We start from the raw sequence: 57,671 nt of genomic DNA on the forward strand, positions 1-57,671 counted from the left end.
GTTTTGTAGAGTTCATTGCGTGAGAACGGTTGTTCCCAGCTTTTGTTTTTCTGCCTGTAATAACGCATTTACGTGCCATTTGTTTCCCTCCTAACTGCGAAAACATCATCATATTCTTCATATACGTACTTAGAGATGCCTCAAGATACTTTAATAATTTACCACAGCTTCAAGGGGTTTGCAAGGATTGTTTACTCCTCTTTCAAGAAAAATACCTTGACATCTTGATAAAAAATCAAGGCTATAGTATAAGTAGGATTGGGTCGGATTGAATGATTTCTTTTAAAAAGAAGGGTCTTATAGTAAAATAGTGATAACTCAGGGCAATTTCTCAAAAAGGGGGAACCAATGTGTCCATTGAACTTAGAACGAAATACGGACAAATTGATATATCAAATGAAGTCATTGCAATGGTGGCAGGAGGCGCTGCGATCGATTGCTATGGTATTGTTGGCATGGCGTCCAAAAATCAAATAAAGGATGGCTTGACGGATATTCTCCGCAAAGAGAACTTCAGCCGGGGTGTTCTTGTGCGTCAAAAAGAAGATCGCATTCATATTGATATGTACATCATCGTCAGCTACGGTACAAAAATATCAGAAGTCGCACATAATGTTCAAACGAAAGTCAAATATACGATTCATCACACGATTGGACTTTCAGTTGACTCAGTCAACATTTATGTACAAGGAGTAAAAGTTACGAACCCGTAGTAAGGAGGAAATATATTGTCTATTAGAAATCTGGGTGGCCGCTCATTTGCAAAAATGATTCTTGCAGGTGCTCACCATCTTTCTCAAAACGCACAAATTGTTGATGCGTTAAATGTTTTTCCAGTGCCAGACGGAGACACGGGGACAAATATGAATTTGTCAATGACTTCAGGGGCAAAAGCAGTTGAAGAAACAAATACCGATCACATTGGTAAGGTCGGGGTGGCTCTGTCAAAAGGGCTGTTAATGGGGGCAAGAGGAAACTCAGGTGTGATCCTGTCTCAGCTCTTCAGAGGTTTTAGCAAAAATATAGAACAAAAAGAAACAATTGATGCAAAAGAATTTGCGCTTGCCTTGCAGGCCGGTGTTGATACAGCATATAAAGCCGTCATGAAACCGATTGAAGGAACCATCTTAACGGTTGCAAAAGACGCAGCAAAGAAAGCGGTTGCTGTTTCAGCAACAGAAGACCAAATCGATCGTGTGCTTGAATTAACGATTGAGGAAGCAAGAGCATCACTTGACCGCACACCAGATCTCCTTCCTGTTTTAAAAGAAGTCGGCGTTGTAGATAGCGGCGGTAAAGGACTTCTTTGTGTATATGAAGGATTCCTTGCTTCATTAAGAGGAGAAGAGCTTCCTCCTAAAACGGCCTCTTTGCCAACATTAAAAGAATTAGTGAGTGCAGAGCATCATAAAAGTGCACAAAGCCATATGAACACAGAAGATATTGAATTTGGCTACTGTACAGAATTTATGGTGAAATTCGAAGAAGACAAACAGTCCTTTGACGAAAATGCCTTCAGAGAAGAATTAAGCGAATTCGGAGATTCACTTCTTGTGGTATCTGATGATACGCTTGCAAAAGTTCATATTCATGCAGAGCAGCCAGGGGATGTCTTATCATATGCACAGCGCTACGGCAGCTTAATTAATATGAAAATTGAAAACATGAGAGAGCAGCATAGCTCGATCGTCAATGAAGAAAAAGATCACTCGCCTGCTGCACCAAAAGCAACAGCTGCTGAAAAACAGCGTTTTGGAGTAGTGAGTGTCGCAATGGGAGAAGGGATTGCTGACTTGTTTAAAAGTATCGGAGCATCCGTCGTCATTGAAGGCGGACAGACAATGAATCCGAGCACAGAAGACATTGTCAAAGCAATTGATAGCATTCATGCCGAAACCGTCTTTATCTTACCTAATAATTCTAATATTGTCATGGCAGCTAAACAGGCGGCAACTGTCTCAAGTCGTGAGGTCGTTGTTATTCCGACAAAGACCGTTCCTCAAGGAATGTCGGCACTTCTTTCTCTAAATGAAGCAGCTTCAAATGAAGACAATGAAGCAGCGATGTTAGAAGCGATTGATCATGTGAAAAGCGGCCAAATTACCTTTGCAGTGAGAGATACCCAAATTGATGGGATCGACATTGCCAAAGGCGATTATATGGGCCTATACAATGGAAAAATCACCTTAACAGCTAAAAATCAATTAGATGCAGCAAAAGAGCTTTTGACCCAAATGGTGACAGAAGATGATGAGATTGTCACAATCATCAAAGGGGAAGATGCATCATCTGATGAGATGGAAGCTTTAGAAGCATATATTGAAGAAACATTTGAAGATGTAGAAGTTGAAGTCCACGATGGAAAACAGCCGCTTTATTCATATATTTTGGCTGTTGAATAAAGAAAGAAGGGCACATGAAGCCCTTCTTCTTCTTTTGCATTTTTTTACTATGTGTTCATTCGTCAAATGAGTTGCGGGAATCGAATGAATCCATTAGTCTAAAGGGAGTAACAAACCAATCTGTGATTGGTGATGAGAGGGGAAGACCTATGAAATTTAGAAGTGTGTTTGATATTATTGGACCCGTCATGATTGGTCCATCAAGTTCGCACACGGCGGGTGCGGCTCGTATTGGAAGAGTGGCTCGCAGCTTGTTCGGAAGAGAACCGAAACGAATTACTGTATCGTTTTATGGCTCTTTTAAAGATACGTATAAAGGACACGGGACAGATGTAGCCATTATCGGCGGTGTTCTTGACTTTGATACATTTGATGAACGAATTAAAACAGCGATCGATATTGCAAAAAGCAAAGAAATCGACATTGAGTTTAAAGAAGAAGATGCGGTGCCAGCGCATCCAAATACAGCAAAAGTAGAAATTTCAGATGCGAATGGAAGCCTTGAATTAATCGGGATTTCCATTGGCGGAGGTAAAATTGAAATCACAGAATTAAATGGCTTTGAACTGAGACTCTCAGGGAATCACCCAGCCATTCTTGTGGTTCATAACGACCGTTACGGGACGATTGCAGCAGTTGCCAATGTGTTAGCGAAATTCGCCATCAACATTGGTCATATGGAAGTGGCACGTAAAGAGGTCGGGCAAGAAGCACTCATGACGATTGAAGTGGATCAGAATATTGATCCAGCGGTTTTAACAGAGCTTGAGACGCTGCCAAACATTATTCAAGTCACACAAATTGCAGAGTAACAACAAGGAGGTTATGTATGATGTTTAAAAACGTCAAAGAACTCGTGCAGCTAACAGAAGAACGGAATACCTCCATTTCAGAAATTATGATTACTCAAGAAATGGAAGTGACAGGGAAGTCACGTGAAGACATTTTCTCGCAGATGTACCGCAACCTAGAAGTGATGGAACAGGCCGTTGAAAACGGACTGAAAGGTGTGAAATCATTATCTGGTTTAACAGGCGGGGATGCGGTGAAACTTCAAGCATATATCGCATCAGGCAAAACATTGTCTGGTCATACCATTTTAGATGCTGTCAGTAAGGCAGTGGCAACAAATGAAGTGAACGCAGCAATGGGAACGATCTGTGCAACGCCTACAGCTGGCTCAGCAGGTGTTGTGCCAGGAACGCTCTTTGCGGTGAAAGAAACATTAAAGCCAACAAAGGAACAAATGGTCAGATTCCTATTTACATCTGGTGCATTTGGTTTTGTTGTCGCCAATAACGCAAGTATCTCTGGTGCAGCAGGCGGCTGTCAGGCAGAAGTAGGATCTGCATCAGGTATGGCAGCAGCAGCCATTGTAGAAATGGCAGGCGGTACGCCACAGCAATCCGCTGAAGCCATGGCCATCACCCTAAAAAATATGCTAGGTCTTGTTTGCGATCCAGTCGCAGGACTTGTGGAAGTGCCATGTGTGAAACGAAACGCAATGGGCGCTTCTAATGCGATGATTGCAGCAGATATGGCACTTGCCGGCATTACAAGCCGCATCCCTTGTGATGAAGTCATTGATGCGATGTACAAAATTGGTCAAACGATGCCAACCGCTCTTCGTGAGACTGCACAAGGCGGACTTGCTGCAACACCGACAGCAAGAGAGCTTGAAAAGAAGATTTTCGGAGGTGTGACCTCATCTCGTGATACAGAAATTGCAAGATAAGATCTCTGCCTTGAAAGGGATTGGAGAAGAAACAGAAAAAACCCTAAATGAACTTGGAATCTACACAGTAGCCGATTTACTCGGCTACTTTCCTTATCGATATGACGACTATGAGCTTCGCAACTTAGAAGAAGTCAGGCATGACGAACGTGTCACAGTTGAAGGAAAAGTGCACAGTGAGCCCGTTCTCACCTATTATGGAAAAAAACGAAGCAGGCTGACATTCAGGCTGCTTGTCGGTCGTTTTTTGATTACAGCCATATGCTTCAATCGCCCTTATTTAAAACGAAGTCTTGTTTTAGGCGATACGGTATCCGTCACAGGGAAATGGGATAAAAACCGGCAATCCATTATGGTTCAGGAATTTAAAAAAGGAACACACGAACAAGATGGCAGTATAGAACCTGTTTATTCGGTCAAAGAAAATGTAACCGTGAAAATGATGAGGCGTTTTGTGAAACAAGCGTTGTCACTCTATGTAGATCATGCAGAAGATCCACTGCCAAAGCAGCTTGTAGCTGCTTATAAACTCATGTCTTATCAAGAAGCACTAAAAACCATTCATCTCCCTGAAACGAGAGACTCGCTCAAGCAAGCAAGACGACGCTTCGTGTACGAGGAATTTCTCATCTTTCAGCTGAAGATGCAGGCGATCAGAAAAAAAGAAAGAGAAAAAACATCAGGCATCCAGCATCCGTTCTCAAAAGAGGCGGTCTTTGAGTTTGTTCATAGCCTGCCGTTCCCGCTGACAAAAGCACAATCAAGAGTGCTGGATGAAATTATGTCAGATATGGCATCCCCGTACCGAATGAACCGGCTTCTTCAAGGGGATGTTGGATCGGGGAAAACAGCTGTAGCGGCAATTGCCCTTTATGCCGCTCATTTATCCGGCTTTCAAGGTGCGCTGATGGTGCCAACTGAAATTTTGGCTGAACAGCATGCCGATTCACTGTATCAGCTATTTGAAAAATGGGGGCTAAATATTGCTCTTTTGACGAGTTCAGTGAAAGGAAAGCGCCGCAGAGAACTGCTTGAACGTCTGAAAGAGGGAGATATTGATATTTTAGTCGGCACGCATGCCCTTATCCAGGACGAAGTGGAATTTCAGCAGCTTGGTCTTGTTATTACAGATGAACAGCACAGGTTCGGCGTGGAACAGCGGAAAAAACTGCGAAGCAAAGGACAGGACCCAGATGTTTTGTTTATGACCGCAACGCCGATTCCAAGAACGCTTGCCATCACAGTATTTGGAGAAATGGACGTCTCTGTCATTGATGAGCTGCCAGCTGGCCGAAAGCAGATTGAAACGTATTGGGTGAAGCATGACATGCTTGAGCGGATTCTTGCTTTTGTTGATAAAGAGCTGAGAAAAGGCAGACAAGCGTATATTATTTGTCCACTTATAGAAGAATCAGACAAACTGGATGTCCAAAATGCGATTGATGTTCACAGCATGCTGACAGAGGCGTATCGCGGAAAATGGTCGATCGGCTTAATGCACGGGAAACTTGCAAGTGATGAAAAAGATCAAGTGATGAGAGATTTCACTTCCAATGAAGTGCAAATCCTTGTATCAACGACAGTTGTTGAAGTTGGAGTCAACGTGCCAAATGCGACCATCATGGTCATTTATGATGCGGACCGTTTTGGGCTGTCACAGCTTCATCAGTTAAGAGGCCGGGTCGGACGCGGAGAGCATCAATCTTTTTGTATTTTAATGGCGGACCCTAAATCAGAGACCGGTAAAGAGCGCATGCGGATCATGTCTGAAACAACGGATGGCTTTGAACTGTCTGAAAAGGACTTAGAACTAAGAGGCCCTGGCGACTTCTTTGGCAAAAAACAAAGCGGAATGCCTGAATTTAAAGTGGCAGATATGGTTCATGACTATAGAGCGCTTGAAACCGCTAGAAAAGATGCGGCAGAGCTCGTGCAGTCTGAAGCCTTTTGGACAGACCCTGAATACAAAGAACTTAGGCAAACACTCGTAGACAGCGGTGTGCTTGGCGGAGATAAATTGAGCTGATCAAGTGCTGGAGGAATTTTCTTGTCTTTTTGAAACAAGGATTGATTTATCATCTATGAGATTATATACTACTATTAGTACCTAGTCATAAATGTACGGATGGTGTCTGCATATGAAACTAAATAAAAAAGAACGACAAAGGCTTCTCCAGCAAACGATCAGCTCGACTCCGTTCATTACTGATGAAGAATTGGCAAGTAAGTTCGGTGTAAGCATTCAAACAGTTCGTCTGGACCGTTTGGAGCTGTCGATCCCTGAATTACGCGAACGAATTAAACACGTGGCCGAAAAGACATTAGAGGATGAAGTGAAGTCTCTTCCGCTGGATGAAGTCATTGGAGAAATGATTGATGTAGAGCTTGATGATCAAGCGATTTCCATTTTTGAAGTAAGAAAAGAGCATGTATTCAGCCGTAACCAAATTGCCAGGGGACATCATCTTTTTGCCCAGGCAAATTCGCTGGCAGTAGCCGTCATCGACGATGAACTGGCTTTGACAGCAAAAGCAAATATTAAGTTTACAAGGCAGGTCAAACAAGGCGAAAGAGTTGTCTCAAAAGCCAAAGTTGCCTCACATGATAAAGAAAAAGGCAGAACCGTAGTTGAAGTAAACAGCTATGTAGGTGAGGAAGTTGTCTTCTCAGGCGATTTCGTCATGTATCGCTCAAAACAAAAGTAAAAGGTGGCACATAACATGAGAATTGCAGTCGATGCAATGGGGGGAGATCATGCCCCTAAAGCCATTATTGACGGTGTGCAAAAAAGCTTAGAAGCATTTTCAGATATCGAGATTACACTAGTCGGCGATGAAAGCAAGATCAAATCATACATAACAAATCATGAACGCATCACGATCTTAGATGCAAAAGAAGTCATTGAACCAACGGATGAACCAGTGCGTGCAGTGAGACGTAAAAAGGATTCTTCTATGGTGAAAATGGCGCAGGAAGTTTCAGAAGGAAGAGCAGATGCCTGTATTTCAGCTGGAAATACTGGGGCTCTCATGACAGCAGGCCTGTTTATCGTAGGCAGAATTGATGGCATTGACAGACCAGCACTTGCTCCGACGTTGCCAACACTTGATGGCAGCGGGTTCTTATTATTGGATGTCGGCGCAAACGTTGATGCAAAGCCAGAGCATCTTGTGCAATATGCCATGATGGGATCTATTTACGCAGAGCATGTCTTCCCGAAGAGCAATCCACGCGTTGGACTTTTAAATGTCGGGACAGAAGATAAAAAAGGCAACGATTTAACGAAAAAAACCTTTGAATTATTAAAAGCATCAGATTTGAATTTCGTAGGAAATGTAGAATCGCGTGATTTATTAGAGGGTGTAGCTGATGTCGTTGTCACAGATGGTTTCACGGGGAATATCGCCCTTAAAACGATCGAAGGCACAGCCCTTTCTGTTTTTAAAATGCTGAAAGAAACCTTAACATCCAGTTTCACAGCTAAAATAGCAGCAGGTATGATGAAGCCAAAATTAATGCAGATGAAATCTAAAATGGATTACTCCGAATATGGTGGTGCCGCATTATTTGGTTTAAAAGCGCCCGTTATTAAAGCGCATGGTTCCTCTGATGAAAATGCGATTTTTCATGCCATTCGTCAGGCGCGTGACATCGTTAAAAAAGACGTTTCAGCTATCATTCATCAAGAAGTTCAAAAAGAAGACACGAATGAGTCGTAATGGAGGTAGAGCAGCATGAGTAAAATTGCTTTTTTATTCCCAGGCCAAGGCTCTCAAAAAATTGGCATGGGAAAAGATTTATTTGACCAAGAAGCAGCATCTAAAGCTGTGTTTGAAGAAGCAGATCAGACCCTTGGTTTTGATTTATCTTCAATGATTTTTGAAGGAGATGCAGAAGAACTGACGCTGACATATAATGCACAGCCAGCTCTTTTAACGACAAGCATCGCGATCTTAAAGAAGTTTGAAGAGAGCGGAATCAAAGCAGATTATGCAGCAGGGCACAGCCTGGGTGAATATACAGCCCTTGTTGCAGCGGGAGCTCTTTCGTTTAAAGATGCCGTTTACGCAGTGAGAAAGCGCGGCGAATTAATGAATGAAGCCGTTCCAGCAGGAGAAGGCGCAATGGCGGCGATTCTTGGCTTAGACCAAGCAGCACTTGTAGAAGTGACAAAAGAAGTGACAGAAAGCGGTCATCTTGTAGAACTTGCGAACTTAAACTGTCCGGGCCAAATCGTCATCTCTGGTACAGCAAAAGGTGTGGAACTTGCATCAGAGAAAGCGAAAGAAAAGGGCGCAAAACGTGCAATTCCACTTGAAGTGAGTGGACCTTTCCATTCTGCATTAATGAAACCAGCAGCTGAAAAATTCACAGATGTATTATCTGAATTAGACATTTCTGATGCCGCGACGCCAGTGATTTCAAACGTAACAGCAGACATCGTGACATCACGTAATGAAATTGAAACGAAGCTGATTGAACAATTGTATTCTCCTGTTCGATTTGAAGAAAGTGTAGAACGCCTGATTGACTTAGGTGTGACAACATTTATTGAAATTGGTCCTGGTAAAGTGCTCTCAGGTCTTGTGAAAAAAGTCAATCGCCGCCTGACGACCATTTCCGTATCAGATCAAGAAACAATTGAAGCAGCCATTCAAACACTCAAGGGGGATTCTTGATGCTTACAAATAAAACAGCCGTTGTCACAGGTGCATCTCGCGGTATTGGCCGTTCGATTGCGATCGATTTGGCGAAAAAAGGTGCCAATGTTGTGGTGAACTATTCAGGCAACGAAGCAAAAGCAAATGAAGTCGTCGATGAGATCAAAGCACTTGGCCAGCAGGCTTTTGCTGTCAAAGCGGATGTGTCAAATGCAGAAGAAGTACAGGCATTAATGAAACAAGCCGTTGATACATTTGGTTCAATCGACATTCTTGTGAATAATGCTGGAATTACAAAGGACAACCTGCTCATGAGAATGAAAGAAAATGAATGGGATGATGTCATTAACATAAACTTAAAAGGTGTCTTCAACTGTACAAAAGCTGTGACACGTCAAATGATGAAACAGCGCAGCGGAAGAATCATCAATGTAGCATCTGTTGTCGGCGTTTGCGGAAACCCTGGACAAGCAAACTACGTTGCAGCAAAAGCTGGTGTGATCGGTTTAACGAAAACAACAGCGAAAGAGCTGGCAAGCCGTCATATTACAGTCAATGCCGTAGCACCAGGCTTTATTTCTACTGATATGACTGACAAGCTTGATGAGAATGTTCAAACAGAAATGCTGAAGCAAATTCCGCTCGCACGCTTTGGTGCGCCTGAAGATATAAGCAACGTTGTTGTCTTTTTAGCTTCAGAAGGAGCAGGTTATATTACAGGCCAAACCATCCAAGTGGATGGCGGAATGGTTATGTCCTAAGAAATATCAAAATTTCGTTACGTTTTCTCTAGTTTTTTAAAAACGAATCAACTATAATACTTTGAGGGGAGGTGAAAGGCAATGGCAGACGTATTAGAGCGTGTATCAAAAATTATTGTAGACCGCCTTGGCGTTGATGAGGCTGACGTGAAAATGGAAGCTTCATTTAAAGAAGATTTAGGCGCTGATTCCCTTGATGTAGTTGAGCTAGTTATGGAACTTGAAGATGAGTTCGATATGGAAATTTCTGACGAAGATGCTGAAAAAATTGCAACAGTCGGTGACGCTGTGAACTACATAAATAGCCAGCAATAAGCGTAACAAAGTCCCGTCTATTTTCATGGCGGGACTTTGAAAATTTATGTTAGTTTCAACATATTCAGCTGATCAATTGTCAGCCTTTTTCAGATGCTAAGGAGCACGGTTTCCTTGCATGTAGAAAGAGAGACTCCATATAATCAGTATCCTTAAAGGCGATGACGCCTACCTGGAGGTTGCTATGCCAAAACACTATAAAGACAAACAGAAACAGAGCAAAAAACTAGAGCAATTCAGAGAATTTCAGCAGCGCATTTCTGTACACTTTAAAAATGAAAAACTACTCTATCAAGCCTTTACACATTCCTCTTATGTGAATGAGCATCGGAAAAAACCTTATGAGGATAATGAAAGACTTGAATTTTTAGGGGACGCTGTTTTAGAATTGACGATCTCACAGTTCTTATTTGCAAAGTATCCAGCCATGAGCGAGGGAGATTTAACAAAATTGAGAGCGGCGATCGTATGTGAGCCATCACTTGTGTCATTAGCACATGAGCTGTCCTTCGGAGACCTTGTTCTTTTAGGAAAAGGGGAAGAAATGACAGGCGGCAGAAAGCGTCCGGCACTCTTAGCAGATGTATTTGAGGCGTTTATCGGAGCGCTTTATTTAGATCAAGGACTTGAGCCTGTTGAACGATTCCTAGAAGCCTATGTGTACCCGAAAATTAATGACGGGGCATTCTCACATGTTATGGACTTTAAAAGCCAGCTTCAAGAATTTGTTCAGCGAGATGGAAAAGGTGTACTTGAATACCGAATCCTGCATGAAAAAGGCCCAGCACATAACCGGGAATTTGAAGCCAATGTATCCCTTAGAGGAGAAGTGCTTGGAATTGGAAATGGCCGTTCAAAAAAAGAAGCGGAACAGCATGCTGCACAGGAAGCACTTGCTAAATTACAGAAACATCATATGAACCAATAAAATCCCCCTCGTGATTCAGGGGGATTTCACTCTGTTTTCCATCATCTTTTTTCAGTTCATATGGTAAGATAATAGTACTTTAAATACATAAGGAGGATCACTCTCATGTTCCTCAAACGTTTAGACGTGATAGGATTCAAATCTTTCGCACAGCGGGTGACTGTAGACTTTGTCAAAGGGGTTACAGCTGTTGTTGGACCAAACGGAAGCGGCAAAAGTAATATTACTGATGCGATCCGCTGGGTACTTGGAGAGCAATCAGCAAAAAGCCTCCGCGGAGGAAAAATGGAAGACATCATTTTTGCAGGAAGTGACTCAAGAAAACGAGTCAACTTAGCAGAAGTGACATTAACGCTCGATAACGAAGATCACTTTTTGCCGATCGATTTTCACGAAGTCAGTGTGACAAGAAGAGTCTATCGTTCTGGAGAAAGTGAATTTCTCATTAACAATCAATCTGTCCGCTTAAAGGATATTATTGATCTTTTCATGGATTCAGGTCTTGGAAAAGAAGCTTTTTCGATCATCAGCCAAGGTAAGGTAGAAGAGATTCTATCGAGTAAAGCTGAAGAAAGACGTAGCATCTTTGAAGAAGCAGCTGGTGTCCTGAAATATAAAACAAGAAAGAAAAAAGCCGAGAACAAACTGTTTGAAACGCAGGACAACTTAAACCGGGTAGAAGATATTCTGCATGAACTAGAAGATCAAGTAGAACCACTAAGAATGCAGGCATCTATTGCAAAAGACTATCTGCAAAAGAAAGAAGAACTTGAAAATGTAGAAATTGCTCTCACCGTCCATGATATTGAAGCACTGCACAAAAAATGGACAACACTTGGTGAAGCTGTCGAGCGGTTCAAACAAGATGAAATGAAGCAGTCCACAGACATTCAAGCGAAGGAAGCCAAAATCGAAGAATCGAGAGACCGTATTCAGGCGCTTGACGATTCGATTCATGACCTCCAAGAAGTCCTCCTTTTCACAAGTGAAGAACTAGAAAAGCTTGAAGGGAAAAAAGAAGTTCTAAAAGAACGGAAAAAAAATGCGGCCGCTAACCAAGGGCAGCTAGAAGACACGCTCGTGCGTTTAACCGAAAAACAGGCGTTGTTAACGGAAAAGATTGAACAGCAGAAAGTCACACGTGACAGCCTGCAAACAGAAGTGCAGCAGCTAAAAGATGAAGTGAAAACAAAACAGCATCAGCTGTCTCTTCATAGTGAAGATGTGGAAGGGCAAATTGAACAGTTGAAAAGCGATTATTTTGACTTACTAAACGAGCAAGCTTCTATCCGAAACGAACGTACATTACTAGAAGAACAGCAGCGCCAAGCAGCCTTGCAGCTAGAGCGGTTAACGCAAAATAATCAGAAACATATCGAAGAACGGGTATCTGTGAAGGAAAAGAAAACAGAAGCCGAGAAGCAACTTTCAGAACGAGAAGAAGACATTTTGGCTCAGGTGAAACGCTTTAGAGAAGCGGAACAAAAGCTAGAGCAGATGAAACGTCAATACGAGAAAAAAGAAACGGCTCTTTACCAAGCCTATCAATATGTACAGCAGGCAAAATCTAAAAAAGAAATGCTTGAATCCATGCAGGAAGACTTCTCAGGATTTTTCCAAGGAGTGAAAGAGGTTTTAAAGGCAAAGGACCGGTTAGGCGGTATTCACGGGGCGATTGCAGAGCTGATTCAAACAGAGCAGCAACATGAAACAGCGATTGAAATTGCACTTGGCGCAGCCACGCAGCATGTCGTTACTGAAAATGAAGCGGCTGCCAGACAGGCCATTGGATACTTAAAGCAGCATTCCTTTGGGCGTGCGACCTTCCTGCCGATGAACGTCATCAAAGAACGAACCATTCAGTTAAGAGATATTCAAACAGCTGAGCAGCATGACGCATTTATCGGCGTAGCGAGTCAGCTCGTTTCCTTTGATGAAAAGTATGAAAAAGTCATTCGGAATTTGCTTGGAACAGTCCTAATCGTGAAAGACTTAAAAGGTGCCAACGAGCTAGCGAAAATGCTTGGACATCGTTATCGTATCGTGACCCTTGATGGGGACGTCGTGAACCCAGGCGGTTCAATGACTGGGGGAGGCGTAAAGAAAAAGAACAATTCCCTCCTGTCCAGAAACCGAGAGATTGAAACATTAACAAAGCAGCTCGTTGAAATGGAAGAAAAAACAACGATCCTTGAAAAAGAAACAAAAGAAACGAAGCAATCGATTGCCGAAAGCGAAGTCCAATTAAATGAATTGCGTCAGCGCGGCGAAATGCTTCGAGAAAAGCAGCAAGAGTTAAAAGGGACATTATATGAACTGCAAGTAGCTGAAAAAAATATTAACGCTCATCTAGAGCTCTATGATCAAGAAAAAGCAGAGTTGCAGCAGCGCTCTAGCGAACTTGCGAGCAAGGATAAAGAGCAGGCAGCCCTTGAAACATCTATAGGTGAGAAACTGACCTCTCTTGACGAAGAGATCAACACGTTAACAAAACGGAAGCAGACCCAAAGCTCAACGAAAGAAACCATTTCTTCCGAATTAACAGAGCTGAAAATCTCGCTTGCCAAAAAAGAGCAGTCTTTAGCAAATGAACAAGAAAAACTGTCGAGCTTAACGGCTGAATTAGAAGAGGCTGAAAAGACGCTGACGGAAACAAAAGAAGATTTGTCCCTCTTAACAAGTGAAATGTCATCCAGCTCAAGCGGCGCCGAACAACTGGAAGAAGCGGCAAAAGAGAAACTGGAGCATAAAAACAAAACGACAGCGCTTATCTCAGAGCGACGCAAACAGCGCCTGGTTCTTTCTGAAACATTAGAATTCGCTGAACGTGAACTGAAAGAGCAAAAACGCCTGTATAAACAGCTCACGACAAGCTTAAAAGATGAAGAAATCAAGCTTGGCCGCATGGAAGTTGAACTTGATAACCTCATCGCCTATTTAAACGAAGAGTATGCCCTTTCGTTTGAAGGAGCAAAAGAAATGTATCATCTGACGCTATCGCCGGATGAAGCAAGAAAACGCGTGAAATTGATCAAACTAGCCATTGAAGAGCTTGGAACAGTGAACTTAGGCAGCATTGACGAGTATGAACGTGTGAATGAACGTTTTCTCTTCTTAACTGAACAGCGCAATGATCTGACAGAAGCGAAAAATACGTTATTCCAAGTCATTGAAGAAATGGATCAGGAGATGACGAAACGTTTCTCTGAGACATTCTCTCAAATCCGCGGGCATTTTGAATCTGTTTTCCAAGCATTATTTGGCGGAGGAAGAGCAGACCTTAAGTTGACAGATCCAAACGATTTACTAAACTCAGGTGTCGATATTGTGGCGCAGCCGCCGGGGAAAAAGCTGCAAAATCTAAGCCTACTTTCAGGCGGAGAAAGAGCATTAACAGCCATCGCTTTATTATTCTCGATCTTAAAAGTGAGACCAGTTCCATTCTGTGTGCTAGATGAGGTAGAAGCGGCACTTGATGAAGCGAATGTGTTCCGCTTTGCCCAGTATTTAAAGAAATACAGCCAAGAAACACAGTTCATTGTGATTACACACCGAAAAGGAACCATGGAAGAAGCAGATGTTCTGTACGGTGTCACGATGCAGGAGTCAGGTGTCTCAAAACTGGTATCTGTCAAACTAGAGGAAACGAAAGAGCTTGTCCAGTAATTAAAGGAGGTTTTTGAACCCATGAGCTTTTTTAAGAAATTAAAAGAAAAATTTACGCAGCAAACCGATTCAGTATCAGAAAAGTTTAAAGATGGACTTGAAAAAACGAGAAATTCGTTTCAGGGAAAAGTAAATGAACTCATTTCTCGCTATCGTAAAGTGGATGAAGACTTTTTTGAAGAACTAGAAGAAGTGTTAATCGGTGCGGATGTTGGTTTCACGACTGTGATGGAACTGATTGATGAGCTGAAAAAAGAAGTGAAATTAAGAAACATTCAAGACCCAAGTGAAGTACAAGCAGTCATCTCTGAAAAACTCGTGGAGATTTACAATAGCGGCGAGGAACAAATTTCTGAACTGAACATTGAAGACGGCCGTTTAAATATTATTTTATTTGTAGGCGTGAACGGTGTCGGCAAAACCACAACCATTGGTAAGCTGGCAAACAAGCTAAAAAATGAAGGGAAATCCGTCATTTTAGCAGCAGGTGATACGTTCCGTGCGGGGGCGATTGAGCAGCTTGAAGTATGGGGCGAGCGCTCTGGTGTTCCTGTCGTTAAACAAACAGCAGGCTCTGACCCGGCAGCGGTCATCTATGATGCCGTTCAATCAGCTAAAGCCAAAAAAGCAGATGTCTTGATCTGTGATACAGCAGGCAGACTGCAAAACAAAGTCAACTTGATGAAAGAGCTAGAGAAGGTCAAGAGAGTCATTGAACGCGAAGTGCCCGATGCACCGCACGAAGTACTGCTTGCCCTTGATGCGACAACGGGTCAAAATGCGATGGCGCAAGCGAAGGAATTTTCTAAAGCGACAAACGTGACAGGTATCGCTTTAACAAAGCTTGACGGTACTGCAAAAGGCGGGATTGTTCTTGCCATTCGCAATGAGCTCAACATCCCTGTAAAACTTGTCGGATTAGGTGAAAAAGTAGACGATCTGCAAGAGTTCGATGCTGAATCGTATGTGTACGGATTATTCTCAGACATGATTGATCAAGAAGACTAATCAAAATGCCGGCAAAACTGCCGGCTTTTTTATTTAAATATCGCCGCAGGAAGTGACAAGATAAAAACTTGACACATAGATTAGAACCGTGTAAACTTAGTTGTTGTAAAGGGAATGAACTTAACAAAGGGGAGAGAGCCCATGACGCTTGAAAAGACAACGAGAATGAACTACTTGTTTGATTTCTATCAATCGTTGTTGACCGCAAAACAAAAGAGCTACATGTCGCTTTACTACCTAGACGATTTTTCCCTCGGTGAAATTGCGGATGAATATGAAGTATCAAGACAGGCTGTTTATGATAATATTAAACGGACTGAAGCGATGCTTGAACAATATGAAGAAAAGCTGCTCTTGTTTAAGAAATTTAAAGAGCGTAAAGAACTTCTCACAAAAATGAGAGAGCTTGTAGCAGATTCCGCGCAAAAGGAAGAAGCAGAAGCTTTAATTGAATCGCTTGAGAAATTAGATTAGGAGGCGGCACAGTATGGCATTTGAAGGATTAGCCGACCGACTGCAGCAGACGATTTCAAAAATCCGCGGCAAAGGAAAAGTGTCAGAGCAAGATGTAAAAGAAATGATGCGCGAGGTACGCCTTGCCCTTCTTGAAGCTGACGTCAATTTTAAAGTAGTCAAAGACTTTGTGAAAAAAGTAAGCGAGCGGGCAGTTGGACAAGAGGTCATGCAAAGTCTTACCCCAGGACAACAGGTCATTAAAGTTGTAAAAGAAGAACTCACTGAATTAATGGGCGGGGAAGAGAGTAAAATCGCTGTAGCGAAAAAATCTCCAACTGTCATTATGATGGTTGGTCTTCAAGGGGCAGGTAAAACGACCACAACTGGAAAGCTTGCCAACTTACTTCGCAAAAAACATAATCGCAAGCCGATGATGGTGGCCGCTGATATTTACAGACCAGCAGCGATCCAGCAGCTTCAAACGCTTGGGAAACAGCTTGATATGCCCGTATTCTCATTAGGTGATCAAGTTAGTCCTGTCGAAATTGCCAAACAGGCAATTGAAAAAGCGAAAGAAGAACATCATGATTATGTCATTTTAGATACAGCAGGACGTCTTCATATTGATGAAGACTTAATGGATGAACTTCAGAAAGTAAAAGAAGTCGCAAATCCAGAAGAGATTTTCCTCGTTGTTGACTCGATGACTGGTCAAGATGCTGTCAATGTCGCAAAAAGCTTTAATGAACAGCTTGGTTTAACAGGTGTCGTTCTGACAAAACTAGACGGTGATACGCGAGGCGGGGCAGCACTATCAATTCGTGCAGTCACAAATACGCCAATTAAATTCGCCGCACTAGGTGAAAAGCTTGATGCAATTGAACCATTCCATCCAGAGCGGATGGCATCGAGAATTCTTGGCATGGGAGATGTGCTCACGCTTATTGAAAAAGCACAAGCAAACGTTGACCAAGATAAAGCGAAAGAGCTTGAACAAAAAATGCGGACAATGAGCTTCACGCTCGATGATTTCCTCGAGCAGCTTGGGCAGGTTCGCAACATGGGTCCACTTGATGAACTGATCCAAATGATGCCGGGAGCCGGTAAAATGAAAGGGCTCAAAAACGTCCAAGTAGACGAAAAGCAGCTCAATCACATCGAAGCGATCATTAAATCAATGACGACCGAAGAAAAAGAACAGCCAGAGGTCATCAATGCAAGCCGAAGAAAACGGATTGCAAAAGGAAGCGGAACATCTGTACAGGAAGTCAATCGCCTTTTAAAACAATTTGACGAAATGAAAAAGATGATGAAGCAAATGACCAATATGTCCAAAGGAAAGAAAAAAGGCGGCTTTAAATTACCATTTATGTAATTGGTTATACATGATAAAACCGTTGTTAAGAAAAAACACTTTACAAACCCTTTTATCATTGTTAATATACTATCTTGTTGAAATATTTTCGGAGGTGCTAGTAAAATGGCAGTAAAAATTCGTTTAAAACGTATGGGATCAAAAAGATCTCCTTTCTATCGTATTGTTGTAGCAGATTCTCGTTCACCACGTGACGGTCGTTTCATCGAAACAGTTGGAACATACAATCCAGTGTTATCACCAGCTGAGGTGAAAATCAACGAAGAATTAGCGCTTAAATGGCTTCAAAATGGTGCGAAACCATCTGATACAGTTCGTAACCTTTTCTCAAGCCAAGGAATTCTTGAAAAATTTCATAATGCGAAAAACAGCAAATAATGAATGAGCTGTCCTTGGAAGAATTGATTGTGTCCATCGTCGAGCCACTTGTTGATTTCCCTGAAGATATTCACGTATCTTCATTAGAAAAAGATGAGCAGGTCATTTACACACTGTCTGTCAATGCTGAAGATACCGGAAAAGTGATCGGAAAGCAGGGACGTACAGCTAAAGCGATACGAACAGTCATGTTTGCAGCAAGTGCAGAGTCTTCTAAGAAAGTTCAACTTGAGATTGCTGACTAAAAAGGGAGAGGGCTTAGGACCTCCCCTTTTTTTACACGTTTAAATCTATTTTTCGTTATACTGTAGAGGACAAATGCCTTCGGATAGGGGGACAAAAAGGAAGATGCAGATCATTCAACATGTCACCGTCATGCAAGTATTAACTGAAAGCAGTAAGGACAAACTGTTAACGACTTTTTTGGAGAAAAAAGAAAGACTAGAACGTGAGTGCAATCAACTATATTTTCAACTCAAAAAGCATGAAAAAGAACCACATCAGCAAGAAGCCATCCCTCAATTTCAAAAAGCCATTGAAAAAAGACAAGAGAAAATGAGGCAAATTGATTTTCAAGTCGAGCAGCTGCATATCTTGCCTCTTGGCAGTGAAATGAAAGAAACAGAAGTGGATGCGCTGATTGAAGTAAAAATAGGTGATAAATGGGATGACAAAATGCAAGACAATGTCATCGTCGTGAAAGACGGCACCATTGTGGAAATACGTCAGGGGTGATTATAGAACATGGAACTAGAATGGTTGAATGTCGGAAAGATCGTCAATACACATGGAGTGCGCGGAGAAGTACGTGTTGTGTCAAAGACTGATTTCCCAGAAGAACGCTACAAAAAAGGCAGCGTCCTTTATATTTTCAAACAAAATCAAAAAGAACCGCTAAAAGTGACTGTCGCATCACATAGACAGCACAAACAATTTGATTTACTGACATTTGAAGAAGTCGGTTCATTAAATGAAGCTGAGCAATTAAAAGAGTCGATTTTAAAAGTAGAAAAAGAACATCTTGGTTCATTAGATGAAGGGGAATTCTATTTCCACGAAATCATCGGCTGTGAAGTATATGATGAAGAGGACAAACTGATTGGTCAAATCAAAGAAGTTTTAACGCCAGGGGCAAATGATGTATGGGTGGTTGGAAGAAAAGGCAAAAAAGATGCCCTCATCCCTTATATTCCATCTGTCGTCAAAACAGTTGATATTTCATCCAAGAAAGTACACATTGAAGTGATGGAAGGACTCATTGACGAATGAAAATTGACTTTTTAACACTGTTTCCTGAAATGTTTGAAGGAGTGCTTCACTCATCGATCTTAAAAAAAGCTCAGGAAAAAGATGCGGTCTCATTTGATGTCGTGAATTTTAGGGAGTATTCCGATCATAAACATAAAACAGTGGATGACTATCCGTATGGCGGCGGTGCTGGCATGGTTCTGAAAGCACAGCCTGTATTTGATGCGGTAGAAGATTTAACGAAAAAAGCAAACAAGAAACCCCGCATTATTCTTGTCTGTCCTCAAGGAGAAAGATATACACAAAAGAAAGCAGAAGAGCTTGCAAAAGAAGAGCATCTTATGTTCATTTGCGGCCACTATGAAGGCTACGATGAGCGCATCAGGGAGCATCTTGTCACAGATGAAATCTCAATCGGGGATTTCGTTCTCACAGGCGGAGAGCTGCCGGCGATGATGATTGCAGACAGTGTGGTCAGGCTTTTGCCTCATGTGCTTGGAAAAGAAGCGTCTCATATCGAAGATTCATTTAGTACAGGTCTGCTTGAGCATCCGCACTATACAAGACCAGCTGATTATAAAGGATTGAAAGTACCAGATGTGCTTCTCTCTGGAAATCATGCCAAAATTGAAGAGTGGCGGCGTAAAGAATCGTTGAAGCGAACCTATACAAGACGGCCAGATTTGATCGATTCTTGCAAAACATTAACGGATGAAGAAAAAAGATGGCTTTGGCAGCTTCATAATGACTAGATTGTATTGCACAAGGTATACAGGTGTGGTATGATACTACTTGTGACTTGGACGGCTTGCCGATTCAAGTTTGAAAACGATGTTCCGCTGCAATGAAGAAAGAGGACATGAGCATCTGTTGGAAGGAGTTGAAAACGATGCAACAATTGATTGAAGAAATCACAAAAGAACAATTACGCACTGATCTTCCTGCGTTCCGTCCTGGTGACACTTTACGTGTACACGTGAAAGTTGTCGAGGGTACTCGTGAGCGTATCCAGATCTTTGAAGGTGTTGTAATTAAGCGTCGTGGTGGTGGAATCAGCGAAACTTTCACAGTTCGTAAGATCTCTTACGGTGTAGGCGTTGAGCGTACATTCCCTGTACACACACCAAAAATCGCTAAGATCGAAGTTGTACGTCACGGTAAGGTACGTCGTGCGAAACTTTACTACCTACGTGAACTTCGCGGTAAAGCGGCTCGTATCAAAGAAATCAGACGATAATGATATCAAAAGAAAGAGCTTGTTACCTGTAACAGGCTCTTTTTTTGTACAATGTATAGAGACAACCGTTAGAAGAGAGAAGGTGCACATATGACAATTCAATGGTTTCCAGGCCATATGGCAAAAGCAAGACGGGAAGTCACAGAAAAACTAAAGCTCATCGACATCGTATTTGAATTAACCGATGCAAGAATTCCGATGTCCTCTAGAAACCCAATGATTGAAGAAATCCTCCAAAACAAACCGAAAATTATGCTTTTGAACAAAGCAGATAAAGCAGATCCTCGTATGACAAAAGAGTGGCAGGCACACTTTGAAGCGCAAGGTGTACGGTCACTTGCCATTAATTCTGTCGATGGACAAGGGTTAAATCAAATCATTACGACATCAAAAGAAATCTTAAAAGAAAAGTTCGATCGAATGAAAGCAAAAGGTGTTAAGCCGCGTGCCATTCGAGCTTTGATTATTGGAATTCCCAATGTCGGCAAATCAACGCTGATCAATCGGTTGGCAAAGAAAAATATTGCGAAAACAGGAGATCGACCTGGTATTACGACGTCACAGCAATGGGTGAAGGTAGGAAAAGAACTTGAACTGCTCGATACCCCCGGAATTCTCTGGCCGAAATTTGAAGATGAACAAGTAGGTCTTAGGCTGGCCGTCACTGGAGCGATTAAAGACTCTATCATCAACTTGCAGGATGTCGCAGTGTATGCGCTCCGCTTTTTAGAAGAGCACTATCCAGAGCGGTTAAAAAAACGCTATGATTTAGCAGAAATACCTGAAGATACAGTTGAGCTGTTTGATGCCATTGGCACAAAACGCGGCTGTCTGATGAGTGGAGGATTCATTAATTACGACAAAACGACCGAAATCATTATTCGGGATATTCGAACGGAAAAATTTGGTCCCCTCACTTTTGAGAAGCCTGAAAGCTAAAAGACACGCAGCTCATGCGGGTCTTTATTTTTTGCGAAAAACTGCCGATATAAAGAAGGAGGCTGCGGAAAAGCCAATGTACACGGTCAAACAAATAAAAGAATTAATAGAACAACATGCTGACGACGAGTCATACATTCGTGAACTATTGAAAGACGATACAAGAAAAAGTGTCCATAAGCTGATGGACAAATGGAACAAAGAGAGAGAAAAGCAGCAAGAACTACGTGCAGCATGGAAGCAAATGCTGCAATTTGAAACCAAAGCAAGAGCGCAAGGATACAATTGTATTGCAGGCATAGATGAAGCAGGAAGAGGACCACTTGCTGGCCCAGTTGTTGCGGCAGCTGTGATATTAAAAGAGGATACCGTCCTACTCGGTTTAAATGATTCAAAACAGCTATCTGAGAAAAAAAGAATGACCTATTATGAGCTCATTCAAAAGGAAGCACTCGACATCGGCATCGGCATTGTTGATGCGGCAACGATTGACGAAATAAATATATACGAAGCATCAAGACTGGCGATGGTGAAGGCTGTAAAGCAGCTCACTCACACACCTGATTATCTACTCATAGATGCGATGACGCTCCCGCTTCCTACTCAACAGGAGAATATCATCAAAGGAGATGCTAAAAGCGCATCCATCGCAGCTGGTGCATGTATTGCCAAAGTGACAAGGGACAAAATGATGGAAGAGTATGGACGCCAGTACCCTGAGTATCAATTTGAAAAACATAAAGGGTATGGAACGAAAGAGCACCTGGCTGCCATTCAAACACATGGCGCCACACCTATCCACCGGTTATCATTTGCACCAGTGAAATCTGTTATTTCATAAATATTTTGACACAAGGAGGCTGCCTGTGATGACAAGAGTTGAAGATATACATACTGCACTGAATAGTCGGCTGAATACAGCAGAATCTGTTCCGCTTAACACGGAAGGAAAGGAAAATATTCACCGGCTCATTCTCGGCAAAGTACTGAAAATGCTTGGGGATGATACAGCACTTGTTCAAATAGGTTCGACCAAAATCAAAGCGCAGCTAGCGGCTCAGCTAAAAGCCGATTCTTTCTACTGGTTCCAATTAGAACAAGAAGGTGGAGGCAGTCTGAGTAAATTAAGACCTGTTCAGCAATTTGACCAAGATCCTAAAACATTAAAGGATGCCGCAGCTAAACTACTAGAAGGTCTGTCGCTTAAAAATGGACTTGAACAAATGTTAACAGCTACAGCCTTTTTAAAAGAAAAACCGGTCATCAACGAAGCAGAGTTAAAAACGGCAGTAAAATGGATTGAACAACTTCAAGGCGCGGATATCAAAAAAGGCCTGCAAGCACTTCTTTTTGCTTTAAAGAAAGATTTGCCGATTCAACAAGGAGTACTCCAATCAATATTAGCGATGAAATCCCCCTCTACACTTCATCAGGATGTGACAGCACTGCTAGATCGATTAACACAGCTTCCGAAGCAATCAGAAGCCACACAGGCTCTTACACAGGCCGTTCGTACGGTTGTAAATGCTGAGACAACTGTTCATGCAGAAAAGCTCTTATCGGTGCTTCTAGGAGCAAAAGAAGGTCAAACGAAGCAAGGAGAAAGCTTGCAGCAGGTGCAGCCTCATGTCAATCCGGCTCAGCAAACAAAGCAGAGCCAGCCCGCCGCTATACAAGGGCGACAGGTGGATACAGTGAATCAGAACAGCGTGCAGCAATTATTAAGTCCAAAACAGCTCCCGCTTCAGCAAATAGAACGCATTCTGACAAGCATCACAAAGCAAGGCACAGACGGACAGCAGCAGCTTGATGTAAAACAACTCACATCACTGGTTCAAGCAGTCCAGCAGGCAGGGCCACAGGCTGACGCAAAGGCAGCCGTGCTTCAAAAGGAATTTCCGTTTCTTTCAAAAACAGAGGCGAACGCATTGGCAAAGGTCATTCAGCAGACTGAACCAGCATTAAGCAATAAAACCGATGTACTCGATTTACTGATGACGATGAAAAAAGCGATAGGTGTACGAGATGAAATTGGGATGCTGAAATTACTGGAAAAGGGCAGCCAAGATGTCAAAAGCCAAGAGCTTCACCAATTAAAGATGGTTTTAAATGATGCAAGGCAAGCTGATGTTCCGGAACCCGTAAAAAAAGAAATGGATCAATTATTCCATAGATTAAATGGGCAGTTACTAGTGCATCAGGAAAACCAAACAGTTAGTCAAATGATGGTTTCTTACCCTCTTTTCTCAAAACATAGTGTTCAAGATTTAACCTTTATTCTAAAAGGGCATAAGAAAAAAGATGGCTCTATTGATATTTCTCAGTGCCGTTTAATGTTTTATTTAAACATGGAGAACTTAGAAGAAACGTTAATAGACTGTACGATTCAGCAAAAAGTGATGTCAATTACAGTCGAGACGGCTCACGAACTTCAAGGGACCATTAATCCAATGATTCCAGCTGTTCGAGAGAATTTAAATGCCCTAGGGTATAGTTTAACGGGGATTACAGCGAAAAAGAGAGAAGAGCCAATTGATCCGTCTGACTTTCTAGATGAACACTTTCATAAAATCAGCGAGAAAGGGCTGGACTTACGAGTATGAAAGATTCAAAACCGCTTAGAAGAGCGGTCGCTCTACACTATGATGAAGAAAAACAAAAAGCGCCAAAAGTCGTTGCAACAGGCAGCGGCTATGTGGCTGATCATATTATTGAAGAAGCCCAAAAAGCTGGCGTCCCTATCCAAGAAGACCGTAATTTAGTAGAACTGATGCGCCACTTAACGCTCGATGAGGAAATCCCAGAAGCGTTATACGATACTGTAGCAGAAATATTTTCATTTATCTATCGGTTGGATCAAAAAATGAAAAAATAAGGTAAAATAAGTGTTTTGACTGAAAAATTTATATTTTTAATAAAATAAAAGTTTGAATGTTTAGAAGGATTTTACGATTTTACATAGAACCCTAGACATTCTCTTTTTTATTCTTTAAAATGAAAGCGCAGTCTATTTTATAATTTTTGTTTCTACATATGTTGGGAGGATGGGAAATGAATATCCATGAGTACCAAGGAAAAGAAATCCTAAGAAAATATGGGGTTTCAGTTCCAAATGGTAAAGTAGCATTTACACCTGATGAAGCAGTGAAAGCATCAGAAGAGCTAGGAAGCTCTGTATATGTCGTAAAAGCACAGATTCATGCAGGCGGCCGTGGTAAAGCAGGTGGGGTAAAAATTGCAAAAACAAAAGATGAAGTGAAAGGGTTTGCAGAGGAATTGCTCGGCAAGACACTTGTCACACATCAAACTGGGCCTGAAGGGCGTGAAATAAAACGCTTACTTATTGAAGAAGGCTGCGATATTCAAAAAGAGTACTATGTAGGACTCGTTTTGGATAGAGCGACATCAAGAATTGTATTGATGGCTTCTGAAGAAGGCGGTACTGAAATTGAAGAAGTAGCAGAAAAAACGCCAGAAAAAATCGTGAAAGTGGTCATCGACCCAGCGATTGGTCTCCAAGCCTATCAGGCGAGAGAAGTTGCGTTTAAAATTAATATTCCAACAAAATTAGTTGGTCAAGCTGTTAAGTTTATGACAAGCCTTTACAATGCGTTTATTGAAAAGGATTGTTCAATTGCCGAGATAAATCCTCTTGTTGTAACAGGTGATGGAAAAGTCATGGCACTTGACGCAAAATTAAACTTTGATAGCAATGCCTTATATAGACAAAAAGATATATTAGAATACCGTGACCTTGATGAAGAAGATCCAAAAGAGATTGAAGCATCTAAATATGACCTAAGCTACATTTCTCTAGATGGGAATATTGGCTGTATGGTGAATGGAGCAGGCCTTGCGATGTCTACAATGGATATCATCAAGCATTACGGCGGGGACCCTGCAAACTTCCTTGATGTTGGCGGCGGTGCAACTGCTGAAAAAGTAACGGAAGCATTTAAAATCATCTTATCTGATCAAAATGTCAAAGGGATTTTCGTGAACATTTTTGGCGGCATCATGAAATGTGATGTCATCGCAGAAGGTGTTGTTGAAGCGACGAAACAAGTCGGCTTAACATTACCACTCGTTGTACGTCTTGAAGGAACAAACGTTGAATTAGGGAAGAAAATCCTGAGTGATTCAGGCTTAAATATCACTTCTGCTGAGTCTATGGCTGACGGGGCAGAAAAGATTGTATCTTTAGTCAAGTAGAGCAGAAAGGCAGGGAACCTAAATGAGTGTATTTATTAATAAAAATACGAGAGTAATTGTTCAGGGGATTACCGGTTCAACCGCTTTATTCCATACAAAACAAATGATTGAGTATGGAACAAATATCGTTGGCGGTGTCACACCTGGAAAAGGTGGAACTGAAGTAGAGGGAGTTCCTGTATTTAATACTGTATCTGAAGCAGTACAGACAACTGGAGCAAATGCTTCTGTTATCTATGTACCAGCACCATTTGCAGCAGACGCCATTTTAGAGGCTGTTGATGCAGAAGTGGATCTAGTGATTTGTATCACAGAACACATTCCAGTTCTGGATATGGTTAAAGTGAAACGCTATATGGAAGGTAAGAAGACAAGACTTGTTGGACCGAACTGTCCTGGCGTGATTACACCTGAAGAATGTAAAATTGGCATCATGCCTGGCTACATTCATAAAAAAGGTCATGTTGGTGTTGTGTCTCGTTCTGGAACGCTTACATATGAAGCGGTACATCAGCTTTCAGAGGCTGGTGTTGGTCAATCAACAGCTGTAGGAATTGGCGGAGACCCTGTCAATGGCACGAACTTTATTGATGTATTAAAAGCCTTCAATGAAGATCCTGAAACGCATGCTGTGATCATGATTGGTGAAATCGGTGGTACTGCTGAAGAAGAAGCAGCTGAATGGGTAAAAGCAAATATGACCAAGCCGGTTGTTGGCTTTATTGGCGGTAAAACAGCGCCTCCAGGAAAACGTATGGGACATGCTGGTGCCATAATTTCTGGTGGTAAAGGAACTGCTGATGAAAAAGTAAAAACAATGCGTGAATGTGGAATTGAAGTGGCAGAGACACCATCTGTCATGGGAGAAACCTTAATTAAAGTGTTAAAAGAGAAGAATCTCTTCGAAGCTTGTAAAACGCATTAATGACACAAGAAGACTTGTTCTTTGACAAGTCTTCTTCTTTCTATCTTAAACTGGAGGAATGGTATGTACAACGTGTCCGAAAGAATGATTTTTCACCGCTTAAAAGGCCTCATCTCACCCTCTTTGTTAACAAAATGGTGGAAAGTCGATCCTGAGCTATATATAAATGAAGAAACACATCATTTCAAACAGGATCGATCATTACAAAAGATCGACTTTACCCGCTTACAACAAGCTGAAGAAAATGAATTCCCCATTTTTCAACACATCGTTCAAGCCTATTTAAAGCAAAATATTCACATGGTTCCCATCACATCACCTTTATATCCCAGCTCACTAAAACACATTTATGATCCTCCCCCAGTATTATTCCTAAAAGGAAACGTTACCTATTTAAATGAAGAAAAAAGTTTAGGTGTAGTAGGTACACGAGTGCCATCCTCTTATGGAGAAGCGTGCGTGAAGAAACTTGTTGGAGAACTTGTAGAGGAAGATTGGATGATTGTGAGTGGTTTAGCAAAAGGAATTGATGGACTTGCACACAAAGAGTGCATAAGAAAAAAAGGAAAAACGATTGGTGTTGTAGCTGGCGGCTTTCAACATGTATATCCAAAAGAACATGTGCAAATGGCTCAATATATGGGAGAACATCATTTACTGTTGTCAGAGCATCCGCCTTATATCAAACCAGAAAAATGGCATTTTCCAATGAGAAACAGATTAATTAGTGCCCTGACAAGAGGAACCATCGTGGTCCAGTGCAAAGAAAAGAGCGGTTCGCTTATTACAGCCTACCAGGCATTAGAGCAAGGAAAAGAAGTGTTTGCTGTTGCAGGATCGATCTTTGATTCTAATTCTATAGGTCCAGCTAGACTGATTCAGCAAGGTGCCAAGCTTGTTCATTCAACGAAGGATATTTTAGAGGAATTCTCCTTGAGTGGTGTTCAATATACTGAACTCCCATAAAAATATCGTTTGACAAAAGACATCGGAATATTTAATAATAGTGAGGATTTAAGTTTACACTTTGTTTTTCGTGTTTATAATGATGTTCATCATAAAGAATTTTTAACGATTGCCTGTTAGATAGGTGCAATTAACATAAATATAAATTTGTGAAATGGATAAAGAGAGAACACCTCTTAAGGGGGATTTTGAGTATGGCTGATTATTTAGTCATCGTTGAGTCGCCAGCAAAGGCGAAAACGATTGAGCGTTATTTAGGAAAAAAGTATAAAGTAAAGGCTTCAATGGGGCACGTAAGGGATTTACCGAAAAGTCAGCTTGGTGTTGACACTGAGCATGACTTCGAACCGAGATATATTACGATTCGAGGAAAAGGTCCAGTCTTAAAAGAATTAAAAACAGCAGCGAAAAAAGCAAAAAAAGTATATCTCGCAGCTGACCCCGACAGAGAGGGAGAAGCGATTGCTTGGCATTTAGCCCACAGCCTTGACCTTGACCTCTCTTCAGATTGCCGCGTTGTCTTTAACGAGATTACAAAAGATGCAATTAAAGATTCCTTTAAACATCCACGTATGATCGATATGGACTTGGTTGATGCGCAGCAGGCAAGACGAATCTTAGATCGTCTCGTTGGATATAAAATCAGCCCAATTTTATGGAAGAAAGTCAAAAAGGGCTTAAGCGCCGGTCGTGTTCAATCAGTTGCACTCCGCCTGATTATTGACCGCGAGAATGAAATTAATGAATTCAAACCAGAAGAATACTGGACAATTGATGGTACCTTCCTAAAAGGGAAAGAAAGCTTTGAAGCGAGTTTCTTTGGCGTAAATGGCAAAAAACATCCGCTAAAAACAAAAGAAGATGTAAAAGAAATCCTTTCGAAATTAAAAGGAAGCAAGTTTTCTGTTGAAAAAGTGACGAAAAAAGAACGTAAACGCAACCCAGCTGTTCCGTTTACAACATCTACCTTACAACAAGAGGCAGCGAGAAAACTAAACTTCCGTGCGAAGAAAACGATGATGATTGCACAGCAATTATATGAAGGAATTGATCTTGGTAAAGAAGGTACAGTAGGTCTCATTACATATATGAGAACGGACTCGACACGTATTTCCAATACGGCAATTGAAGAAGTATCTGCTTTCATTGATCAAACGTATGGCAAGAATTTCTTGAATACAACAAAACGTACTGCCAAAAAGAACGAAAATGCACAGGATGCTCACGAAGCCATCCGTCCGACTTCTACGCTAAGAAAACCAGCAGATGTCAAACACGTGCTAAGCAGAGATCAGCTTCGTCTTTATAAATTGATTTGGGAACGTTTTGTGGCAAGCCAAATGGCACCAGCTGTTCTTGATACAATGAGTGTGGATCTTGAAAATAACGGGCTTACTTTCCGTGCAAATGGAAGTAAGGTGAAATTCCCTGGATTTATGAAAGTATATGTTGAAGGGAAGGACGACCAGTTAGAAGAAAAGGACAAAATGCTTCCTGATCTGAAAGAGGGAGATACCGTTCTTTCAAAAGATATTGAACCAGAGCAGCACTTTACGCAGCCGCCTCCACGCTACACTGAGGCTAGACTTGTCAAAACCCTTGAAGAGCTAGGTATCGGCCGCCCATCGACGTATGCACCAACATTAGATACCATTCAAAAGCGCGGCTACGTGGCACTTGATAACAAACGGTTTATTCCAACAGAGCTTGGAGAGATTGTGCTCAACTTAATTATTGAATTCTTCCCTGAAATCATTAACGTAGAATTTACTGCGAAAATGGAAAAAGAACTTGATAGCGTTGAAGAAGGTACGATTGAATGGGTACGCATTATCGACAGTTTCTATCAAGATTTTGCAAAACGGGTAGAAAAAGCAGAAGCAGAGATGCAGGAAGTTGAGATCGAGCCTGAATACGCCGGAGTTGATTGCGAAGAGTGTGGTCATCCAATGGTGTACAAAATGGGGAGATACGGTAAGTTCATGGCATGCTCTAATTTCCCTGACTGCCGTAACACAAAACCAATTGTCAAAGATATTGGTGTCAAATGCCCGACTTGTCACGAAGGAAATATCGTTGAACGGAAATCTAAGAAGCGCCGCATTTTTTACGGTTGCGATCGTTTTCCAGAGTGTGAATTCGTCTCTTGGGACAAACCAATTGAAAGAAAGTGTCCAAAATGCGAAAATATGCTTGTAGAGAAAAAGCTGAAAAAAGGCATTCAAGTTCAATGTGTGAACTGTGATTATAAAGAGGAACAACAAAAATAGCGGTGAGCAACCTTGTTCACCTGCTTTTTTATGTCATCAAATAGAACTTACGAAATAGGAGAGTTGTACAATGAGTCAATTTGTAAATGTGATCGGAGCAGGTTTAGCAGGAAGTGAAGCGGCATGGCAAATTGCCAAGCGCGGAATTAAAGTTCATCTGTATGAAATGAGACCTGTCAAACAAACACCAGCTCACCACACTGATAAATTTGCGGAGCTCGTATGCAGTAACTCATTGCGTGCGAACGCTTTAACAAACGCAGTAGGTGTACTAAAGGAAGAAATGCGTCATTTAGATTCAGCAATCATCGCAGCAGCAGATGAAAGCTCGGTTCCTGCTGGTGGAGCGCTTGCAGTAGATCGTCATGAATTTGCAGCTAACGTCACAGACCGCGTGAAAAATCACCCGAATGTGACGGTCTTTCAAGAAGAAGTGCAAAGCATTCCAGAAGGTCCGACGATTATCGCAACGGGTCCTCTAACATCAGAAGCACTTTCAAAAGAATTAAAATCCTTAACAGGTGAAGAGTATTTATATTTCTACGATGCAGCAGCGCCGATCCTCGAGAAAGACAGCATCGATATGGATAAAGTGTACTTGAAATCACGTTATGATAAAGGGGAAGCGGCTTATTTAAACTGTCCGATGACAGAAGAAGAATTCGATCGTTTTTATGAGGCGCTCATTTCTGCTGAAACTGTGCCGTTAAAAGAATTCGAAAAAGAAATCTTCTTCGAAGGCTGTATGCCCATTGAAGTCATGGCCAAAAGAGGGAAAAAAACCATGTTGTTTGGCCCGATGAAACCAGTTGGACTTGAAGATCCAAAAACTGGGAAAAGACCTTACGCTGTTGTTCAATTAAGACAGGATGATGCAGCAGGTACTTTATATAATATTGTTGGGTTCCAAACACATCTAAAATGGGGCGATCAAAAGGAAGTATTCCGTTTGATCCCAGGTCTTGAAGAGGCAGAGATTGTTCGCTATGGTGTGATGCACCGTAATACATTTATTAACTCGCCAAGCCTTCTAAAACCGACGTATCAATTTAAAAATAGAGACGACTTATTCTTTGCCGGACAAATGACTGGTGTTGAAGGATATGTTGAGTCCGCGGCTTCAGGACTAGTGGCTGGAATCAACGCAGCTCGTTTTGTTAAAGGAGAAGAGCTTGTGACACTTCCAGAAGAAACAGCGATTGGCAGTATGGCTTACTACATCACATCAACAAACAAGAAAAGCTTCCAGCCGATGAATGCAAACTTTGGCTTGCTGAAAGATCTTGGCGTTCGAATTAAAAACAAACAAGAGCGCTATGCAGAGTACGCTAAACGCGCAATCGAAACTATTCAAACTATTTCGAAATCTCTGTAGTAAAACATTGCACGGGAAGCAAGATATGTGATACCATTTAAAAGCCTTAAAGAGGTGTAAAAATGACAGAGAAACAGCGTCTTGTCCACTTATTCATTGAATATTTGCAGATTGAAAAGAACTATTCAGCTTTAACGATCTCGGGTTATACTGAGGCGATTGAAGAGTTTGTCAGATTTATGAACATTCAAGGAATAGACGGTTTTGAAGAGGTATCCTATCAAGATACGAGAATTTATTTAACAGAAGCTTATGAAAAAGGCCTTACAAGAAGAACGATTAGTAAGAAAGTCTCTGCACTTCGCAGCTTTTATAAATTTTTATTAAGAGAACAGCTTGTGAAAGAAAATCCTTTTTTACTCGTTAGCTTACCAAAGCAGGATAAGCGAATTCCTTCATTTTTGTATGAAGAGGAGCTAAAAGAGCTATTTACAGTTTCTGATGTAAATACACCGCTTGGTCAAAGAAATCAAGCCATTTTAGAACTTCTTTATGCAACAGGTATGAGGGTCAGTGAGTTATGTTCATTAAAAGAATCTGATCTTGATTTATCGATGGATACAGTGCTTGTTCATGGGAAAGGCAGCAAACAACGGTATGTACCTTTCGGCTCTTATGCACATGAAGCGCTCTCCACATATTTAGAGGATGGAAGGCAGAAGCTGAAAGTGAAGGGAAAGGATCGTGCTGATTCACATGTGTTTTTGAATCAGCGCGGAGCTCCTCTTACAGACAGAGGCGTTCGATTCATTCTAACTGAATTAATGAAAAAGGCGTCTGGCACATTACATATCCATCCTCACATGTTAAGGCACACCTTTGCTACGCATCTTTTAAACGAGGGAGCGGATTTAAGAAGTGTTCAAGAACTTCTCGGTCACTCAAATTTATCATCAACACAGGTGTACACACATGTATCAAAAGATTCTTTAAGAAAAACGTACATGTCTCATCACCCAAGGGCTTTTAAACGATCCTAAAAGGAGGTTTTTTCATGTCATCATTTCATGCAACCACAATCTTTGCCGTTCAACATAAAGGAAAAAGTGCGATGGCTGGAGACGGTCAAGTCACTTTTGGGCAGGCTGTCGTTATGAAACACACAGCAAAAAAAGTGCGCCGTCTTTTCGGAGGCAAAGTACTCGCAGGTTTTGCTGGTTCAGTTGCAGATGCATTTACACTCTTTGAGAAGTTTGAAACGAAGCTTGAAGAATACGGTGGTAACCTAAAACGAGCAGCTGTAGAACTGGCGAAAGAATGGCGAAGTGACAAGATGCTCAGACAGCTTGAGGCCATGCTGATCGTCATGAATAAAGAAAGCATCCTGCTCGTATCTGGAACAGGAGAGGTCATCGAGCCAGACGATGGCATTTTGGCTATCGGGTCAGGCGGTAACTACGCGCTTAGCGCCGGGAGAGCACTCAAAAAACATGCAGGTGACCATCTCTCAGCTCGAGAGATTGCAAAGGCGGCTCTTGAAACGGCCGGAGAAATCTGTGTCTACACGAACGATCAAATCACTTTAGAAGAGCTTGAATAGAAAGGACATGAGACGTATGGAGAAAAAGCCGTTCACCCCAAGAGAGATAGTTGAAAAGCTCGATCAGTACATTATTGGTCAGCTTGATGCGAAAAAAGCAGTGGCGGTGGCTTTAAGAAACCGTTACAGAAGAAGTCTTTTACATGATAAGCTAAAGGATGAAGTCGTTCCTAAAAACATCTTAATGATTGGTCCGACAGGTGTGGGGAAAACAGAAATTGCCCGCAGAATTGCAAGGATTTCTGGTGCACCTTTCATTAAAGTGGAAGCGACGAAGTTTACTGAAGTTGGATATGTCGGACGTGACGTAGAATCAATGGTCAGAGATTTAGTGGAAACAGCAATCAGACTAGTCAAAGAAGAAAAAATGAAGGATGTTCAAGAAGAAGCGGAAAAACAAGCAAACAAACGGCTTGTTCATCTACTTGTTCCTGGAAAGAAAAAAAGTCAGTCTGTGAAAAATCCTTTTGAGATGCTGTTTGGTGGTTCTGATGCTGATGAAAGTGATCGAGATCACTCAAGTGAAGAAGTAGAGCTTGAGTCGACGAGAAAACGCATTGCGCACCAGCTGGCGATGGGTGAACTTGAAGACCATTACGTCACGATTGAAGTTGAAGAGCAGCAGCCTTCCATGTTTGATATGCTTCAAGGCTCGGGTATGGAGCAAATGGGTATGAACATGCAGGATGCGCTTAGCAATCTCATGCCTAAAAAGAAAAAACGCAGAAAGCTGACCGTCAGAGAAGCGAGAAAAGCGTTAACTGCTGAGGAAGCTTCAAAACTGATTGATATGGATGAAGTCGGTCAGGAAGCCGTGCAAAAAGCAGAGCAGCAAGGAATAATCTTTATCGATGAGATCGATAAAATTGCCAAAAGCGGTGGTGCATCGTCTGCAGATGTTTCTCGTGAAGGGGTTCAACGTGATATTTTACCGATTGTAGAAGGTTCCACTGTGATGACGAAGTATGGGGCTGTGAAAACAGATCATGTTCTATTTGTAGCAGCAGGCGCTTTTCATATGGCGAAACCCTCGGATTTGATTCCAGAGCTTCAAGGACGCTTCCCAATCCGTGTAGAATTAGATAAATTAAGTATAGAAGACTTTGTGAAAATCTTAACGGAACCAGATAACGCGTTATTAAAGCAATATAAGGCTCTACTTGAAACAGAAGGTATATCTCTTGAATTTTCTGACGATGCTATTCATAAGATTGCCGAAGTGGCTTATCACGTCAATCAGGAGACGGATAACATCGGTGCAAGAAGGCTTCACACCATACTTGAGAAGCTGCTAGAAGAGCTCTCATTTGAGGCGCCTGATATTACGATGGAAACAGTGACCATTACCCCTCAGTATGTAGAAGAGAAGCTAGGAAAGATTGCAAATAATAAAGACTTAAGTCAATTTATACTTTAACAAATGAATAAAGTAATCTAGGAGGATCATTATTATGGCGTTACTACAAAAAACAAGGATTATTAACTCGATGCTGCAAGATGCAGCGGGGAAGCCGGTTAATTTCAAAGAAATGGCAGAAACATTGAGAGATGTCATTGATTCAAACATTTTCGTTTTAAGCAGAAGAGGGAAACTTCTTGGCTACTCCATTAACCAGCAGATTGAAAATGCACGTATGAAAAAAATGTTGGAAGATCGTCAGTTCCCTGAAGAATATACAAAGAGTCTATTCAACATCCCTGAAACATCTTCAAATCTTGACATCAACAGTGAGTATACAGCTTTCCCGATTGAGAACCGTGATTTATTCCAATCAGGTTTGACAACGATTGTACCAATCATCGGAGGCGGAGATCGCTTAGGGACGTTAATCCTTTCTCGTTTGCAAGATACATTCACAGATGATGATTTAATTCTTGCTGAATACGGTGCAACAGTTGTTGGAATGGAGATCCTTCGTGAGAAGTCAGAGGAAATCGAAGAAGAAGCAAGAAGTAAAGCAGTTGTCCAAATGGCGATTAGTTCTCTTTCATATAGTGAGCTTGAAGCCATTGAACACATCTTTGAAGAACTTGATGGCAACGAAGGGCTTCTAGTGGCAAGTAAGATTGCAGACCGTGTAGGAATCACTCGTTCAGTGATCGTAAACGCACTGCGTAAGTTAGAAAGTGCAGGCGTTATTGAATCACGTTCTCTTGGAATGAAGGGAACATACATCAAAGTATTAAACAATAAATTTTTAATTGAACTTGAAAATTTAAAATCTCACTAATCAGAAAACCCCTTTTCGGCCGAAATAAATGTTGAAAAGGGGTTTTTTGTATGAAAAAAGAGGATTTGTCCGAAAAATGACACTCTTTTTCCCAAGAAACCCCTTACAATTCTGTAGTGCTTTGAATCTAGGCCTTTATACCTATTCGTAAAATAGATATATATTACGAGTTTTTTTTACAATTACATCATAGACTTTAATCCTATTATTTCTTACAATGAACATATGGTTTTACAAATCTCGACATGATTAAATGGAATGAAATACATATGATTGGAGGTATATGGTTTTGGATATATTTTCTGGAACGATAAGCAACCTTGAGAATGCCTTGGGCAGAGCGAATGTTAAGCAAAAAGTCATAAGCAATAATATCGCGAATATAGACACACCGAACTACAAGTCTAAAAAAGTTGCATTCCACGACATGCTAAATGATGCGTCAATCAAATTAGATGCTAAAAAAACATACCAAGGTCACATTGATTTTTCTAAAACAGGGTCTAATTATTCAGTTGTTTCGAGTAACCGTACTTCTTATCAAGAAAACGGAAATAATGTCGATATTGATCAAGAGATGAGTGAACTCGCTAAAAACCAAATTCAGTATAATGCGTTGGTTGAAAGAATGAGCGGAAAGTTCAATTCTCTTAAAACAGTTTTGACAGGAGGTAAGTGATGTCGATTTTTTCAGGCGTGAACGCTTCGGCCTCAGCATTAACAGCACAGAGGCTCAGAATGGACGTTGTATCCTCTAACCTTGCGAATATGGATACAACAAGAGCTAAACAGGTTGATGGCAAGTGGGAGCCTTATAGACGCAAGCTCGTCACATTACAGCCGTCAGGTGAATCATTTTCATCTATATTGAACTCAAGCATGAATTCGAGCGGCAAATTAGGAAACGGCGTCAAAGTAACAAAAATTACTGAAGACGAAACTCCATTCAACCTTCAATATGATCCTACAAATCCCGATGCCAATGAAAATGGATATGTTCAAACACCAAACGTTGATCCATTAAAGGAAATGGTTGATCTCATCAGCAGCTCAAGATCATATGAAGCAAACGTGACTGCGCTGAATGCGAATAAAAGCATGCTGATGAAAGCTTTAGAAATAGGAAAGTAAGGTGAAAAGAATTGGTTAACGCAATATCTCCTTTCCAGCTTCAAACCGCTCAGCAAGCAAGTGAATTGACGAATGCATCGTCTGTGCAGGCGGCTGCACCTAAAAGTCAAACGAATTTCTCTGATGTGCTGAAGAATTCCATTGAGGCATTAAATCAATCACAGCTGAAATCAGACCAGTATACGAATGCTCTCGCACAAGGGAAAGATGTCAATCTCGATGAAGTCATGATTGCTTCACAAAAAGCGAGTGTGACACTCACAGCTGCAACCGAGTTTCGGAATAAAGCAGTCGAAGCGTACCAAGAGATTATGAGAATGCAGATGTAGGAGGTGCTGGTGGACAAAAAATAGACTGAATGGAATGACCGGGGGTTAAGATGAATCGTACTTTAATGCAATTAAGAACAAAAACAGTTGAGTTTTGGCGAAATCGATCAAAATTACAAAAAATACTCATGATTGGCGGCGTAGCTGCCCTAGCAATCATTATTACGGTTGTTAGCATCTTTGCTTCTTCTGAAAAAATGGTTCCGTTGTTTAGAGATTTGTCTGAGGCAGAAGCAGGACAAATCAAACAGGAACTGGATGGCAAAAACGTTAAATCGGAACTTGCAAATAACGGAACGACGATTTTAGTTCCAGAAAAGCAAGCAGACACTTTAAAAGTAACACTTGCATCAGAAGGACTTCCTAAAACAGGGAATATTGATTACTCCTTCTTTGCGAACAATTCCGGCTTCGGTTTAACAGATAATGAATTTGATGTTCTGAAAGTAGACGCAACTCAGACAGAACTATCCAATCTGATCAACACGATTGATGGGATTAAAGATTCAAAGGTTATGATTAACCTGCCAAAAGATTCCGTTTTTGTTGGAGAAGAGCAAAGTAATGCATCAGCATCAATTGTGCTGCAAGTTCAACCAGGCTACACGCTTACTCAGCAACAAGTAAAAGGCCTTTATCATCTTATTTCAAAAAGTGTGCCGAATTTAAAAACAGAAAACATTGTCATTATGGACCAAGATTCCAACTACTATGACTTAAACAGCAGCTCAGATTCCTATGCAAGTGGAATGGATGCACAGCAGCAGAAAAAAGAGGAGATTGAAAAGAATCTTCAACGAAAAATTCAACAGCTGCTTGGAACGATGATGGGTCAAGAGAAAGTTGCCGTATCGGTCACTACAGACATTGATTTTACTGAAGAAAAAAGAAAAGAAGATCTTGTCGAACCAGTTGATCAAGAAAACATGCAAGGAATTGCTGTCAGCGCTGAAAAGATTGCTGAAACTTATTCAGGCAATGGCGCAGCAGCTGGAGGCACCGCTGGAACAGGTGACGATGATGTCACAAATTATCAAGGCGCCGATGGAACGAACGGAAGCGGAGATTACGAAAAGAGCGAAGATCGTATCAATTATGAAGTCAACCGCATTCATAAAGATATCAAAGAAAGTCCTTATAAAATCAGAGACGTTGGCATTCAGGCACTGGTTGAACCGCCTACTGCAAACGATCCGAATTCATTAACTGCTGAAAGGCAGGATGATATCAAAAAAATTCTTTCAACCATCATCAGTACATCGATTGATAAAGAATACACAAACGGTCAAGCGCTCACTCAAGCTGACTTAGATAACAAAATCGTTTTATCTGTATCAAAATTAGACGGTAAACAGCAAACGGCAGCAGAAAACCCTTCAAACAATATTCCAATTTGGGTTTATATTGTTGGCGGTGTGCTACTACTCGCCATTATCGCTCTCATCATTCTTCTCGTACGTAAGCGAAGAAAAGAAGAGGAAGAAGAGTTTGAGTTTGATGAACGTACACCAATTCATGTTCCTGATATCGATACTGAGCCAGAAACAGAAGAAATGGTGAGAAAAAATCAGCTTGAAAAAATGGCAAAAGATAAACCAGAAGACTTTGCTAAATTGCTACGCAGCTGGCTGTCCGAGGATTAGGAGGAATACACATGTCGAGAAAAGATCCAAATCGACTAACAGGCAGACAAAAAGCAGCAATCCTAATGATTTCCTTAGGGCTAGACGTGTCAGCATCTGTATACAAACATCTGTCTGAAGACGAAATAGAAAAATTAACATTAGAAATTTCCAATGTACGAAGTGTAGATACTGCTAAAAAAGATGAAGTCATCGAAGAGTTTCACAGCATTGCCATCGCGCAGGACTACATATCACAAGGCGGCCTTATGTACGCAAGACAAGTGCTTGAAAAAGCGCTTGGTGAGGACAAAGCGGACAGCATCTTAAATCGCTTAACATCCTCACTTCAAGTGAAACCATTTGATTTTGCTAGAAAGGCTGACCCAGAGCAAATTTTAAACTTTATCCAGCACGAGCATCCACAAACCATTGCGCTCATTCTTTCCTACTTAGATCCAGTACAGGCTGGACAGATTTTATCTGAGTTAGGCGAGGAAGTACAAACTGAGGTTGCAAGAAGAATTGCTTTAATGGATCGCACATCTCCAGAGATCATCAATGAGGTGGAACGTATTCTTGAACAAAAGCTTTCTTCAACCTTTACGCAAGATTATACCCAAACGGGCGGAGTCGAAGCGGTAGTCGAAGTACTGAATGGTGTAGACCGTGCAACGGAGAAAACCATTTTAGATACACTGGAAATTCAAGATCCTGAGCTTGCTGATGAAATTAAGAAACGTATGTTTGTCTTTGAAGACATTGTTACTCTTGATAGCAGAGCCATTCAGCGCGTGATTCGAGATGTTGAAAATGACGATTTACTACTTGCACTCAAAGTGGCAAGCGAAGAAGTCAAAGAAATTGTCTTCCGCAACATGTCGCAACGTATGGTCGAAACGTTCAAAGAAGAAATGGAGTTTATGGGACCTGTCCGGCTTAGAGATGTCGAGGAAGCACAGACTCGTATTGTCAGCATCGTAAGACGACTTGAAGAGGCTGGAGAAATCGTCATAGCTCGAGGTGGAGGAGACGATATCATTGTCTAGGATTATCAAACATGAAACATCTGTTATTCCTGAACAAGGCCGTCAAACCATTCCCTTGCAGCAAGTGGAATTCAAAAGAGAACATCACGAAGAAGAGCTTGTCAACGAGACAGAAGCATCTCAGCTTGTATTAAGTGATGCACAAGATGAAGCAAGCCGTATTTTAGAACAAGCAAATCGTGAGCTGGAACAAACAATGGCTGAAATCAATCAGCGGCGAGCTGATTTTGAAGCAGAAAGAGTACAGCTCATTGAAGAAGCGAAACAAACAGGATATCAAGATGGTTTTCAAAAGGGCGAAGCAGATGCGAATTTACAGTATCAATCGATTCTTGATCAAGCGAATGACATTGTCAGCCTTGCAAAGCAGGACTATGAAGCAAAAATCGAAAGCTCTGCTGAAGAAATTGTCGAACTTGCGTTTGAGCTCGCTAAACGAGTATGGAATGCAGCTGAGGACACAAAAGAACAATTTTTAACGCTAGTGAAGCAGGTCATTTCAGAAGTGAAGGAATATGACGATATTTCCATCTATGTCGACCCTGCACATTACGAACATGTGATGGAATATAAAGACGAATTAAATAGAATCCTTCAAAAGAATACACATCTTGCCATTTACTCGGATGAAAAAGCACCAAAAGGTACTTGTTACGTCGAAACAAGCTTTGGAAAAGTGGAAGCGAGTGTTGATACCCAAATGAATCAGTTAAAAGAAAAGTTATTAGAAGTCATTGATTCAGGTGATCACAAATGAACATAGATGTGCTAAAAGAAACGATTGAAACCGCCGATCCCTATAAACGTTTTGGTAAAGTCAATCGAGTTGTTGGACTGATGATCGAGTCCAAGGGGCCAGAAAGCTCAATCGGTGATGTATGTCTTATTCACAAAAAAGGGAGTAAGAATCATCCGATCAAAGCAGAAGTCGTTGGCTTTAAAGATGAAAACATTTTGCTCATGCCCTACGTAGAAGCCTCTAACATCTCACCAGGCAGTCTTGTTGAAGCAACAGGTGAGTCGTTAAAGGTCAAAGTAGGAACAGGTTTAATCGGGCAGGTTGTTGATGCCTTCGGTGATCCACTGGACGGCAGCATGCTTCCTAAAGGACTTGCACCTGTCTCAACAGAACAATCTCCTCCAAACCCGATGGACAGACCGCCTATTCGTGAAAAAATGGGCGTTGGTGTCAGAGTGATCGACAGCTTGCTCACAGTCGGCACTGGTCAAAGAATTGGCATATTCGCAGGAAGCGGTGTTGGTAAAAGTACCTTGATGGGGATGATTGCCAAGCAGACAGAAGCGGACCTCAATGTCATTGCACTTGTTGGAGAGCGTGGACGTGAAGTTCGCGAGTTTATCGAAAAAGATTTAGGAGCTGAAGGACTGAAGCGTTCGATTGTTGTTGTCGCAACTTCAGATCAGCCCGCACTGACAAGATTAAAAGCAGCCTATACTGCAACAGCTATTGCCGAATATTTCAGAGACAGAGGCAAAAATGTCATGTTTATGATGGATTCTGTCACAAGGGTCGCCATGGCACAGCGGGAAATAGGACTTGCAACCGGTGAACCGCCAACAACAAAAGGATATACGCCTTCAGTGTTCGCTATACTGCCAAAATTGCTAGAACGAACTGGTACAAATCAACTTGGTTCCATCACAGCGTTTTACACAGTGCTTGTTGATGGTGACGATATGAATGAGCCGATCGCTGATACAGTGCGGGGGATTTTAGATGGCCACATAGTACTTGATCGTGCACTGGCCAACAAAGGACAGTTTCCAGCTGTCAATATTCTGAAAAGTATCAGTCGTGTCATGAGTAATATCGCAAGTCATGATCACAAGGAAGCGGCTAACCGGTTCCGCCAGCTTTTATCCACATATCAAAACGCTGAAGACCTCATTAACATTGGAGCATATAAAAAAGGCTCCTCTAAAGATATTGATGAGGCCATGCAAGCTTACCCACAACTGATTTCATTTTTGAAGCAGGACGTTGAAGAGGCTGTATCGATTGAAGACAGCGTGAGGATATTGCTCAGTTTGATGAATAGAGAGGATTGACAAAAACAGTGAGATATCAATACAAATTTCAAAAGCTCTTAGAATTGAAAGAAAGTGAAAAAGACAAATCACTCGCAGCGTATCAACAATCCGTTTCGGCATTTGAGCAAGCCGCTGAAAAACTCTATGAAAATATGAGTAAAAAAGAGCTAATGGAAAAGAGCAAAGAAGAAAAGCTGAGAAGTGGGATGAGTGTTCAAGAAATGCGTCATTATCAGCAATTTGTAACGAACTTAGATAACACCATTCATCATTATCAGCAGCTTGTGATCATGAAACGCCATCAAATGAATGAAAAACAATCTGATTTAACTGAAAAAAATATTGAGTTTAAAAAGTTTGAAAAAATGAAAGAAAAGCAATTTGAAAAGTTCTCCCTTGAACATAAGGCAATTGAAATGAAAGAAATGGATGATATCTCTATCAGCCAATTCATGTTTCAAGGACATTAGGAGTCGAGATGAATGCCTAAGAAGGAAAAAACAAAGGAATCAAGCGGCGGCGGTAAATTTCAATGGATCTTGTTTATTGTCATTATCCCATTGGTTGTGCTTGTGATTGTAACGGGCACAATCCTTTATATGGCAGGTTATGATCTAAAGAAACCGCTCCAAAACATTCCAGGGATTAGCAGCTTGGTTGGATCAGATGACACATCAAAAACGTCATCTTCAAATAACGATCAACGTGATACAGAGTTGAAAGCGTTGAAAAAGACGATTAAAGAACAAGAGAATGAACTTGAAATTGCTCAAAAAGACTTGAAGACAAGTGATGAAGAGATTAAACGATTGAATCAAAAAATCAATTCACTTGAAAAAACATCTGATAAAGAGAACACGTCAGCAAGTGACAGTTCATCAAACAGTACATCATCAAGTAATAACGCATCAGGATCTTCAACTGATTCGTCAGCATCTTCTAATCAGCAATCAAAAGGAAAGATCGCCAGCATTTATGAAAGCATGGATGCAGGGAAATCTGCCAAAATTCTATCAGAGCTAAGTGATAAAGAAGCTTTGAAGATCCTTGAAGAGCTGAGTAAAAATAAGCTGACGGATATATTAGCAAAACTGACACCTCAGAAGGCAGCAACGTTCACGAAGGAGCTTGCCAAAAAAGAAGAAAGTGAAAATGGAGGTGGACAATAAGTGAAGCTATTGGACATTGGAGCCTTACAGCAATCTTCCCAAGGTCTCTCGGGACTAAAGGGAGAGGGGGCAGTATCTGCTCGCGGCCTGTTTAAACAATTGTTAAATGGCGCAGGTATTCAAAGTGGTCCAGCTATTTCTCAGCCAGCGGAAACTACTCTATCCATGAATGATGCGATGCAAATCATTGAAAAATGGATGCAATCACCTGAAGAAGAAATAGATGGAGATCTTCTTGCGGCACTTCAGGCGCTGCAAGGTCAAAAGCTTGAGGGGGCTGACTTAAAGTCACTTGAAGAGCTATTTCAAAAGATGGAATCGGTTATCTATGGCGATCAGGATGAGAAGCCAGTTGCTGAACATAGTGAACAGCTCATACAAGTCCACTTTTTCTTATATCAAATACTGAATCAGCAGCCGGTTAACTTTGATGCAAAACTTGTACAGGATATTCAAGCAAAAGGTGAAGATTTCATCAAGTTTCTAACGAAAAACGGAGCAGATGAAAAGCTCATTCAACAAGTAAAAGAGCAGTTCTTCGCGCAAGGATCGGCACCTAAGCTGAATAATATGTCGCAAAGCGAGCTGAAACACTTTAATCAGTTAATCGATCATATGATGGCGAATGCGAAAGGGTCAGATAAAGAGTGGAAAATTTCCTTAGGAGAGTTAAAAGAAATGGTTGCTCCAAGGCAAGAATCTTCCTTCTCATCTCCAGCAAAAGGTGTTGCCTCACTTGAATGGCTCATGAAAAAAGAAGTCACCAAAGGTCAAGGCACTACGGCACCTGCTTCTGAAAAAACAATCACCCATACGCTGCTTCCAGGGCATAAACAGTTCTTCCAACTGCAATCAGCTGCTCCTGTGCAGCAGACGCAAACAACTGACGAAAAGCCAGGCACGGTTGATCAGCAGATTTTAAATACGTGGAAACAAATGAAGTTCACACCATTTGGCAATTCAAGCGGACGGTTTACCGTACGATTAAATCCAGAAAATCTAGGGTTTATTACCATCCAGCTAACGAAACAAAACGGGATGTATGCGAGTAAAATTACAGCTTCAACGCAAGCAGCAAAAGAGCTGCTCGAGCATCATCTGCCGCAGCTCAAGCAGGCACTACCGAATATGTCGGTTCAAGTTGACCGTTTCCATATACCGCTTCAGTCAAATGAGCAGCCGTCTTTTGGACAATTTAATGAGGAAGGCAAGCAGCAGCCATCAAAAGGACAAAGTTTCCAGCAGCCTGATGAACAGGAAGCTGAATTCCAAGATGTACTAGATGCGCTTGTTGGATCAGAAGAAGAAGAGGAGGAGATCTAATGGCAACTGTTGATGCGACGAATAGAACAGCCGCACAAGCGGACACTTCTTCAAACGCAGCAAAGAAAACAGATACACTTGGCCGAGATCAGTTCTTGAAAATCTTACTTACGCAGCTTCAAAACCAAGATCCGACAAACCCGATTGATGACCGTGAGTTTGTCACACAGCTTGCAACATTTTCTTCTTTAGAACAGCAAATGAATATGAACGAATCTATCACTCAAATGAATCAGATCATGTCTACATTTGTTGCACACCAAGATCCATTTACGACATATGTAGGCTGGATTGGTAAAGAAGTAGCGGGCAAACAAGATGATAAAGACATATCTGGCACTGTGAAGTCTGTGAAAAACATAAACAATGAATACTTCCTATATTTAGAAGATGGAACGAAAATCAGCCCATGGGATGTTACAACTGTTGGAGAAAAATCGTAAGCAAATCGAGGAGGAAAATAAATGTTACGCTCACTTTACTCAGGAATTAGCGGAATGAAAAACTTCCAAACAAAATTAGATGTTGTAGCCAATAACGTGGCCAACGTCAATACACATGGATACAAAAAAAGCCGTATCACTTTTAAAGATATGGTCAGTCAAACCATTGCAAGTTCTGGTGGACCGACGAATAACTCTGGTTCAATCAACTCAAAACAAGTTGGTTTAGGATCAGCTTTATCTTCTATTGATAAAATCATGACATCAGGTTCTTCTCAAAATACAGATCAACCTTATGATTTCTATATCAATGGTGATGGGTTCTTTCGTATTCAGAGCCAAGGAGAAATTCTTTATACACGAACTGGGAATTTCAAGCCTGACTCAGAGGGTAGCTTAATTACTCCTGATGGGAACTACCTGCTTGGAATGGATGGACAAAAAATAACGATTCCAGCAGGCGTTTCAAGTGTAAGTGTTGGTCCTGATGGAACGATTTCGGTAGTTGAAAACAATGTATCGAGAACAGTGGGACAAGTATCGCTCGTATCTTTCCGTAATGCAGGAGGATTAGACAAAGTTGGTGACAACCTTTACCGCCAAACGTTAAGTTCAGGTGCACCAAGTAATCCAATCGTTCCTGGTGAAGAAGGAACTGGCGTGGTCCAAACAGGTAAACTTGAAATGTCAAACGTTGATTTAACAGAAGAGTTTACCGAAATGATTATCGCACAGCGTGGATTCCAATCGAATGCAAAGACGATCACAACATCTGATGAAATTCTGCAAGAACTTGTGAATCTGAAACGATAGGAGGTAGGGGGAGCGGTTTATCGCTTCTCTGCTTAATATGATTGAAGTGACAAGATTAAATGGCAAAGGATTTATGCTCAACGCTCTCCATATCGAGCAAATCGAAAGCTTTCCAGACACGACCATTACACTCGCCAATGGAAAGAAATTCGTTGTGAAAGAAGATGAAGAGCAGCTTCAGGAGAAAATCATTTCTTTCTATAGAAAAATCCAAGTCATTTCATTGAATCAAGGAATAGAGGAGTTTGAATGAAGAAGAAATTAGTCGTAGTAATGCTAATCATGATTATTGCTATCGTCGGAATTGGAGCAGGTATTGTCTTTCTGGTGAATGGGTCAGACGAAGCAAAAGCAGAAAAAGAGCCAACAGCAGATGAAGTCGTAAAAGCTTCTGTTGAAATTCCTGAGATTGTGACCAATTTAAAATCTGAAGGAAATGCGGTTAAACTTGTACTAAATATTGAAACTGATTCAGAAAAAGCCAAAGAAGAGCTTGAAAAAAGAAGCTTCCAAGTGAAAGATGCCGTGATTGACATTTTATCAGACACGAATGCAGATGAACTTGATGGCAAAAAAGGCAGAGAACATTTTAAAACACAGGTCAAAAACAAAGTGAATAACTATTTGCAAGATGGCAAGGTGAAAGAAGTTTATATAACCTCCTTTAATCTGCAATAGAGGCGATTAATTGACACGATGGAGGTGAAGAAATGTCAGGAGAAGTGCTTTCCCAGAATGAGATCGATGCATTATTATCCGCCATATCAACAGGCGAAATGGATGCAGAAGAGCTGAAAAAAGAAGAAACGACGAAAAAAGTGAAAGTGTACGACTTTAAACGTGCATTGCGCTTTTCAAAAGACCAGATTCGAAGTTTAACAAGAATTCATGATAACTTCGCTAGACTGCTTACCACACACTTTTCAGCGCAGCTAAGATCATATATTCAAATTTCTGTCAGCTCGGTTGACCAAGTGCCATATGAAGAATTTATTCGTTCGATTCCTAATATGACATTATTAAACTTATTTTACGTCAGCCCGCTTGAAGGAAGAATCATGCTTGAAGTGAACCCAACGATTGGCTATGCCATGATGGATAGGCTGATGGGCGGGATTGGCATTAGTCATAATAAGACAGAATCACTGACAGAAATCGAAACAAAGATTATCTCAAACATGTTTGAGGGAGCTTTGGAAAACTACAGAGAAGCGTGGCAGTCCATAACCGACATCGAGCCAGAAATGGCAGATTTCGAGGTAAATCCCCAGTTTGTTCAAATGGTGTCACCAAACGAAACAGTTGTCGTCATTTCTCTTAATACACAAATTGGTGAGGTAAGCGGGGTTATTAACCTCTGTATTCCTCACGTAGTATTAGAGCCTATTATTCCGAAGCTGTCTGTACACTACTGGATGCAATCTGAACGAAATGAACCGAAACAAGAAGAAACAAAGGCCATTGAAAAACGGATTATGACGGCGAAAATACCGGTAGTCGCAGAGCTTGGACAATCGGAAATGACGGTGGAAGAGTTTTTGAATTTGGAAATTGGTGATTGTATTGCCTTGGACAAACCAGTAAATGCGCCTCTTACTGTTATGGTCGGAAATAAACCGAAATTCTTGGGACAGGCCGGCCGCGTGAATCGGAAACAGGCGATTCAAATTCTAGATCACGACATAAGAGGTGAAGAAGATGGAGAATAACGGAAGTAAATTATCACAAGATGAAATCGATGCGCTCCTTAAAGGAGGCAGCAATGACGATATAGAGCCTGATACACTCCTTTCTGCAATGGAACAAGATGCCATTGGGGAAATCGGAAATATATCATTTGGAAGCTCTGCAACAGCACTTTCAACCCTATTAAGTCAAAAAGTGGAGATTACAACTCCAACTGTCACAGTGATTCAAAAAAGCAAGCTGAATGAGGAATTTCCTCATCCGTATGTCGCGATTGAAGTGAATTATACGGAAGGCTTTAGCGCTAGTAACCTGCTTGTCATCCAGCAAACCGATGCGGCAGTCATTGCGGATTTAATGATGGGCGGAGATGGAACAAATGCTGACCCGTCGTTAAGTGAAATTCACTTAAGTGCAGTACAAGAAGCGATGAACCAAATGATGGGTTCAGCAGCGACGTCCATGTCAACAGTCTTTAATAAAAAGATTGATATTTCTCCGCCTCGCGTTGAGTTGCTTGATGTGAAAGAAGGAGAAGGCACAGACCGCATTCCAGCTGAAGAGATGCTTGTCAAAGTGTCCTTTAGATTAACAATAGGTGAACTCATAGATTCAAATATTATGCAGCTTTACCCTATTACGTTTGCGAAAGATTTGATTGCAGAATTAACAGACCCAGCGGAAGAAGAGCCGGTTCAAGAAGCACCTCAGAGTGCACCTGAACCACAGCAGGCTGCTCCGCAAGCACAATCTGCTCCTATGCAGCAATCGGCACCGCCGAAAAGACAGGCGAAGCCAAAGCCGGCAGAACCAGTCAATGTGGCGCCAGTTGAATTTGAGGCATTTAGTGAGCCTCAGCATACAACAAGTCAGCTCGGTAATCTTGATATGCTGATGGATATTCCACTTTCCATTACAGTGGAGCTTGGAAGAACGCAGCGCAGTGTGAAAGAAGTACTTGAACTTTCCGCTGGAAGTATCATTGAACTGGACAAACTTGCAGGTGAGCCAGTCGACATTCTGGTCAACAAACGAATCGTCGCCAAAGGAGAAGTTGTTGTCATTGATGAGAACTTTGGTGTACGTGTGACTGACATTTTAAGTCAGTCAGAAAGACTTTCTAATTTAAAATAAACAAACATATAGGGAGAGAATAAGTAAATGGCTACTAAGGTATTAATCGTAGATGATGCAGCATTCATGAGAATGATGATTAAGGATATTCTTGTAAAAAACGGATTTGATGTAGTAGGAGAAGCAGAAAACGGCGCACAAGCTGTTGAAAAATTTAAAGAAACATCTCCTGATCTAGTCACAATGGATATCACAATGCCAGAAATGGACGGGATCACAGCATTAAAAGAAATTAAACAAATCGATGCTTCTGCAAAAATCATTATGTGCTCAGCGATGGGACAACAATCAATGGTTATTGATGCCATTCAAGCAGGTGCAAAAGACTTTATCGTGAAGCCATTCCAGGCAGACCGTGTACTTGAAGCAATTAATAAAACGTTAGGCTAAAAAAGGGTGTAAGACTTGTTGAAAAAACGTTTGATATGTATAGCAATGATCAGTTTTATGCTTTTCTTGACAGCGCAGCCAGCCTCACTGTTTGCTGAAACAAAAGATCCTGAAAATGGCACAGTGAATGACTGGCTCAAAGATGAGAAAGAAAGCAAAAAGGATACAGAAAAGAAAACCACTGACAATCAAACGAATCCGGCAGAAGAAGTTCCCTCTTCTTCTGTCTCCATTATGGATTTTGTCAAAATGATTGGTGCCTTACTTTTTGTCATCCTGCTCATTTACGGATTGGTGAGATTTGTTGGAAAGCAAAACCGCTTACTCAAGCCATTTCGCTATGTTGAAAATATTGGCGGAACGACGGTTGGTCAAAATCGTTCAGTTCAGCTGATCAAAGTGGGCAAACGAGTATTAGTTGTCGGCGTAGCAGACTCAATCCAGCTGCTAAAAGAAATCGATGATGAACAAGAATGCGAAGCGATTGTGAAACAATACGAAGAAGCGATGGAAAGTAAGACTGACTTACCGAAAATGATGCAAAAATTAACATCGCAAGTGAAGAAACACGATCAGCCGACCACTTCTTCTTTTTCAGCCAATTTAAAGGCGCAGCTAGCCGAATTGAAAAAGACCCAATCAGAAGTCAGAAAGAAAGGCCCGAAACAAAATGAATGAGTTTATCGATTTATTTAATTCCAGTGGCGCAGGGAATATTAGCACATCTGTCCGTCTTCTTTTATTGTTAACTGTATTTTCAGTTGCACCAGGCATTCTTATTTTAATGACCTGTTTTACACGGATTGTGATTGTTCTTTCGTTCGTTAGAACATCACTTGCAACCAACTCAATGCCGCCAAACCAAGTGCTTGTAGGACTTGCTTTGTTTCTCACATTTTTTATTATGGCACCCACATTCTCAGAGATTAATAAAGAGGCACTCACGCCGCTTTTAAATGATGATATTACGTTAAATCAGGCCTATGAAAAAGCCGAAGTGCCAATTAAAGAGTTTATGAGTAAACATACGAGACAGAAAGATTTGGCTTTATTTCTTAGTTACGCAAAAATGGATACCCCTGAATCGATTAAAGATATTCCCTTAACGGCGATGGTACCAGCGTTTGCAATTTCAGAATTAAAGACGGCATTTCAAATTGGTTTTATGATTTTTATTCCATTTTTAATTATTGACATGGTGGTCGCAAGTGTCCTGATGTCGATGGGGATGATGATGCTTCCGCCGGTTATGATATCGCTCCCTTTCAAAATATTGTTATTTGTATTAGTTGATGGATGGTATTTGATTGTTAAATCTTTGCTGCAAAGCTTTTAGAGTAGGTGCTTAAAACATGAGTTCAGAATTTGTCATTACGATGGCTGAAAGATCAGTGTATGTTGTATTACTTGTCAGCGGGCCGCTTCTTGCGCTCGCACTAATCGTGGGACTAATTGTCAGTGTGTTTCAGGCGACAACCCAAATCCAAGAACAGACGCTTGCGTTCATTCCAAAAATTGTTGCAGTGCTCATTGGACTTGTTGTGTTTGGTCCTTGGATGCTTTCAACAATTGTGTCATTTACAACAGAGCTGTTCTCGAATTTAGATCGATTTGCAGGTTAATCAGAGATGTCAATCATAGAATTATTTCCTGCCTTTCTTCTCGTTTTCATTCGGATCACCGCTTTTTTTGTGACAGTGCCGCTATTAGCGCATCGAACGATACCAGCAGTTCACAGAGTTGGTTTTTCACTGTTTTTGGCTGTCATTAGTTTTAGCACCATTAAAGAACCGCCAGCACTCGATATCGACGGTCTTTACATGATGCTTGCCGTGAAAGAAGCAATGGTCGGACTTCTGCTTGGACTGATTGCATATATCATGGTGTCCGCAGTTCAAATTGCCGGCTCATTCATCGATTTTCAAATGGGTTTTGCGATTGCCAATATTATTGATCCACAAACAGGGGCGCAAACGCCGCTGATGGGGCAGTTTTTTTATACGGTTACCTTGCTACTGATGCTGGCAACAAATGCACATCATTTGCTGCTTGATGGAATCTATTACAGTTTTCAATATATTCAAGTTGATCAGTATGCGCTGAACTTCGGCAGTGAATCCTTTGCTTACTTTATTGCAAAGAGTTTCAACCAAATGTTCATCATAGCCTTTCAAATCTCAGCACCTGTTGTGGCTAGTTTGTTTTTAGTCGATTTGGCATTAGGAATTGTGGCACGTACAGTTCCGCAAATGAACGTATTTGTCGTTGGACTGCCCATTAAAATGGGCGTGAGTTTTATTATGATCATCATTTGTATGGGTGTCATCTTCGGGGTCGTCCAAAATACATTTGAAACGATTGTGCTCACCATGAGGAATTTCTTAGCATTGGTCGGTGGTTCGTCATGACGACAAGACTTAGACTCGACTTGCAATTTTTCGCAGGTGAAAAAACAGAAAAAGCAACACCGAAAAAGAGACGGGATTCACGTAAAAAAGGGCAGGTTGCCAAAAGTACCGACGTCAATACAGCCATCTCATTTCTACTAATCTTTTTATCATTCTTTTTTATTGGGCCTTTTATGAAAGAGCGTATTATTGCGCTCATTGAACGTTTTTATTCAACAACGATGCTAATGAAGGTTAGCACATCTAATATTCATCAACTATTTGTGGAATTGCTTCAGGAAACAGGACTCCTCCTCATGCCAATCCTTGGTGTTGGTATGCTGGCAGGGATCATTAGTAACTATTTGCAGGTTGGCTTTCTCTTTTCGACAGAAGTAATCAAACCGAAATTAGAAAAACTCGATCCAATCAAAGGGTTTAAACGAATATACAGTATTCGAGCCCTCGTAGAGCTATTAAAATCCATTTTGAAAATTGGTTTAATTGGTTTTGCGACATTTATTGCACTTTGGATGCACTTTGACGATATCCTGAGGCTTCCTTTATTAACAGCAGAGGAAACTCTTCATTTCGTGGCAAATATGACCTTGATTATGGGTCTATATGCAGCAGGTGCTCTCATGATCTTAGCAGGGCTTGATTATATGTATCAGAAATTTGATTATGAAAAAAACTTACGGATGTCTAAACAAGACATCAAAGATGAGTATAAAAAATCAGAGGGTGACCCGCTCATAAAATCAAAAATTAAACAGCGGCAAAGGGAAATGGCCATGAGACGGATGATGCAGGAAGTCCCAAAAGCGGACGTCATCATTACAAACCCGACCCACTACGCAATTGCCTTGAAATATGACGAAGAAAAGATGGACGCGCCGTTTGTTGTGGCAAAGGGAACAGATATTTTGGCTTTGAAAATTAGAACAATTGCGAAAGAACATGATGTCATGACTGTAGAGAACCGGCCACTCGCCCGCGCCCTCTATGATCAAGTGGATATCGACCAAGCGGTGCCGGAAGAGTATTTTAAGGCGATCGCAGAAATTTTGGCTTACGTATATAAAACGAAACAAAAGATTTTATGAATTTTTGGTTTTAAAAGGAGAGAACAGGCATGTCAGCAAGAGATTTATCTGTTTTATTCAGTGTTATTTTAATCGTGGCGATGCTGGTCATACCATTTCCGCCCATCCTATTAAGTATTTTAATCATTATTAATATTTCTCTTGCGCTTATCGTGCTTCTCACCACAATGAACATGCAAGAACCACTGCAATTTTCCATTTTTCCATCTTTGCTTTTGCTCTTAACACTGTTTCGTTTAGGGCTTAACATCTCTACAACCCGTTCTATTTTATCAACTGGAGATGCTGGTAAGGTTGTAGAAACGTTTGGATCATTTGTTGTTGGGGGCAATATACTCGTTGGTCTGGTTGTCTTCCTTATTCTGATCATCATTCAGTTTATTGTCATCACCAAAGGGGCAGAGCGTGTATCAGAGGTTGCGGCCAGATTTACACTCGATGCGATGCCAGGTAAACAGATGAGTATTGACGCAGATTTGAATGCAGGAATGCTGACAGAAAGTGAAGCTAGAAACCGCCGTGAAAAAGTAGCAAGAGAAGCAGACTTTTATGGTGCGATGGATGGTGCAAGTAAGTTCGTTAAAGGGGATGCCATCGCAGGTATTATCATCGTTATTATCAATATTATTTTTGGCATCATTATTGGGATGATTCAGCAAGGAATGTCAATACAAGAATCAGCTTCCCACTTTACTCTTTTAACAGTAGGGGACGGAATTGTTTCGCAGATCCCTGCACTTCTTATTTCAACAGCGACAGGGATTGTTGTCACGAGAGCGGCTTCTAACGGAAACCTTGGTTCAGACATTACGGGTCAGCTCTTTGCCTTCCCTGCCATGCTTTATGTCACAGCAGGTACGATCTTCCTGCTTGGATTGTTTACGCCAATTGGCGTACTTTTGACAGGGCCGATCGCAGGTTTACTTGCACTCGGTGCGTACATGATGTCGAAAAACAAACAGGATCAAGAAGAGATTGAAGAAGTACTGGAAGAACAGGCAGAGGTAGAAGAGATGAAAAGTCCAGAAAGCGTCATTCATCTCCTGCAAATGGATGCCATTGAATTTGAATTTGGCTACGGGTTGATCCCGCTTGCAGATGCCAATCAAGGCGGAGACCTGCTAGACCGAATTGTCATGATCAGAAGGCAGCTTGCTCTTGAACTAGGTCTTGTCATTCCAGTTGTCCGTATTCGAGACAACATTGCGCTGAACCCGAATGAATACAGGCTCAAAATAAAAGGGAACGAAGTGGCAAAAGGAGAGCTGCTGCTCGATCATTACTTAGCGATGTCTCCAACGCCTGATGATGATCCGATTGAAGGAATTGAAACAATCGAACCATCCTTTGGTCTGCCGGCAAAATGGATATCAGAAGCAGAAAAAGATCAGGCTGAAATGCTTGGGTATACAGTGGTCGATCCAGCATCTGTTGTGTCTACCCACATCACAGAGAAGATTAGACAAAATACCCATGAGCTGCTTGGACGCCAAGAAACGAAGCAATTAATCGATCATCTGAAAGAAAGTTATCCAGTTCTAGTAGATGAGGTAACACCGAATCCACTAGCAGTCGGGGATATCCAAAAAGTACTTGCAAAGCTTCTGAAAGAAAAGGTCTCCATTCGAAACCTTGTGACCATTTTTGAGACCCTTGCAGACTACGGAAAATTAACGACTGATACAGACTTGCTAACAGAGTATGTTAGACAGGCACTTGCAAGACAGATTACTGCACAGTATGCAAGAGAAAATGAATCACTGAAAGTCGTGACATGCTCAGGCCGAGTCGAAAAAGTAATTGCAGACAGCGTGCAGCAAACAGAGCATGGGAACTACTTATCGTTAGATCCAGAATCCTCTGAAAGTGTGATTCAATCAGTGGCGAGAGAAATTGAACAGCTTTCGCTTCGTCAGGAAACGCCGGTTCTATTATGCTCACCTCCTATAAGAATGTACGTCAAACAGTTGTTAGAAAGATATTTCCCAGAATTACCGGTACTATCTTATAACGAACTAGAAGCAAATGTGGAAGTACAGAGCATCGGAGTGGTGGATATCTAATGAAAATGAAAAAAATCACAGCGAATTCTATGCAGGAGGCAACGATCCAAATCAGGCAGCAGCTTGGGAAGGATGCCGTCATATTAAATTCGAAAACCGTTGTCAAACGAAAGCTGTTCGGTTTAAAGAAACAGCAAATGGTCGAAGTGATTGCAGTGCTGGATCAAGATTTTGAAGAAAGAGCCGGTAAAGGATTACAACCAGCAGCTGCGCCTATCCCGGTGTTACCGAAAAAGGAGCAGACTCAACACCTTACACAAGAGCTGCCGGTTGCTGCTCAAGCAGTCAAAGCAGCGCCTTCTCATTCTCAGCCTATAGAATATGCAAGAAACGAACGCCATGCCGGGATCTTACCGGATTCTCTCATGAAAATGGATCAAAAGCTAAAGGATCAAGGTCTTGATGCTGAGATTCGAGATGAGTGCTTAAAGGGTCTTTTAACAAAAGGTGCTGTGAAAGAAGAGCAGATTGAAAAAGAACTTGAAAAACTACTCACAGGGATGCTGCCGGCTCACACTTCTGATGAGCCGATGATTCGTTCGAAATACATTGTGTTGTTTGGTTCAACTGGTGCTGGTAAAACGACAACGATTGCAAAGCTGGCTGCGAAAACGGCTATTCAGCAGCAAAAGAAAATTGCTTTTATCACAACAGATACGTACCGGATTGCAGCGATTGAACAACTAAAAACATATGCTGAACTGCTGAATGCACCTCTTGAGGTTTGTTATTCAAGAGAGGACTTTGTGAAAGCACAGCAGACCTTTAAAGACTATGATCATATTTTCATCGATACAGCAGGCCGTAACTTTAAAGAAGAGGCGTACATCAAAGAGCTGACAGATATCATTCCATTTGATGAAAGCATTCAAAGTTTTCTCGTCATGAGTGCGACATCGAAATATCAAGATATGAAAGCCATGGTCAAACGTTTTGAACACGTTCCAATCGATCAATTTATTTTTACAAAAGTTGATGAAACAGACACGATGGGAACGATCTTTCAAATCATTGCAGAATCTCAAATCGGGCTCGGGTTTTTAACAAATGGTCAAAATGTACCTGAGGATATTCTTGAGAGTTCCCCCCTTGATTTGACAAGGATGGTCTTACAATGATGAAGCCTGACCAAGCCGAAGGTTTAAGAAAGCTTGTTCAGCAGAATCAACTGATTGTACCGAACTCTCTTCATGCGAATGGACAGGCGAAAACCATTGCTGTCATGAGCGGTAAAGGCGGAGTAGGTAAATCGAATTTGACGCTGAATATGGCACTGTCTATCGCAAGTACGGGCAAGCAAGTGCTCATCATCGACCTCGACTTTGGCATGGGGAATATTGATATTTTACTAGGGAAAACATCGACCAGCTCTATATTAGACGTGCTTGTTAGAAAAAAATCCTTCCAAGCGGCTATGACAAAAGGAACGGAAAATCTGTATTACATTTCTGGCGGAAGCGGGCTTGAGCAGCTGTTTTCTTTAGACAAAGATCAATGGTCGTTCTTTTTAGAAGAGATGGAGAAAATATTGAATGACTTTGATTGTATATTCTTTGATATGGGTGCAGGCTTGTCAAAAGATCAACTCCCTTTTGTCTTATCGGCAGGAGAGGTGGTCGTTGTGACAACGCCAGAACCAACATCCATCATGGATGCCTACAGCGCAATTAAGCACTTAGCCATTCATCAGTTTGAACAGTCTGTTCAAATCATCGTCAATCGGTGTAAAACCCCGTCAGAAGGGTCTGAAACGTACCGGAAATTAGCAGGAGTGGTGACGTCCTTTCTACACCGAAAGCTTGTGTTTGCTGGGGCGGTGCCTGATGACCCTGCTGTTCCTAAAGCAGTCACTGAACAAATGCCATTTTATATGAAGCAGCCTCATTCAAGGCTAAGTAAAACCATTAAAATGCTAGCTGAAACACTGTATCATCAGCAGATAAGAGAGGCACGGAGAGAGCAGCATACGTTTATAGATAAGTTGTCCTCTTTTTTTAAAAGGAGGAAGGTGGACTCATGATTAGAGTGCTTGTAGTAGATGACTCGGCTTTTATGAGAAAACTCATCAGTGATTTCCTAAGTGCCGAGCAAGAAATTGAAGTCGTCGGAACGGCGCGAAATGGAGAAGATGCCTTAAAGCGAATTAAGGAATTGAATCCAGATGTTGTCACACTTGATGTGGAAATGCCTGTTCTAAATGGAACAGAAGCATTAAAACAAATTCTGGCTGAACACGACCTTGCTGTGATTATGGTGTCAAGCCAGACGAAGCAAGGGAAGGAATTAACCATCCATTGCTTAGAACTCGGTGCTTTTGACTTTGTGACAAAGCCTTCAGGAAGTATTTCGCTCGATTTACACAAAGTAAGAGGTCAAATTGTAGAGCGGGTACTTGCGGCAGGCCTGTCTAGGAAACGTACTGAGAAACAAGTTTCTCCTAAGCCGTTCATGAAGCCGCCAAGTCCAATTCCAGCGGTCGCTCCCCGCCTGCAAGAAGTAAGAAGCGGTTCATCACTCCGAAAGATTATTTCAATCGGAACTTCTACGGGAGGGCCTAGGGCGCTTCAACGAGTCGTCACGAAGCTGCCAAAAGACATAGAGGCGCCGATTTTGATTGTGCAGCATATGCCGGCAGGATTTACGGCATCGCTGGCTACTAGATTAGATCATTTATCACAAATTACGATCAAAGAAGCTCAAGATGGAGACATCGCTAAAAATGGAGTGGCTTACATAGCTCCTGGTGGATTGAATATGTCACTTCATGAACAAGGGGCAGCTTTAGTGATCAGGCTGTCCCCAGAAGACACTGACAGCCGTCACAAACCTTCTGTTAACTATTTATTTGAATCCATCAGCAACATAAAAGGTTACGAGAAAATCGCTGTCATTATGACAGGAATGGGTAGTGATGGCACAGAAGGTGTCAAAAAAATGGTCGCAAGCGGTCATACAAAAGTCATTGCAGAAAAAGAAGAATCATGTGTTGTTTTCGGAATGCCTAAATCAGTCATTAAAGCAGGCCTTGCACATGAAACAAGGCATGTGGATGACATCGCACATGCAATTATAAGCTCCATGAAAAAAGAGAGGGCGTGAACACGTTGGATGTAAACCAATACTTAGATATCTTTTTAGATGAAAGCAGAGAACATTTACAAACTTGTAATGAAAAACTTCTTGAATTAGAAAAGAACCCAACAGACTTGCAGCTAGTGAATGATATATTCAGAGCCGCTCATACACTGAAAGGCATGAGTGCAACGATGGGCTTTGATGATATGGCTCAATTAACACATCATTTAGAAAACATGTTTGATGCCATCAGAAACGAACAAATGATTGTCACTCCTGAATCAATGGATACGATGTTTGAAGCACTCGATCACCTTGAAGCAATGGTCCAATCGATTGCAGAGGGCGGGGATGGAAAACGTGATGTCACGGAGATTAGTAAAAAACTAGATGTGACAGGAAGCCATGCAGAAACAGCATCTGCCGTTGAGACTGCTGAAGCATCATCAGCTGCAAGCGACCTAGACTATAACGAATTTGAACGAACAGTTCTTGATGAAGCGAGAGAACAAGGCTTTAAATGTTATGAGCTGAACGTGACATTAAGTGACGCATGCTTATTAAAAGCCGTTCGTGTCTATATGATTTTTGAAAGACTGAACGAAGCAGGAGAAGTTGTCAAAACGGTTCCGAATGCAGAACTTTTAGAATCAGAAGATTTTGAATCTGAATTCAGCATTTCTTACTTATCGAAACAGCCGATGGAAGAAGTGAAAAAAATCGTGACAGCGATCTCAGAGGTTGAACAAGTGGAGATTTCTGAAGTCTCTGCCTTTGAAGAAGCGGCTCCGGCTGAAACAAAAGCAGAGAAACCTGAGCAGAAAAATGAAGAAGTCGCAGCTCCTGCTGCTAAAGCGCCAGCAAACGATGCGCCAAAAGCAAATGGCAATAACGGTGCAGCTGCCGGCGGAACGAAAACGATCCGTGTCAACATCGATCGTCTAGATTCGCTTATGAACCTGTTTGAAGAGCTTGTCATTGATAGAGGACGTTTAGAACAGATTGCTAAAGAACTTGAAAACAACGAACTCACGGATACAGTGGAAAGAATGTCCCGTATTTCTGGAGACCTGCAATCGATCATCTTAAACATGAGAATGGTGCCTGTAGAAACGGTGTTTAACAGATTCCCACGTATGATTCGTCAATTGACGAAAGAGCTCAATAAGAAAATTGAACTGATCATTGAAGGTGCTGAGACAGAGCTTGATCGAACAGTGATCGATGAAATTGGCGATCCGCTCTTACACTTACTTAGAAACAGTCTCGAT

At 41.5% G+C, this 57,671-nt stretch carries 62 protein-coding genes (2 of these 62 only partly in view); 61 read left to right on the forward strand and 1 reads right to left on the reverse strand.

All coding sequences use genetic code 11. The annotated features are described in order from the left end of the window. Positions 1–79, reverse strand: partial view of a 50S ribosomal protein L28 gene (rpmB, locus tag NSQ52_RS07800; RefSeq protein ID WP_003212514.1) — the 5' portion only. 110 nt of this gene lie to the left of the window's left edge; the window shows 79 of its 189 coding nt (coding positions 1–79); the start codon lies at positions 77–79; the stop codon falls past the left edge of the window. A 271-nt stretch (positions 80–350) separates the two neighbouring features. Here rpmB and NSQ52_RS07805 point away from each other — a divergent pair, with 271 nt between their 5' ends. The 61 genes from NSQ52_RS07805 to NSQ52_RS08105 form a co-directional block, all read left to right on the forward strand. Then, a complete protein-coding gene (locus tag NSQ52_RS07805) occupies positions 351–713 on the forward strand; it encodes an Asp23/Gls24 family envelope stress response protein (protein ID WP_008344871.1) in 363 nt (120 codons plus the stop codon). A gap of 15 nt (positions 714–728) precedes the next feature. Further along, positions 729–2,402, forward strand: a complete 1,674-nt coding sequence (locus NSQ52_RS07810; RefSeq protein WP_017367228.1) for a DAK2 domain-containing protein — start codon at positions 729–731, stop codon at positions 2,400–2,402. A 149-nt stretch (positions 2,403–2,551) separates the two neighbouring features. After that, positions 2,552–3,214 carry an L-serine ammonia-lyase, iron-sulfur-dependent subunit beta gene (gene sdaAB / locus NSQ52_RS07815; RefSeq protein WP_017367229.1) on the forward strand — a complete coding sequence of 221 codons (663 nt, stop codon included), beginning with the start codon at positions 2,552–2,554 and terminating at the stop codon, positions 3,212–3,214. Between the two features lie 20 nt (positions 3,215–3,234). After that, entirely contained in the window at positions 3,235–4,137 is a 903-nt protein-coding gene (sdaAA, locus tag NSQ52_RS07820) for an L-serine ammonia-lyase, iron-sulfur-dependent, subunit alpha (RefSeq protein ID WP_024720342.1), read from the forward strand. Further along, a complete protein-coding gene (recG, locus tag NSQ52_RS07825; RefSeq protein ID WP_041507316.1) occupies positions 4,115–6,163 on the forward strand; it encodes an ATP-dependent DNA helicase RecG in 2,049 nt (682 codons plus the stop codon). The genes sdaAA and recG overlap by 23 nt, the downstream gene beginning before the upstream one ends. 112 nt (positions 6,164–6,275) lie before the next feature. Then, positions 6,276–6,842 (forward strand): transcription factor FapR, encoded by a 567-nt coding sequence (fapR, locus tag NSQ52_RS07830; protein WP_008344859.1) that lies wholly within the window; start codon positions 6,276–6,278, stop codon positions 6,840–6,842. A 15-nt stretch (positions 6,843–6,857) separates the two neighbouring features. Beyond that, complete coding sequence (plsX, locus tag NSQ52_RS07835) at positions 6,858–7,856, forward strand: phosphate acyltransferase PlsX (protein WP_017359101.1); 999 nt, start codon at positions 6,858–6,860, stop codon at positions 7,854–7,856. A gap of 15 nt (positions 7,857–7,871) precedes the next feature. Next, positions 7,872–8,816 carry an ACP S-malonyltransferase gene (fabD, locus tag NSQ52_RS07840; RefSeq protein ID WP_024720344.1) on the forward strand — a complete coding sequence of 315 codons (945 nt, stop codon included), beginning with the start codon at positions 7,872–7,874 and terminating at the stop codon, positions 8,814–8,816. Further along, the gene (gene fabG / locus NSQ52_RS07845) at positions 8,816–9,559 is read left to right on the forward strand and encodes a 3-oxoacyl-[acyl-carrier-protein] reductase (protein WP_008344855.1); all 744 of its coding nucleotides are present in this window, start codon (positions 8,816–8,818) and stop codon (positions 9,557–9,559) included. Before fabD ends, fabG begins: the two co-directional genes overlap by 1 nt. Positions 9,560–9,640: 81 nt before the next feature. Further along, on the forward strand, positions 9,641–9,874 hold the full coding sequence (gene acpP, locus NSQ52_RS07850; RefSeq protein ID WP_003212028.1) for an acyl carrier protein: 234 nt from the start codon (positions 9,641–9,643) through the stop codon (positions 9,872–9,874). 184 nt (positions 9,875–10,058) lie between these two features. Next, positions 10,059–10,802 (forward strand): ribonuclease III, encoded by a 744-nt coding sequence (gene rnc / locus NSQ52_RS07855; RefSeq protein WP_017367233.1) that lies wholly within the window; start codon positions 10,059–10,061, stop codon positions 10,800–10,802. Between the two features lie 105 nt (positions 10,803–10,907). Then, complete coding sequence (gene smc / locus NSQ52_RS07860; RefSeq protein ID WP_326241483.1) at positions 10,908–14,468, forward strand: chromosome segregation protein SMC; 3,561 nt, start codon at positions 10,908–10,910, stop codon at positions 14,466–14,468. Positions 14,469–14,489: 21 nt separating this feature from the next. Beyond that, positions 14,490–15,476: a signal recognition particle-docking protein FtsY gene (ftsY, locus tag NSQ52_RS07865; protein WP_017359097.1), complete on the forward strand. Its 987-nt coding sequence runs from the start codon at positions 14,490–14,492 to the stop codon at positions 15,474–15,476. A gap of 141 nt (positions 15,477–15,617) precedes the next feature. Then, complete coding sequence (locus tag NSQ52_RS07870; protein WP_008344844.1) at positions 15,618–15,950, forward strand: putative DNA-binding protein; 333 nt, start codon at positions 15,618–15,620, stop codon at positions 15,948–15,950. A 13-nt stretch (positions 15,951–15,963) separates the two neighbouring features. Then, positions 15,964–17,307 (forward strand): signal recognition particle protein, encoded by a 1,344-nt coding sequence (ffh, locus tag NSQ52_RS07875; RefSeq protein WP_008344842.1) that lies wholly within the window; start codon positions 15,964–15,966, stop codon positions 17,305–17,307. 105 nt (positions 17,308–17,412) lie between these two features. Continuing rightward, complete coding sequence (gene rpsP / locus NSQ52_RS07880) at positions 17,413–17,685, forward strand: 30S ribosomal protein S16 (protein WP_003212139.1); 273 nt, start codon at positions 17,413–17,415, stop codon at positions 17,683–17,685. After that, positions 17,685–17,930, forward strand: coding sequence for a KH domain-containing protein (locus tag NSQ52_RS07885; RefSeq protein ID WP_012009937.1), 246 nt, complete (start codon positions 17,685–17,687; stop codon positions 17,928–17,930). The genes rpsP and NSQ52_RS07885 overlap by 1 nt, the downstream gene beginning before the upstream one ends. 103 nt (positions 17,931–18,033) lie before the next feature. After that, complete coding sequence (locus tag NSQ52_RS07890; protein WP_008344839.1) at positions 18,034–18,420, forward strand: YlqD family protein; 387 nt, start codon at positions 18,034–18,036, stop codon at positions 18,418–18,420. 9 nt (positions 18,421–18,429) lie between these two features. Beyond that, positions 18,430–18,954, forward strand: a complete 525-nt coding sequence (gene rimM, locus NSQ52_RS07895) for a ribosome maturation factor RimM (protein ID WP_008344836.1) — start codon at positions 18,430–18,432, stop codon at positions 18,952–18,954. Next, a complete protein-coding gene (gene trmD, locus NSQ52_RS07900; protein ID WP_007499635.1) occupies positions 18,951–19,685 on the forward strand; it encodes a tRNA (guanosine(37)-N1)-methyltransferase TrmD in 735 nt (244 codons plus the stop codon). Before rimM ends, trmD begins: the two co-directional genes overlap by 4 nt. A gap of 137 nt (positions 19,686–19,822) precedes the next feature. Further along, positions 19,823–20,170, forward strand: a complete 348-nt coding sequence (gene rplS, locus NSQ52_RS07905; RefSeq protein ID WP_008344834.1) for a 50S ribosomal protein L19 — start codon at positions 19,823–19,825, stop codon at positions 20,168–20,170. Positions 20,171–20,260: 90 nt separating this feature from the next. Further along, positions 20,261–21,109 (forward strand): ribosome biogenesis GTPase YlqF, encoded by an 849-nt coding sequence (gene ylqF / locus NSQ52_RS07910; protein ID WP_007499632.1) that lies wholly within the window; start codon positions 20,261–20,263, stop codon positions 21,107–21,109. A gap of 76 nt (positions 21,110–21,185) precedes the next feature. Then, on the forward strand, positions 21,186–21,950 hold the full coding sequence (locus NSQ52_RS07915) for a ribonuclease HII (protein WP_058337357.1): 765 nt from the start codon (positions 21,186–21,188) through the stop codon (positions 21,948–21,950). Positions 21,951–21,978: 28 nt separating this feature from the next. Next, positions 21,979–23,712 (forward strand): glycosyltransferase, encoded by a 1,734-nt coding sequence (locus NSQ52_RS07920; RefSeq protein ID WP_160757709.1) that lies wholly within the window; start codon positions 21,979–21,981, stop codon positions 23,710–23,712. Further along, positions 23,709–23,984: a FlhB-like flagellar biosynthesis protein gene (locus tag NSQ52_RS07925; protein ID WP_008344827.1), complete on the forward strand. Its 276-nt coding sequence runs from the start codon at positions 23,709–23,711 to the stop codon at positions 23,982–23,984. Before NSQ52_RS07920 ends, NSQ52_RS07925 begins: the two co-directional genes overlap by 4 nt. 176 nt (positions 23,985–24,160) lie before the next feature. Then, positions 24,161–25,321, forward strand: a complete 1,161-nt coding sequence (sucC, locus tag NSQ52_RS07930) for an ADP-forming succinate--CoA ligase subunit beta (protein ID WP_008344824.1) — start codon at positions 24,161–24,163, stop codon at positions 25,319–25,321. 22 nt (positions 25,322–25,343) lie between these two features. After that, positions 25,344–26,246, forward strand: a complete 903-nt coding sequence (gene sucD / locus NSQ52_RS07935) for a succinate--CoA ligase subunit alpha (protein WP_007499624.1) — start codon at positions 25,344–25,346, stop codon at positions 26,244–26,246. A gap of 63 nt (positions 26,247–26,309) precedes the next feature. Beyond that, positions 26,310–27,212 carry a DNA-processing protein DprA gene (gene dprA / locus NSQ52_RS07940; RefSeq protein ID WP_058337355.1) on the forward strand — a complete coding sequence of 301 codons (903 nt, stop codon included), beginning with the start codon at positions 26,310–26,312 and terminating at the stop codon, positions 27,210–27,212. A 194-nt stretch (positions 27,213–27,406) separates the two neighbouring features. Then, on the forward strand, positions 27,407–29,482 hold the full coding sequence (gene topA, locus NSQ52_RS07945; protein WP_008344821.1) for a type I DNA topoisomerase: 2,076 nt from the start codon (positions 27,407–27,409) through the stop codon (positions 29,480–29,482). A 70-nt stretch (positions 29,483–29,552) separates the two neighbouring features. Beyond that, positions 29,553–30,857 carry an FADH(2)-oxidizing methylenetetrahydrofolate--tRNA-(uracil(54)-C(5))-methyltransferase TrmFO gene (gene trmFO, locus NSQ52_RS07950; protein ID WP_007499618.1) on the forward strand — a complete coding sequence of 435 codons (1,305 nt, stop codon included), beginning with the start codon at positions 29,553–29,555 and terminating at the stop codon, positions 30,855–30,857. Positions 30,858–30,919: 62 nt separating this feature from the next. Then, positions 30,920–31,837 carry a tyrosine recombinase XerC gene (gene xerC, locus NSQ52_RS07955; RefSeq protein ID WP_039166693.1) on the forward strand — a complete coding sequence of 306 codons (918 nt, stop codon included), beginning with the start codon at positions 30,920–30,922 and terminating at the stop codon, positions 31,835–31,837. A 14-nt stretch (positions 31,838–31,851) separates the two neighbouring features. Then, on the forward strand, positions 31,852–32,397 hold the full coding sequence (hslV, locus tag NSQ52_RS07960; RefSeq protein WP_007499614.1) for an ATP-dependent protease subunit HslV: 546 nt from the start codon (positions 31,852–31,854) through the stop codon (positions 32,395–32,397). A gap of 16 nt (positions 32,398–32,413) precedes the next feature. Next, positions 32,414–33,814: an HslU--HslV peptidase ATPase subunit gene (hslU, locus tag NSQ52_RS07965; RefSeq protein WP_008344818.1), complete on the forward strand. Its 1,401-nt coding sequence runs from the start codon at positions 32,414–32,416 to the stop codon at positions 33,812–33,814. A 34-nt stretch (positions 33,815–33,848) separates the two neighbouring features. Beyond that, on the forward strand, positions 33,849–34,628 hold the full coding sequence (codY, locus tag NSQ52_RS07970) for a GTP-sensing pleiotropic transcriptional regulator CodY (protein ID WP_144678823.1): 780 nt from the start codon (positions 33,849–33,851) through the stop codon (positions 34,626–34,628). Positions 34,629–34,917: 289 nt separating this feature from the next. Then, positions 34,918–35,307: a flagellar basal body rod protein FlgB gene (gene flgB / locus NSQ52_RS07975; RefSeq protein WP_017359092.1), complete on the forward strand. Its 390-nt coding sequence runs from the start codon at positions 34,918–34,920 to the stop codon at positions 35,305–35,307. Next, positions 35,307–35,759 (forward strand): flagellar basal body rod protein FlgC, encoded by a 453-nt coding sequence (flgC, locus tag NSQ52_RS07980; RefSeq protein ID WP_007499610.1) that lies wholly within the window; start codon positions 35,307–35,309, stop codon positions 35,757–35,759. The genes flgB and flgC overlap by 1 nt, the downstream gene beginning before the upstream one ends. A gap of 11 nt (positions 35,760–35,770) precedes the next feature. Continuing rightward, a complete protein-coding gene (fliE, locus tag NSQ52_RS07985; protein WP_007499609.1) occupies positions 35,771–36,088 on the forward strand; it encodes a flagellar hook-basal body complex protein FliE in 318 nt (105 codons plus the stop codon). Between the two features lie 50 nt (positions 36,089–36,138). Further along, complete coding sequence (gene fliF, locus NSQ52_RS07990; RefSeq protein ID WP_017359091.1) at positions 36,139–37,731, forward strand: flagellar basal-body MS-ring/collar protein FliF; 1,593 nt, start codon at positions 36,139–36,141, stop codon at positions 37,729–37,731. A gap of 11 nt (positions 37,732–37,742) precedes the next feature. After that, the gene (gene fliG / locus NSQ52_RS07995) at positions 37,743–38,759 is read left to right on the forward strand and encodes a flagellar motor switch protein FliG (protein ID WP_034281776.1); all 1,017 of its coding nucleotides are present in this window, start codon (positions 37,743–37,745) and stop codon (positions 38,757–38,759) included. Then, the gene (gene fliH / locus NSQ52_RS08000; protein WP_017367245.1) at positions 38,752–39,516 is read left to right on the forward strand and encodes a flagellar assembly protein FliH; all 765 of its coding nucleotides are present in this window, start codon (positions 38,752–38,754) and stop codon (positions 39,514–39,516) included. The genes fliG and fliH overlap by 8 nt, the downstream gene beginning before the upstream one ends. Then, the gene (gene fliI, locus NSQ52_RS08005; protein ID WP_008344803.1) at positions 39,513–40,829 is read left to right on the forward strand and encodes a flagellar protein export ATPase FliI; all 1,317 of its coding nucleotides are present in this window, start codon (positions 39,513–39,515) and stop codon (positions 40,827–40,829) included. Before fliH ends, fliI begins: the two co-directional genes overlap by 4 nt. Positions 40,830–40,837: 8 nt before the next feature. After that, on the forward strand, positions 40,838–41,281 hold the full coding sequence (gene fliJ, locus NSQ52_RS08010) for a flagellar export protein FliJ (RefSeq protein WP_024720352.1): 444 nt from the start codon (positions 40,838–40,840) through the stop codon (positions 41,279–41,281). A 12-nt stretch (positions 41,282–41,293) separates the two neighbouring features. Then, entirely contained in the window at positions 41,294–41,980 is a 687-nt protein-coding gene (locus NSQ52_RS08015) for a MotE family protein (protein ID WP_144665396.1), read from the forward strand. Next, positions 41,981–43,303 carry a flagellar hook-length control protein FliK gene (locus NSQ52_RS08020; RefSeq protein WP_342474042.1) on the forward strand — a complete coding sequence of 441 codons (1,323 nt, stop codon included), beginning with the start codon at positions 41,981–41,983 and terminating at the stop codon, positions 43,301–43,303. After that, a complete protein-coding gene (gene flgD, locus NSQ52_RS08025) occupies positions 43,303–43,746 on the forward strand; it encodes a flagellar hook assembly protein FlgD (protein ID WP_041507305.1) in 444 nt (147 codons plus the stop codon). The genes NSQ52_RS08020 and flgD overlap by 1 nt, the downstream gene beginning before the upstream one ends. 21 nt (positions 43,747–43,767) lie before the next feature. After that, a complete protein-coding gene (flgG, locus tag NSQ52_RS08030; RefSeq protein WP_096881395.1) occupies positions 43,768–44,559 on the forward strand; it encodes a flagellar basal body rod protein FlgG in 792 nt (263 codons plus the stop codon). A 37-nt stretch (positions 44,560–44,596) separates the two neighbouring features. Then, a complete protein-coding gene (locus NSQ52_RS08035) occupies positions 44,597–44,812 on the forward strand; it encodes a flagellar FlbD family protein (RefSeq protein ID WP_008344794.1) in 216 nt (71 codons plus the stop codon). Beyond that, on the forward strand, positions 44,809–45,237 hold the full coding sequence (gene fliL / locus NSQ52_RS08040; RefSeq protein ID WP_007499592.1) for a flagellar basal body-associated protein FliL: 429 nt from the start codon (positions 44,809–44,811) through the stop codon (positions 45,235–45,237). Before NSQ52_RS08035 ends, fliL begins: the two co-directional genes overlap by 4 nt. 32 nt (positions 45,238–45,269) lie before the next feature. Further along, positions 45,270–46,268 (forward strand): flagellar motor switch protein FliM, encoded by a 999-nt coding sequence (fliM, locus tag NSQ52_RS08045; protein ID WP_008354483.1) that lies wholly within the window; start codon positions 45,270–45,272, stop codon positions 46,266–46,268. Then, positions 46,258–47,379 carry a flagellar motor switch phosphatase FliY gene (gene fliY / locus NSQ52_RS08050; RefSeq protein ID WP_007499588.1) on the forward strand — a complete coding sequence of 374 codons (1,122 nt, stop codon included), beginning with the start codon at positions 46,258–46,260 and terminating at the stop codon, positions 47,377–47,379. Before fliM ends, fliY begins: the two co-directional genes overlap by 11 nt. A 27-nt stretch (positions 47,380–47,406) precedes the next feature. Beyond that, positions 47,407–47,769, forward strand: a complete 363-nt coding sequence (locus NSQ52_RS08055) for a response regulator (protein ID WP_003212360.1) — start codon at positions 47,407–47,409, stop codon at positions 47,767–47,769. A gap of 18 nt (positions 47,770–47,787) precedes the next feature. Further along, positions 47,788–48,447 (forward strand): flagella biosynthesis regulatory protein FliZ, encoded by a 660-nt coding sequence (gene fliZ, locus NSQ52_RS08060; protein ID WP_024720357.1) that lies wholly within the window; start codon positions 47,788–47,790, stop codon positions 48,445–48,447. Further along, positions 48,440–49,105: a flagellar type III secretion system pore protein FliP gene (fliP, locus tag NSQ52_RS08065; protein WP_007499580.1), complete on the forward strand. Its 666-nt coding sequence runs from the start codon at positions 48,440–48,442 to the stop codon at positions 49,103–49,105. The genes fliZ and fliP overlap by 8 nt, the downstream gene beginning before the upstream one ends. Before the next feature lie 16 nt (positions 49,106–49,121). Further along, positions 49,122–49,391 (forward strand): flagellar biosynthesis protein FliQ, encoded by a 270-nt coding sequence (gene fliQ / locus NSQ52_RS08070; RefSeq protein ID WP_003211206.1) that lies wholly within the window; start codon positions 49,122–49,124, stop codon positions 49,389–49,391. A 6-nt stretch (positions 49,392–49,397) separates the two neighbouring features. Then, positions 49,398–50,177 (forward strand): flagellar biosynthetic protein FliR, encoded by a 780-nt coding sequence (fliR, locus tag NSQ52_RS08075; RefSeq protein ID WP_007499578.1) that lies wholly within the window; start codon positions 49,398–49,400, stop codon positions 50,175–50,177. Then, positions 50,174–51,262, forward strand: a complete 1,089-nt coding sequence (gene flhB, locus NSQ52_RS08080; RefSeq protein WP_039166670.1) for a flagellar biosynthesis protein FlhB — start codon at positions 50,174–50,176, stop codon at positions 51,260–51,262. The genes fliR and flhB overlap by 4 nt, the downstream gene beginning before the upstream one ends. A 29-nt stretch (positions 51,263–51,291) precedes the next feature. Further along, complete coding sequence (gene flhA, locus NSQ52_RS08085; RefSeq protein WP_045034262.1) at positions 51,292–53,325, forward strand: flagellar biosynthesis protein FlhA; 2,034 nt, start codon at positions 51,292–51,294, stop codon at positions 53,323–53,325. Beyond that, positions 53,325–54,443: a flagellar biosynthesis protein FlhF gene (flhF, locus tag NSQ52_RS08090; protein ID WP_342474043.1), complete on the forward strand. Its 1,119-nt coding sequence runs from the start codon at positions 53,325–53,327 to the stop codon at positions 54,441–54,443. The genes flhA and flhF overlap by 1 nt, the downstream gene beginning before the upstream one ends. After that, positions 54,440–55,345, forward strand: coding sequence for a MinD/ParA family protein (locus NSQ52_RS08095; protein ID WP_342474044.1), 906 nt, complete (start codon positions 54,440–54,442; stop codon positions 55,343–55,345). The genes flhF and NSQ52_RS08095 overlap by 4 nt, the downstream gene beginning before the upstream one ends. After that, on the forward strand, positions 55,342–56,424 hold the full coding sequence (locus NSQ52_RS08100; RefSeq protein WP_024720361.1) for a chemotaxis response regulator protein-glutamate methylesterase: 1,083 nt from the start codon (positions 55,342–55,344) through the stop codon (positions 56,422–56,424). Before NSQ52_RS08095 ends, NSQ52_RS08100 begins: the two co-directional genes overlap by 4 nt. A 5-nt stretch (positions 56,425–56,429) precedes the next feature. Next, positions 56,430–57,671: the 5' portion of a chemotaxis protein CheA gene (locus tag NSQ52_RS08105; protein WP_024720362.1), read on the forward strand. Its footprint extends 786 nt past the window's final position; only the first 1,242 of its 2,028 coding nucleotides appear in the window; it begins with the start codon at positions 56,430–56,432; its stop codon lies beyond the right edge, outside the window.

The organism is Bacillus sp. FSL W8-1141 (assembly GCF_038593205.1).
Lineage (GTDB): Bacteria > Bacillota > Bacilli > Bacillales > Bacillaceae > Bacillus > Bacillus altitudinis.

What these genes read in the sequence shown, in the direction of transcription:
- fabG (WP_008344855.1), top strand. Translation starts at nt 8,816, where the DNA reads ATGCTTACAAATAAAACAGCCGTTGTCACAGGTGCATCTCGCGGTATT.
- fliF (WP_017359091.1), top strand. Translation starts at nt 36,139, where the DNA reads ATGAATCGTACTTTAATGCAATTAAGAACAAAAACAGTTGAGTTTTGG.
- xerC (WP_039166693.1), top strand. Translation starts at nt 30,920, where the DNA reads ATGACAGAGAAACAGCGTCTTGTCCACTTATTCATTGAATATTTGCAG.
- sdaAA (WP_024720342.1), top strand. Translation starts at nt 3,235, where the DNA reads ATGTTTAAAAACGTCAAAGAACTCGTGCAGCTAACAGAAGAACGGAAT.
- flhF (WP_342474043.1), top strand. Translation starts at nt 53,325, where the DNA reads ATGAAAATGAAAAAAATCACAGCGAATTCTATGCAGGAGGCAACGATC.
- fliR (WP_007499578.1), top strand. Translation starts at nt 49,398, where the DNA reads ATGTCAATCATAGAATTATTTCCTGCCTTTCTTCTCGTTTTCATTCGG.
- rplS (WP_008344834.1), top strand. Translation starts at nt 19,823, where the DNA reads ATGCAACAATTGATTGAAGAAATCACAAAAGAACAATTACGCACTGAT.
- fliP (WP_007499580.1), top strand. Translation starts at nt 48,440, where the DNA reads ATGAATGAGTTTATCGATTTATTTAATTCCAGTGGCGCAGGGAATATT.
- hslV (WP_007499614.1), top strand. Translation starts at nt 31,852, where the DNA reads ATGTCATCATTTCATGCAACCACAATCTTTGCCGTTCAACATAAAGGA.
- fliG (WP_034281776.1), top strand. Translation starts at nt 37,743, where the DNA reads ATGTCGAGAAAAGATCCAAATCGACTAACAGGCAGACAAAAAGCAGCA.
- fapR (WP_008344859.1), top strand. Translation starts at nt 6,276, where the DNA reads ATGAAACTAAATAAAAAAGAACGACAAAGGCTTCTCCAGCAAACGATC.
- NSQ52_RS08035 (WP_008344794.1), top strand. Translation starts at nt 44,597, where the DNA reads ATGATTGAAGTGACAAGATTAAATGGCAAAGGATTTATGCTCAACGCT.
- NSQ52_RS07920 (WP_160757709.1), top strand. Translation starts at nt 21,979, where the DNA reads ATGACAAGAGTTGAAGATATACATACTGCACTGAATAGTCGGCTGAAT.
- trmD (WP_007499635.1), top strand. Translation starts at nt 18,951, where the DNA reads ATGAAAATTGACTTTTTAACACTGTTTCCTGAAATGTTTGAAGGAGTG.
- sucD (WP_007499624.1), top strand. Translation starts at nt 25,344, where the DNA reads ATGAGTGTATTTATTAATAAAAATACGAGAGTAATTGTTCAGGGGATT.
- fliQ (WP_003211206.1), top strand. Translation starts at nt 49,122, where the DNA reads ATGAGTTCAGAATTTGTCATTACGATGGCTGAAAGATCAGTGTATGTT.
- ffh (WP_008344842.1), top strand. Translation starts at nt 15,964, where the DNA reads ATGGCATTTGAAGGATTAGCCGACCGACTGCAGCAGACGATTTCAAAA.
- hslU (WP_008344818.1), top strand. Translation starts at nt 32,414, where the DNA reads ATGGAGAAAAAGCCGTTCACCCCAAGAGAGATAGTTGAAAAGCTCGAT.
- acpP (WP_003212028.1), top strand. Translation starts at nt 9,641, where the DNA reads ATGGCAGACGTATTAGAGCGTGTATCAAAAATTATTGTAGACCGCCTT.
- sdaAB (WP_017367229.1), top strand. Translation starts at nt 2,552, where the DNA reads ATGAAATTTAGAAGTGTGTTTGATATTATTGGACCCGTCATGATTGGT.
- NSQ52_RS08100 (WP_024720361.1), top strand. Translation starts at nt 55,342, where the DNA reads ATGATTAGAGTGCTTGTAGTAGATGACTCGGCTTTTATGAGAAAACTC.
- trmFO (WP_007499618.1), top strand. Translation starts at nt 29,553, where the DNA reads ATGAGTCAATTTGTAAATGTGATCGGAGCAGGTTTAGCAGGAAGTGAA.
- fliM (WP_008354483.1), top strand. Translation starts at nt 45,270, where the DNA reads ATGTCAGGAGAAGTGCTTTCCCAGAATGAGATCGATGCATTATTATCC.
- ftsY (WP_017359097.1), top strand. Translation starts at nt 14,490, where the DNA reads ATGAGCTTTTTTAAGAAATTAAAAGAAAAATTTACGCAGCAAACCGAT.
- NSQ52_RS07885 (WP_012009937.1), top strand. Translation starts at nt 17,685, where the DNA reads ATGAATGAGCTGTCCTTGGAAGAATTGATTGTGTCCATCGTCGAGCCA.
- rpsP (WP_003212139.1), top strand. Translation starts at nt 17,413, where the DNA reads ATGGCAGTAAAAATTCGTTTAAAACGTATGGGATCAAAAAGATCTCCT.
- fliL (WP_007499592.1), top strand. Translation starts at nt 44,809, where the DNA reads ATGAAGAAGAAATTAGTCGTAGTAATGCTAATCATGATTATTGCTATC.
- rnc (WP_017367233.1), top strand. Translation starts at nt 10,059, where the DNA reads ATGCCAAAACACTATAAAGACAAACAGAAACAGAGCAAAAAACTAGAG.
- NSQ52_RS08015 (WP_144665396.1), top strand. Translation starts at nt 41,294, where the DNA reads ATGCCTAAGAAGGAAAAAACAAAGGAATCAAGCGGCGGCGGTAAATTT.
- flhB (WP_039166670.1), top strand. Translation starts at nt 50,174, where the DNA reads ATGACGACAAGACTTAGACTCGACTTGCAATTTTTCGCAGGTGAAAAA.
- plsX (WP_017359101.1), top strand. Translation starts at nt 6,858, where the DNA reads ATGAGAATTGCAGTCGATGCAATGGGGGGAGATCATGCCCCTAAAGCC.
- fliY (WP_007499588.1), top strand. Translation starts at nt 46,258, where the DNA reads ATGGAGAATAACGGAAGTAAATTATCACAAGATGAAATCGATGCGCTC.
- NSQ52_RS08095 (WP_342474044.1), top strand. Translation starts at nt 54,440, where the DNA reads ATGATGAAGCCTGACCAAGCCGAAGGTTTAAGAAAGCTTGTTCAGCAG.
- sucC (WP_008344824.1), top strand. Translation starts at nt 24,161, where the DNA reads ATGAATATCCATGAGTACCAAGGAAAAGAAATCCTAAGAAAATATGGG.
- flgG (WP_096881395.1), top strand. Translation starts at nt 43,768, where the DNA reads ATGTTACGCTCACTTTACTCAGGAATTAGCGGAATGAAAAACTTCCAA.
- NSQ52_RS07915 (WP_058337357.1), top strand. Translation starts at nt 21,186, where the DNA reads ATGTACACGGTCAAACAAATAAAAGAATTAATAGAACAACATGCTGAC.
- NSQ52_RS07870 (WP_008344844.1), top strand. Translation starts at nt 15,618, where the DNA reads ATGACGCTTGAAAAGACAACGAGAATGAACTACTTGTTTGATTTCTAT.
- dprA (WP_058337355.1), top strand. Translation starts at nt 26,310, where the DNA reads ATGTACAACGTGTCCGAAAGAATGATTTTTCACCGCTTAAAAGGCCTC.
- NSQ52_RS07925 (WP_008344827.1), top strand. Translation starts at nt 23,709, where the DNA reads ATGAAAGATTCAAAACCGCTTAGAAGAGCGGTCGCTCTACACTATGAT.
- codY (WP_144678823.1), top strand. Translation starts at nt 33,849, where the DNA reads ATGGCGTTACTACAAAAAACAAGGATTATTAACTCGATGCTGCAAGAT.
- rimM (WP_008344836.1), top strand. Translation starts at nt 18,430, where the DNA reads ATGGAACTAGAATGGTTGAATGTCGGAAAGATCGTCAATACACATGGA.
- flgC (WP_007499610.1), top strand. Translation starts at nt 35,307, where the DNA reads ATGTCGATTTTTTCAGGCGTGAACGCTTCGGCCTCAGCATTAACAGCA.
- fabD (WP_024720344.1), top strand. Translation starts at nt 7,872, where the DNA reads ATGAGTAAAATTGCTTTTTTATTCCCAGGCCAAGGCTCTCAAAAAATT.
- fliI (WP_008344803.1), top strand. Translation starts at nt 39,513, where the DNA reads ATGAACATAGATGTGCTAAAAGAAACGATTGAAACCGCCGATCCCTAT.
- flhA (WP_045034262.1), top strand. Translation starts at nt 51,292, where the DNA reads ATGTCAGCAAGAGATTTATCTGTTTTATTCAGTGTTATTTTAATCGTG.
- smc (WP_326241483.1), top strand. Translation starts at nt 10,908, where the DNA reads ATGTTCCTCAAACGTTTAGACGTGATAGGATTCAAATCTTTCGCACAG.
- topA (WP_008344821.1), top strand. Translation starts at nt 27,407, where the DNA reads ATGGCTGATTATTTAGTCATCGTTGAGTCGCCAGCAAAGGCGAAAACG.
- NSQ52_RS07890 (WP_008344839.1), top strand. Translation starts at nt 18,034, where the DNA reads ATGCAGATCATTCAACATGTCACCGTCATGCAAGTATTAACTGAAAGC.
- NSQ52_RS08055 (WP_003212360.1), top strand. Translation starts at nt 47,407, where the DNA reads ATGGCTACTAAGGTATTAATCGTAGATGATGCAGCATTCATGAGAATG.
- ylqF (WP_007499632.1), top strand. Translation starts at nt 20,261, where the DNA reads ATGACAATTCAATGGTTTCCAGGCCATATGGCAAAAGCAAGACGGGAA.
- flgD (WP_041507305.1), top strand. Translation starts at nt 43,303, where the DNA reads ATGGCAACTGTTGATGCGACGAATAGAACAGCCGCACAAGCGGACACT.